Origin of the sequence: Helicobacter anseris (genome assembly GCF_003364335.1) — a bacterium.
Lineage (GTDB): Bacteria > Campylobacterota > Campylobacteria > Campylobacterales > Helicobacteraceae > Helicobacter_H > Helicobacter_H anseris.
The window spans coordinates 1-57,671 of the sequence record NZ_NXLX01000001.1; the positions used below are offsets into that span (position 1 = coordinate 1).

A 57,671-nucleotide genomic window follows, 5' to 3' on the forward strand; every position below is an offset into this window, starting at 1 on the left:
CCAGTCAGAAATCCCCTCAAAAAATTCATTTGGTTCTTTGGAAAAAGGAATAAAAAAACCAGTGAGATCAGTGATTAAAGATGTATCAATATTTTTGCAGCTATTTGAAGTTCTTAACCAAGCTGCTAATTCTTTGGTATTTTGAGGTTGTATCTGTCCATCTTTATTAGTTCTGTTTTTTGAAAAAAATTCCCTTACTTTTCTAGCTTTTTCTCTTGCTTTACTGTCATATCCATAAAAGAGTGTAATAAAGAAAATTGCACAGCAAACTAGGATAATAGATAATTCTCCTAGTGTATTTTTTCTTCTGTAGCTCCTAGAAATGAAGTTATAATTAGTATTGTTAAAAATATTTTTTTCATTTTATCCTTTCGGCAATAAATCTATCGCTTTAGACATATCTAGTTAGCAAGAATAAGTAGAGATAAACTCAAATGGATGAGGTCTAGCTTCCCAAGGCCAGATTTCAGTTTCAAACTTAAAGCTTTTATACACTTGGATAAATTCCTCACTAAAGACATTGCCTTCTTTGAGATAATCTCTATCAAGTAGCATTTCTTCAATCGCGGTTCTTAGAGTGTGTGGCATTTGCTTGATTCCTTTTTCTCTAATCTCATCAAGGGTGAGTTCAAAAAGATTGATGTCCATAGGTTTTCCCGCATCTGTCTTCTTGTAAATACCATCAATCCCTGCCATCAAAATCGCACAAAATGCTAAATAAGGATTTGCAGAATTATCAGGGAATCTAAACTCTAATCTTGTGCTTTTGCCTTTGCTATTATAAGGGATTCTAACACTTGCACTACGATTGTTTGCGGAGTAAGTAAGGATTGAAGGTGCTTCAAAACCAGGGATTAGTCTTTTAAAAGAGTTTGTTGAGGCATTGCTAAAAGCAGCTACGCTTCTAGCGTGTTTTAAGACTCCTCCCAAAAAGTTTAGTGCCATTTGGCTTAGATTTTGGTATCCATCTCCAGCAAAAAGATTTTGCCCATTTTTCCAAATACTAATATGTGTATGCATACCATTGCCATTATCACCAAAAAGAGGTTTTGGCATAAATGTTGCAGTTTTTCCATTGAGATGTGCCACCATTTTTACAACATATTTTAGTTTTTGCACATTATCAGCTGTTTCTAAAAGATTTCCAAATTTTACTCCAATTTCTCCTTGACCTTGTGCTACTTCGTGATGCACTACAAAAGTTTCAAGTCCCACTTGATGCAAAACTTTAACAATCTCTGCTCTAATATCCATCATTGTATCAATAGGAGGAACAGGGAAATACCCGCCTTTGGTTCCAGATCGATGCCCTATATTGATACCACTCTCAAAGCTTTTGTCTCGATTCCATTCTCCCTCTTCGCTATCAATTTCATAATATTGGCAATTGATAGCATCTTTGATTTTTACGCTATCAAAAATAAAAAATTCATTTTCAGCCCCCACAAAAACCTCATCTCCAATGCCACTGCTTTTGAGATATTCCATAGCTTTTTTTGCAATACTTCTAGGGCATTTTTCATAAGGGGCATTTTTGTAAATATCCCAAATATCACAAAAAACAACAGCAGTAGCATCAGCAGTAAAGGGGTCGATAAAATAACGCACAAGATCAGGTTTTAGAATCATGTCGGATTTTTCTATGGGTTGCCAGCCTTTCATCGAACTAGCATCAAAGGGGATTCCATTTAAAAACATATCTTCATCTACGGATTGAAAGTTGTAAGCTAAGTGATGCCAAGTTCCCTTGATATCACTAAATCTAAAGTCTATAAACTCTACTTCATTTTCTTTACAAAAGTCAAAAAATTCTTGGATTTGAACGTGCATAGTATTCCTTTAAATAAGAGTGCTATATTTTATCATTTTTGGTTCATTTGGAAGAATATCTATGATGTATTTTTTTACAAAGGGCATTGCTAAGGGTACATTGTATTTTTAGGTTGGTTGTAAGGTCTTTAGGTGTGATATTAAATGTTGTTTGGAGGTTATTATTTGTTGCAATGATAAAGAGTTTTTCTTGATTAAGGATAAGGGAGCAAGATGGGGTATTTTGTGTGGCATATTTTTGAAAGATATTTTTAAGATCACTTAGAGTATTTATGTGATGTGAAAAATAGGTTTTTGTAAAATGTAGAGAGATTTCATTTTGAAAGTTTAATAAAGCAGAGGAGAGATAGGTATCACACCTTTTTTCTTTAAAGAAATTTTTTTGGAATCCTAAGGTTATTAAGATTCCAAGGATTATTATCACAAATATAAGTTCAAGTGTGCTAAAGGCTTTAAAACTTGATAGTGTTGTTTTCAAGAGGGGTGATGAGGGTTTTGGGGTATTGTTTGGCAAGTTTTTGGCAAAGAGGAGTTTGGATAGTAGAATCTATTCTTACTACGAGATTTGTTTGATTAAAATCGATAAAAACGCAATTGTTGTTTGCGTCAATTGCTTGATTTTTAGCAAGTCTGATTCCAGTATTTGTGGCAATCCATCTTGATGAGCTTAATCTTGCACTTTCCATAATCAAATCACCATTTAATTGAGTAGGGTTGATGTCTTCAACAAGATATTGTTGTTCTATAGTGCTCATAATAGTTTGAATGTCTGCAACAATAGCAGTATATTGTGCATCACTTCTTGTAAGTGAGAGTTTTGGTAGCGCAATACTTGCAATAATCCCTAAAATAACAATCACAAATACAAGTTCAATCATACTAAAGGCTTTTTGCATTTTTTTCATAGGATTGCATCTACCATGTGTTTTACAAAATTTGCAGAAGTTTTTGCAGATTTTTCTAAAAATTCATCAAAGCTGATGTCTGCATTACCATCAGCACTATCACTAATAGATCTAAAAATACAAAATGGTATATTGAATAAATGGCAAGCCATACCAACAGAGGCTCCTTCCATTTCTACGGCATCAGCTTGAAAATTTTCTATAAGCCATTGTTTTTTATCTTGATTGTGTATAAATTGATCCCCAGAAGCAATAATTCCTTCTTTGAGAATAATGTTTTGATCTTTTGCAACCTCTCTTGCTATGGTATTGAGGCGTTCATCTGTGTGGATATATACACTGCTTTCAGGAATAAAGCCAAGAGGGTGCCCAAAAGCTGTGATATCAACATCGTGTTGGCAAAGCTTTGTGGCAAGCATCAAATCTCCCACTTTTAGGTTTTGATTTAATCCACCAGCAACACCACTAAAAAGGATTTTTTGGCAACCAAAGTGTAATATCATTGTTGTGGCTGTGATACTAGAATGCACTTTTCCAATCTTGCTATAAGCAATAAAAATTTTAGAATTTTTGTAGGTAATTTCATAAAAAATATTGTTGGAAATTTGATGTGTAGTATATTGCTTAAAAATGTCTAATAATGGGGTGATTTCTTCTCTCATTGCCCCAATAATACCTATAATCATTATATCCCCTTAAAGCGTTGCTAAAAAATCTTTTAGTGATGTGGTATCTGTAATGCTGAAGGTATTTTTTTGACTAAGGCGTTTGTTTAATCCTTTTAATACATTGCCACAACCAAATTCAATATAAGCATCAATTTGAGAATCAATTTTTTGGATACTTTGTTTGTAAAGAACAGGCTTTGTAAGCTGATCGCTCAGTAAGAGAATTGCATCTTGTTTGTTGTCATAGCTATTGGTAGTTGCATTAGAAATGACAGGCAGAGAAAAATTTTCTTTTAACATTGGCTCAATCAACTTTGTAAAATCCTCAGTCATACTTGATAGGAGAGGGCAGTGGCTAGCAACAGACATTGGCAATAAAAGTGCTCTTTTTGCGCCAAGTTCTTTTAATGAACCCTCAACACTTGCTAAATCTGCTTTCTTCCCAGCTAGAACAATTTGTCCATCACCATTATAGTTAGCACACCAAATTGATTTGCCATTATTTTGTTGCTCTTGACAAAAATGTTCTAATTTTGCATCATCAAGCCCTACAATTACCATCATCCCAGCATCTTTTCCCTCACAGGCTTGTTGCATTAACAAACCTCTCTTATGAGTTAGAATCAATGCATCTTCAAAACTTAATCCATTAGCAACACTTACAGCACTAATTTCTCCTAAAGAATGTCCTAGAGCCAGCTTTGCTAATAGTGGAGATTCTTCTTGTAAGATGGAGTGTGCAATATAGCTCACTAGGAAAATTGCAGGTTGGGTATATTGGGTTTGATTGATTTTTTCATTATCCTGAAAACAAAGCTCTTGCATATTAAAACCCAGAGTATCACTTGCTAAGTGAAAAAGCTCTTTTGCAAGTTCAAAGTTATCATAAAAGTCTTTTCCCATACCTATGGACTGGCTTCCTTGACCAGGAAAGATGAAGGCATAATTCATTTGTTTCTTAATTCCTTTGTTTTTTATGAAATTTAAACATCCATTGTAGCAAAGTTCCTTTGAAATCCTTGCAAAATTTTGATTTTTTAAGTTATTTTTTATGAAACTTATCATAGAATGGTGCCTCTAGTTTATCAAGACTAGATTCTATGGCTTGGACCGGTGGGTGAGTTGGCTGAAACCACATCCCTGCTAAGGATGCGTAGCCGCAAGGTTACCGAGGGTTCGAATCCCTCCCTGTCCGCCATTATTCTTTCTGACATCCTATCTGTAAAAAATCAATTTCTTTCATCCCTTTTTTATGCTCTAGTGCAAAGGCTCTTCCCTGTTTTGTATTGATGATTTCTTGTAATTTTTTTGTATTGATATATCCTTTTAAAAAAGAGTCTTTTTGCGAGATTTTTAAAAGCATTCTAGCATATGCTATATCACCTCCATGGAATCCATCGTAGAATTCGCAATCAGTTGTATTAAGTGTAGAAGGATTAAAAAAGTTGTAAATATTTTTTTCTTTAGCATAAGAATCAATCGCATTAAGATAACTATATTGGTCTTTATATTGGTTTTGGATTGTTTTATAGATTGTTGGAGCTATTGGAGCTATATAAGTAATTACATGGATATTATGATCTTTTAAGATTTGTTGTATATGCTCAAGTTGTTTTATGCGATCAGATTCTATGGTTTGTGCATAGTAAAATGGGAACATTTGTTGTTGTAAACGATAGAAGGTATTCTCAAATTTTATATCCGCAAAATTACCTAATCCGTAAATAGTTGAGGCATAAAAAGTGGAACCATCAGAAAAACTTCCATCGGAATTGTTAATAGCTCTAAGACCCAAACTATCATAGTTGCTGTAAGGATTGGAAATAAAATTTTCTTTTAGAAACTTGGTAGATAAGGGGATTTTTCCTATCAAGAGGTATTTAAAAATATTTTTTATTTTTTCTTGAGTAATATCCTTTCCTGTGAGTTCTTGATAAGAAGCATTTTTATAATTAGGGAAAGATTTTAGGAGCCACCAAGGATCTAAATTTAAAAAAACTATTTTGGGTATATGAAAAGTTAGCATTTGCTGTATAAAAGCTTCCATTTCACTTGGTCTATTGCTACTATTTGTTGCAGCAATCATAGATTTATCAAAATAAATTTGTCTAAATAAACCAGCTCTTGAGGTTCCTATGATAACAATTTCTGGTTTTTTTTCTCTTATCATTTGAAGACGATAGGAATAGTAATTTTCATTTAATGCAGATCCATAAATAGAATTATTTTTCATCTGTCTTTTTACAATCTCTTCATAGGTATTGTTTTCGTATAAAAAGCTTAAATACTTTAAGATCATATAAAAAAATACAATAAAGCAAATTAGTGTGCCTATAAAAAGATACAGAAATTTTTTATAACTCATAAGATTCCTTAAAAATCAAAATATAAAAATTGCGTTGCTTTGTTTAGATTGATGATACATAGGGTTGCTAAAAAGATTATAAAAAATAAATTTTTATAATTTGGTTTAAAATTATCTTTTAATTTTATGGAATTTTTGAAAATTAGAATAATTATAAAAGCTAAGAAAATATAAGTTAAGAGAAACTTGGCTTCTTCTGGAGCAATATTTGCAAATGTTTCACCAAAGTGTATCCCCCCCCCCCAGCTATTTTGAAAATACTTTGATAAGAATGCTGGTAGAGAAATTCCTCCAAAGCCAAGCATTCCTTTTAGCATGGTTATGGCTCCTTCAAAAGTTTGGGCTCTAAAAAATACCCAAGTAATATTGATAAAGTTAAAAGTAATTATCCATGCAATTATTTTTGGAAGTTTAATTTTTAATTTTTTTGACCAAATATGATTGATAATAATACCTATACCATTGAGTAATCCAAAAATTATAAAATTCCATCCAGCTCCATGCCAAAATCCTGCTATTAAAAAAGTAATGATAGTTGCAATCATGGCATTAGTAAAGGATATTTGCCTAAAACTCTTTAATAGAGGTGTGTAAATATAAGCTGTAATGAAATTTGTTAGTGATATATGCCATCTTTTCCAAAAATCAATAATATTTGTGGCTTTAAGAGGAGAATTAAAATTAATCGGTAAGGCTATATTAAATAGCAAAGAGGCACCAATAGCCATATCACAATATCCACTGAAATCAAAATAAAGTTGAAAGGCATAGGAATATACACTTGCCCAAGATTCAAGTAGATTTAACACCATTCCTTTTTCTACGCTTTCATAACCCAAATTTGCCCAAATAGCAAACTGGTCAGCGATAATCACCTTTTTAAAAAGACCAATAAAAAATATGAAGAGACCCTTGGTGATATTTTCAAGATTTAAAAATTTTGTTTTTAGGCTTTTAAATTGAGGCATGATTTGCTTATGATGTAGAATTGGACCTGCAAGCAAATGTGGGAAATATGTTACAAACAAACTATAATCAATAATGCTTCTATCTACAGATAATTTTTCATAACAATCTGTTAGATAAGCAATCTGAGTGATGGTAAAAAAACTAATTCCAAGAGGTAGTACTATATGTAAAAGTGGCATATCAGTGTTAAAAATATGATTGACATTATCGATAAAAAAATCCATATATTTAAAATAACAGAGCAGTGTTATATTGAAGACTAAGCCTATAATGAACCACACCTTTCTTTTATTTAAAGAATTTATTATTTGTTGTGAAATGAGGTAGTTTGTGGTAATTGAGGCAAGAAGTAAGAATACATAGATAAAATTCCACCATCCATAAAAAAATAAACTTGCTACGATAAGATATATTTTTGCTAGATTGATATATCGAAGTCTAATAAGAAGAAAATATAAAATAAAGCTGATTGGTAAAAAAGCAAAAATAAAGACATAAGAGTTAAAAAGCATTGGTTTCCTTAGGACGCACAAAAAGTTTTAAACCATTGATTATAGCAGACGGCATAAATTTTTTAGTTCTTTTATTTTTTAAAATGCTTGTCGTAAGATGAGATTGAAGCTATATTCTATATTAAGTTTTCCAAAAAAAGTTCTCTCAAATTCAAGTGCTAGTTTGGTATTGGTTGAAAAATTATAACTTGTTGAGAGATTGAGAAACATTCTAGAATCTTTAATGCCTTGATATGTGGTTGAGGTATAGGCATCTTGAATAATTTTTGTGCCATTGTTGATTAGATCTATAGCTCCGCCAATACCACCTCTAAGTGAGAAATGATTAAAATTATATCCAGAAAATAGTGCTGTTTTTAAGTGTAGAGGGATATAGGAGTTTGCATAAAGTGCAATATCTGAAGTATTGTCTTTAAAAGTTTGCTTGCCTAAAAATCCACTTATAAGCTCAATTTGAGGTTCTAGGTAAAAATTTTTATGAAATTTTGATCTATATCCCAATTCGATACTTCCTAAAAATGCATACTGATTGTTGTTTGCATCTATTTTGATAATCTCACTTCCATTATCAATGTTTAGATTAAAGTTGTTTTTGTAAAAAAGATATTTAAAAATAGTATCAATATAAATTCCATTGTGAAATAAAATACTTCCATAGATTCCTGTTCCAATAGAGGTGATATTACCACTAGATTGTGTTTTGTCGGAGAGTTGATAAATTGCTGTGCTGATTAGCCCTCCAATAAAAATCTCAAAATTATTAAAAGCTAGATGTGCGTCATTGCCAAGTTGAATTTCATAAAAATTAGTTTTAAAATCTGTAAGATAAGAGCTTCTACCACCATAGATTCTAGCCCAAGCCCCAATTTTAGATTCCTCATCTCTAAGCTCTCCCATACGCTTAAAAAGATTATTCCATTCCATCACATAGTTGAAATATCCCTGATTGAGTGCATTGTCTATCTCTTTTGTGGCTTGTGGATTTGATGAGGTTTGAAAATAAGAGCCTTGATTGTCTTTTTGCAGATACCATGCATAAGTAGAATTTTGCACATCAAATGTAATATTAGGTTTAAGTTGCGATAAGCTTTTGTTGTAGGTTTCAAATGCAAAAAAATCTTTTTTTAATGCTGAGGCATTGGTAAGTTTAGCTAATGGTATTTTTGTATCATTAAGACTTTCTGTGGGATTGATAGAAATAGTGTTGTTTGCCCCACTTGCACTATTTGTAGATTCTATGATATTGCGATTATTGTTTGTGATATCCAAAATAAAAGTGGAGTTATTGGCACTAAAGTTTTTTACTTTGATATTGCCTCTAGATATGCTATCTGTAAAATTTGCATTTGAGGTATTATCATCTGATATATTTCCCAAAAAGATTGCGTTATTAAGATTGATGGTGGAATTATTTTTGAGGGAAATATTAGATTCAAGAATAATATTAGTATTTTTGATAGTTGTTTCGCTGAGCTGGGCTTGGTATTTGAATTCTGTATAGTAATCATCATATCTATCGCAATAATTTATGCACTGCACGCTTGTAATATTTTCTCCATCATATTTATCAAGATAGATTTTTGAGTTGCCAATATTGATTGTTGCGGTGGTTGCTGTGATGGTTTTTGCTTGGAGTGTTGTGTCTGAACTTTGATTCAAAGAAGTATTGCTAATTTGGATATCCTCAAAGATAAAAGTTCTTGATTCTCTATCACTAGCTCTTGTTGGAGAATCATAGACATTGCTATCACCTATATTTGCATAGCCATTAGCCTGTGTGACATAGTTGTGGGTAGTAGGATGACTTTGGAAAGTGATGTTTTTTGAGCTTGTGAGATTTTTTATTTTAAGATTACCATCAAAGACATAATCGCTATTTATCACTAGGTTGATATTGCCATTGAATTGTCCGTGGTAGATTTGCTGGGGATATAGGTTATTGGCATTTAGTGTGATAGTAGAGATTGTAGAATCTTTTAGATTTTGAATGTTTGCATTAATATCATTTGCATTGATGGTGTTAAAAGCAAGGCTTGCTCCATTGAGCTCAAGTGTGGCACCACCATTTCCAAAATAAATATAATTTGCATTCACTTGATTATTTTTGGTAAGAGTAATTTTTGCACCATTGATTGCATAGATAGAGCCAAAGCTAGTGCCATTTGATTGGATTTCTACTTCACCTTGCCCAATTCTTAGCTTGCCATTAGGGCTACTAGATGTAACGATGAGTTTTCCCTCACCCATTTTTACTAAAGCATCTTTTTGTTTTGTTATTGCTTCATAGGTGAGTGTCGCCCCCTCTCCTATGACAACCCCAGCATGAACAAAAGTAAAATTTCCCTTGATGCTTGAGTTTGTATTATTGGCAAAATATAATCCACTAGCACCAAGATCAGCATTTTGCTGTAGAGTAATATTGCTAGATTTCTGAAAGATGTAATCCTTGCTCTCTTTAAGCTTGCTTAGTCTTGTTGTGCTATTTGTTATGGTGTCTAGAGTATCTGTAATTTTAGTATTTTTAGAATCTACGAATTGATTGTTATTGATAGTGAAGCTTGTTTCCTCAAGAATTTGAGTATGCACGTCTTTGTATTTAGTGATTAGAGCATTGTTGATGAGTGCATAATTTGTTGTGGAGCAGGCATAAGTATCGTTTGTGGTGCTACATCCATCGCTTACCCAAGAAGCTACAGCAATAATGTAGTATTCTTTTGTAAGATTATCATAAACATAAAGAGCACTCCCACTATCGCCACCCCCAGCACTAATGGCAAAATCTTTATAGCTTCCATTATTATTTTTTGCACTTGATTTTATTTCTCCATCTTGAGTGGTAGAATAGCTATATTCTTTGAGATCTACGACAAGACCACCAGTAAAAAACTTGTTTGCATCGGCTATTTTTTTATTTGAACCATTGGTATTTAATCCTTGCATACCAGTTCCAGATCTTACAAATAAACTATATCTAGGATTGTTTAAAACTTCATTGATATTTCCATTATATGCAAAGCCTTGTCTCGCACCACTTTTTTCACTAAAAAAATCTTTATTTAATACTTCGGCTTTTTGATTGAGATTGATTTTATCCATTCTCATGACTTCAAAATCTCTTAAATTTGCATTATATGCACCAGAACCACTAGCTCCTGACCACCAATCAGTAAGGTCGTTATAAGAATCAATAACCCTTGATCGCACGCCACCAAATTCTAAATAACTACCAGATACAATAAGTCTTCTACTTGCACCAATCATATGTGAAGCAGTTAGGACATAGGAACCTCCTATATTTGCAAATTCTCCCATCAATTGCCCACTGCGGTTGGATACTCCAAAATCTATCATTTTTTCAAGATAAATAGTAGCATTAGAATCTTTTGAGGTGATTTGCACAGGAGTATTGGCTTGAAATTTGCCTTTATTGCTTGCAAAATCCAAAAAATCCTGATACCAAAAACTGTCTCCAACACTACCTGCGATTAAGATGCTTTTTATAAAACTAATTGATAATATTTTTTTCAAAACTAATTTTTAATCCTAAATATTTATTGGTTTTTCTCATTCTAGCAAAAAAACTCAGTGACTAGATATTTTTGTTAGAATTTTATCCTCAAGTGACGGGAGCCTATGGATAGGCTGAGAGTAAGCTTATAGCTTAGACCGAACCGGATCTGGGTAATGCCAGCGTCGGGAATGCTAAACTACACTATTACTACCCATCATTTGTCAATTTATTTTTTAAATAAGGGACAAATTATGAAAAAGCTTTTTTTATTTTCTTGTTTTAGTTTTTTGGGTGCAAAAACACTATCATTAGAATCTATTGTAAATACCCAAGAGGATATCAATCCAAGTGTGCAAAATCAAAAGATTCAAAATGTTATGAGTGAGGAAGTAACTCAAAAATATAATATTAACTCAACTACGCAGCTTAATAATTATTTTTCAAATCTTAGGATTTATGCACAAGGTTCTGATACTTTTCCTATGGTTTCTTTTAGGGGAGTTTCTAGTCCTGATTATTATTCTTCAGTAATCGGGGTTTATGTCGATGAAATCCCTCAAAACCCAAACTTTTTGATACAAAATCTCTCGGATATAAAGTCTATTTCTCTTATTGGCGGTGCTGAAGGGCTTTTTTATGGAGAAAATGCTCCATTGGGATTATTGGATATAAAAACAAAAAATCCTTTGAGTGGGAATTATGTTGATTTTTTTACAACTTTTTCACGCTTAAGAGAAGATATAAATGCTCAAATTGGCTATGAATTACTTCAAAATAAACTTTGGGCTAAAGCAAATTTTAGATACATCAAAGATAATGGTTTTATTAAAGATTTGCAAAGTCAAAAGATGCTAAATAGTGCTAATTCTTTTAATGTTGGCACTACTTTTTATTATCAACCCATTGAGAGTATTTTGCTCAGTGCTTCTTATAGTTTTTATCACACTTTTAGTAGAAAAGATTTTTTTCTTACTAAAAATCAAATGCAAAATCTTACTTTAAAGAGTGATGAGAATATTACTTGGGAAGAATTTATACAAGGAGAGCAAGATAAGATTCTCAATAAAACTCCTTTTTTAAATCTTTTTTCGCATAATGCAAATATTAAACTTCAATATTTTGGAGATAGTTTTAATCTAAAATATATTAGTGCTTTTGCAAAAAATGACACATTGGCAAATAGCTATCCTGGGATTTATGTCAAAGATGAAAAAAATGATGGATATTACTATAACACTACACAGGTAATTCAAGAATTGCGTTTGCATACAAATCATACAAAAAATATTCAAAGCCTTTTTGGAATCTACTATAAATTTTTAGCATTGGATAATGGTATGCACAATGTCCCTACAGATTCTGTCTTGGGGTATAGTGGTAATTGGAATGCAAAAGAAGATTTAAATACCTTTGCTTTGTATGCAAATACTTCTTTTGCTTGGAATGATTTTACTTTGCATACTGGAGTTAGATATCAGTTTTTTCACACAAGGATACAATCTTTAAGACCACCTGTTGCAGATATACTACCATATAGCAATGATGCAATTTTTCAAGCATTAAATCCTAGAATCTCTTTGTATTATCAGCCTAGTGAAATTACAAAGTTTTTTATCGAAATGTCAAATTCCACAAAACCTGGAGGTTTTTCAAAATTTCCATTTGCAGATACTGATACCATTGCATATGGTAATGAGCAAATTTATAGCCTAGAGCTAGGGAATAAGACAAGTCTTTTGCAATCTAGATTTAATCTAAAAACAATTTTTTATACAACTTTACGCACAAATACACAAAGCTATGTGGGGGTAGGGTATTATAAAAGTATTAAAAATATTGGTAGTGCTTATGCTATTGGGGTGGATTTTAAGGCAGACTATAGTAAAAAGTTTTTTTCTGGGTTTATTAGCGCAAATCTTGGAATCTCAAAGTTTGTAAATGGTGGGGCCAATAAAGGAAGTATTACTATTTTGGGGAATGAGGGGTTGTATGATTTATCAGGGCTTACTCCAAAATTTGCCCCTATATTTAGCTTTAATATTGGTAATGATTTTGTTTTATTTAAAAACAATGCTCATGAAATTAGTTTTTCTACATTGTTGAATTTTAGCTCTTCATATTATCTGGATGATTTTAATAGGGACGATGATATGCTTCAAAAAGCCTATGTATTATTGGATTTTGGAGTAAATTATCATTTTGCCAAGCATTATAATTTTGCAATTTTTGCACAAAATATTTTAGATACTCGCTATGTTACTACTGTGATTTGGGATTCTTTGGGAAAGGCTTTTGTAGTAGGGGATCCTATCAATTTTGGTTTGAAATTTAGCTGTAATTTTTAAGGCATTATTATAATTTATGATAATTATTATCATTTTTATAATAAATTAAGCTTTAAATGATTATAATGCTCTCACTACAAAAATATTTTGTAGTAATTAAGTTAGTTTTTACATTGTCTTCCTTATGTTATTTCCCTCACTAAAAGTGAGGGGATTTATCCTACACTTTGGCTTATAAACAGATATAAATTTTAATCTCTAAGATATAATTAGATCAAAAACTTAAACAATTAGAGAAAAAATTGAGTGTAAAAATACAAGAAATAACAAACAAAGATTTATTAGAAGTTGAACAACTTTACTGCAAAAGTATTGCGCAAAATCCAGATGGATTTATTCAAAGGCTAGATTTATTGCCAAATATTAAAGATTTTATTTTAACTACAAAGAAGCAGGGAGGTAACTTTTTTTCTCTGAGATTGGAAGAAGAGATTATTGGTATGTGTGGTTTGATAAAAAAGGATGATTTAGTGGTAGAGCTTTGTAAATTTCATATCAAAGATATTTATCAAGGGAGGGGCTTTGGGGGAAAGATGCTTGATTTTGTGCAAGAGTATGCCAAAATAAAAGGGTATAAAAAACTTATCTTGCATGTAAGCAAAAGTCAAGAGAGAGCAATTACACTTTACAAAAAGTATCTTTTTAAAATAACTTCTGAAGAGATTTGTGAAGTGATACTTCAAGAAACAATATATACTTATCCTACATTATTTATGGAAAAAATACTTTAAGTTTTTTTGGGTGATATCAATGTTAAATATTGTTTTAGTAGAACCACAAATACCTCAAAATACAGGAAATATAGGAAGATTATGTGTAGCTGGAAATGCGAGATTGCATTTGATACATCCTTTGGGTTTTAGTATTGATGAAAAATCTCTGAAGCGTGCTGGTATGGATTATTGGGAAAAATTAGATGTTAGAGAATATGAGAATCTAGAAATTTTTTGGCAAAAAAATCCTTTTGATGATAAGCATTTTTTTCTTAGCACCAAAGCACAAAAGATTTATTATGAAGCTAATTTTTGTGATGAGTGTTTTTTGTATTTTGGAAGAGAGGATGCAGGTATAAAAGAAAATATATTGCAACAATATGCAAATCAGGTATATAAAATCCCTATGTTCAAAGATACAAGAAGCATTAATCTAGCTACATCTGTTGGAGCAGTGCTTTATGAGGCTATAAGACAGACAGGTGTATATAAGAGTTTTTAGGGTTTTATAAATTTTTTGAGTGCTTCAAGATTATTTTTAGATTCTTTTTTATCCTTTGTGTCATTTTTGCAACTATTATTAGTTTCAAATTCTTTTAATATTTGATTATGTGTTGGTTGTGCTGATTTTTCTTCACATTCCTTTGTTTTTTCTTGTGAGAAACAAAGACTTATGAGAAAAAATAAGAGGTATTTCATTGTGATATCCAATTTGAGATTTGATCCATCATCCCAAAAAAAACAACAAGACCTAATGCTATAAGCAATATGCCTGAGAATATTTCAATTATTTTAAAATACTTTTTTATTCCATTGAAAAAAATAAAAGATTTTTGAATAAATAAAGCTACGAATAAAAAAGGAACAGAAAGTCCTATGGAATACATCACAATGAGTAGTATGCCAAAGGTTTCATTTGTGCTACTAAATAAAATAATGCTTGAGAAGATTGGTCCAAGACAAGGGGTCCATCCTAGTGCAAAACTTATGCCTAAAATAAAAGGAGAGAATAGGGTATGAAAGATATTTTTTTGTTGTATTTCGATATGCTTGCTTTTGTATAAAAAAGAAAGTCGTAAGATACCTATAAAATGCAAGCCAAAAATAATGATAATGATACCAGCAAATTGCTTAATCCAATGGGGGGCAAATGTATTGATAATTTTTGCAGAAGAGGCACCAAAAAGAATAAAGATAATAGAAAAACCAAAAGAAAATATCAATGCCTGTATCAATAATGAAAAACTTCTTTTTTTCTTTTTAATATTTTGAAGATTTTCACCACACATATAAGAAATATATGCTGGAACCAACGGCAATATACATGGACTTAGGAAAGTCAAGATTCCTGCTAAAAATGAAACCATTAATGGAGCATTTTGAAAAATATTTTCTAAGAGTTGATCCATTTGTAACCTTGATTTTCTAGAGTAAAAGTTAATATGCTTAATTAAAACATAAAAAAATAAATTTTAGTTATAATTGCAAGTTTTAGGTAATACAATAGGTGAATAAATGATAAATAAAGATGATAAGAAATCCTCCATGTTTGAAAATTTAGGTTTATCAAAAGGGGTATTAAAGGGGATAAGAGAGGCAGGATTTTCTCAACCAAGTCCTATTCAAGAACAGGCAATTCCAGTAATTCTAGAAAAAAAAGACATAATTGCACAAGCTCAAACAGGCACGGGAAAGACAGCAGCTTTTGCGTTGCCTATTATAGAAATGTTAAAAAACAATCAAGGTATTGAGGCATTGGTGATTACGCCTACAAGAGAGCTTGCGATGCAAATTAGTGATGAGGTTTATAAGCTAGGCAAGTTTGTAAAAACTCGCACAGTTTGTGTGTATGGAGGGCAAAGTATCAAAAAGCAATGTGAGCTTATTGAAAAAAATCCTCAAGTGATGATTGCAACTCCAGGAAGATTGCTAGATCATCTAAAAAATCAAAGAATCAAAAATTTTAATCCGCGTTTTGTAGTTTTAGATGAAAGTGATGAAATGCTTGATATGGGGTTTTTAGACACGATTGAAGAAATTTTCAATTATTTGCCACAACAAGTGCAGATTCTATTATTTTCAGCGACAATGCCTACTGCTATCAAAAGATTGGCTGATAGAATCTTACAAGATCCTGTGCACATTAAAATCACTCCAACTAATGTAACAAATGTTGATATAGCACAACGATATTATATGATAAATGAAAATGAGAGAAGCGAAGCTGTTATTAGGTTGCTCGATACTGAGAATATTCACAAATGCATTATTTTTACACGGACAAAAAAGGAAGCAGATGACTTGCATGTATTGTTATGTTCTAGGGGGTATAAATCAAAAGCATTGCATGGGGATATGGATCAAAGAGATAGAAGGAGTGCAATTCTAGCTTTCAAGGAAAAAAAATATAATATTTTAGTAGCTACAGATGTTGCAAGTAGAGGGCTTGATATTAGTGATGTTAGCCATGTTTTTAATTATCATATCCCATTGAATTCTGAAATTTATGTGCATCGTATAGGAAGGACTGGGAGAGCTGGAAAAAAAGGCGTTGCAATCACTCTTGTAACACCTCTTGAATATAAAGATTTAAAAAAGATACAAAATGATGTTGGAAGCGATTTGGAGCTTTATGAAATTCCACAAGATAAATTTTTATCTAAAAGCACTATTCAAGAAATCTTAAAGACAAAAATTGATGATAAGGCTTTTGAGATTTATGAAGAGTTAAAAAATCATGCAGATGCATCTCAAATTACCCTTAAGCTTATTTCAATTTATTTAAAACAAAAGCATATCGGACTTAAAAAGCAAGATTTAGATGCTTTAGAAAAAAATATTAAAGTTCAAGAACAAAAAAAATCTCCATTAACACATCAAAAATCAAGAAGAAGACATAGCCAAGATAGAAAATCTGAAAATAGAAGAAATAAGAGAAAATCTAATAAGGAGTATAGATGAAAGAAGCAAAATTTATTTGGAAAGATGGAAAACTAATACCTTGGGCTGAGGCTACAACACATGTTTTATCACATACATTGCATTATGGAAATGCTGCTTTTGAAGGCACTCGCGCATACATGACGCAAAAAGGTCTTGCTATTTTTAGATTAAAAGATCATACAAAACGCTTATTGGATTCTTGTAAAATCACAGCAATCAAATGCCCTTATTCTCAAGAAGAATTAGAAAAAGCACAAATTGAATTATTAAAGGCTAATCAAGATATTTTTAAAGGAAATGTATATATTAGACCTTTAGTGTATTTAGGTTATGGAGTAATGGGAATTGATCATAGAAAAGCACCTGTTAATGTTGCTATTGCAGCTTGGGAGTGGGGAGCTTATTTAGGAGAAGAGGGGTTACTTGAGGGGATAAAAGTCAAGACAAGTTCTTTTGTAAGAAGTAGTGTTAAATCCACTATGGGTAAGGCAAAAATCTCTGCTAATTATCTTAATTCTCAAATGGCAAAATATGAGGCATTGGAATGCGGATTTGAAGAGGCTTTGTTATTAGATGACAATGGTTTTGTGGCTGAGGGTAGTGGAGAGTGTTTTTTTATAGTAAGAAATGGCAAGCTTATTACTCCTCCTAGTGATAATGCTTTAGAATCTATTACACAAGCAACGGTTATAGAGCTTGCAAATGACTTGGGCTTAGAAGTTGAGAGAAGACGTATTACACGCGATGAAGTTTATATTTGTGATGAAGCATTTTTTACAGGCACAGCAGCAGAAATTACTCCTATTAAATCTCTTGATTTTAGGCAAATAGGAGATGGAAAAAGGGGAGAAGTTACAAAGAGATTACAGGAGAATTTCTTTGAGATTGTCTTAGGGAAAAATTCAAAATATTCTCATTATCTAACATATATTTCATAAGAATAAGGAGTAAAAATGCCAATTGATTTAAATGAACATCTAAAGAAAAAAACACAAAATCAACAAAACGATAGAAATGATTTTAAAAAAGATATTCGAGATGAATTGCCGCCAAGAAAAAATTCTAATAATTTTGGAAATTTTTCTTCAAAGAATATCGCACTTCTTATTTTTTCTATAGTGGTTGTTTTGGGGTTATTTGTCTTAAAGCCATTTGTGGTTATCAATTCTGGTGAGGTTGGTATTAAGGTTACAGCAGGTGAATATGATAAGATTCCTTTGCAACCAGGAATTAGATTTTTTATTCCAATTATCCAAAAGATTATTGTTGTAGATACTAAGGTGCGTGCAATCAATTTTTCCGGGACAGAAGATATGGGTGTTTTGGGAAAAAATCAAGGAATTTTTAGAAATGATGCTATTAGTGTGATGGATTCTAGGGGATTGACAGTATCTATTGAGCTAACAGTGCAATATCGTCTTAATCCTCAGACTGCTTCTTTAACTTTAGCTACTTATGGTCCTAGTTGGGAGCAAATTATTATCAACCCAATTGTAAGAGATGTAGTGCGAAATGTTATAGGACGCTATCCAGCAGAAGATCTACCAACAAAGCGTAATGAAATTGCAAAATTGATTGATGAGGGGATACGAAGTGATATTGCAAAAAGAGATAATCAGCCAGTAGAGCTTAGTTCTGTGCAGCTTAGAGAGATTGTATTACCTATGAAAATTAAAGAGCAAATTGAAAAAGTTCAGATAGCAAGACAGGAAGCTGAGAGGGTTAGATATGAAGTAGATCGCTCAAAGCAAGAGGCAGAAAAGGTTGCTGCTCTTGCAAAAGGTGAGGCAGATGCAAATCGTATCAAGGCTCAAGGTAGCGCTGATGCTATTATTATTGAAGCAAAAGCAAAGGCAAGTGCCAATAAGTCGATTGCTGAGAGTTTGAATGATAAATTATTAAGATTAAGAGAGATTGAGGTTCAGGGCAAATTTAATGAAGCATTAAAAGAAAATAAAGATGCACAGATTTTCCTAATGCCAGGCGGTGCTGTTCCAAATTTATGGGTAGATTCTAAGAAAAAAGCCTCTAGTATGAAACAATGATGGATGTCAATGCAATAATCCAAAACCTTGATTGGAAAAAATCACCCCTTATTCCTAGTATTATTCAAGATTATAAAACTCTTGATGTTCTAATGCTAGGCTTTGTAAATCAAGAAGCGTTGCGATTGAGTATAGAGAGTGGGGTAATGCACTATTTTTCTCGAACAAAAAATCGAATCTGGAAAAAAGGGGAAAGTAGTGGTAATTTTCAAAAAATTAAAGAAATAAAAATTGATTGTGATAATGATAGTTTGTTGTTTTTTGTAGAGCAGGTAGGGGTTGCTTGTCATACGGGATCTAAAAGCTGTTTTTTTAAAGATGTTGCATTTGAAAATAAAGAGGTAACACCTCAAGAGAAGAAACAAAATGATGATGTCTTAGATTCTTTGTATCATATATTATTAGAGCGAAGATTAGCATCAAGTGACACTTCTTATACTGCTTTACTCTTTGAAAAAGGTATCAATACAATATGTAAAAAAATTGCAGAAGAAGCAGGGGAATTGCTTTGTGAATTTAAGGATGCTAATAAAGATAAAATTATTTATGAAGCATCGGATTTACTTTATCATCTGATGGTGGGATTGGTTTATTTTAATATTCATCCAGATGCAATTTTGCAAGAGTTAAAACGCAGATTTAGTTTTAGTGGCATTGAGGAAAAAAATAATAGGCAGAAATAAATAATGATATTAGATTCAATCAAGGATGTTTTATATGGAATAGATATTCTAGCTCTCATAGTGTTTTGTATGGGGTTAGTGTTATTTTTGATTTTTTTTACTTTTGGGGTTTATTTTTTTAAAAAAAGATTTTTGGGTGGAATATGTTTTTTTGTAGCTTTTGTAGCTTTATTTAGCATACCATTTGTATTGGCCCTAAGCTCTAAAAATTTTTTCCACAAGATTAGCATTGTGCAGAATAATTCCAAGCCTTTATCTTATAGTAATTCATTCTTGATTGATATAACTTTTAAAAATGAAGGTAAGTTTAATTTTGATAAATGTTTGATAGTCATTGAACCACAAAGAAAAAAAAGAGATTTAAAGAATAAAATTTTGGATTTTTTAACCCCACTAGAGAGATATAAATATAAAATAAAAGATAAAATCAAGATTTCTCAAGAATATAGTATTTATACAATTTTGGATTATAACTACAAGGAGTATCCTTATAGCATGAGTTTAGATTGTCGCTAGGGAGCTAATAAAAAGGGCAGCACACTCACTTTTTAGAATAAATTGATTGGAAATACTAAGCTTTTTTTGAGAAATAAACATTTGTCTCTCTATCTCATCAAAACCTCCTTCAGGTCCAATGAAAATGCCATTTTCAAAATTTGTAATTCGTGATGCATAGATATCAGCACCATCAAAATCCATCACAAAACTATTTGGATATTTTTGCAATGCTTCTTGAGTATTTTTTAAGAGCTCAATTTCCATTAGATCGCTTCTATTGCATTGCTCACAAGATGATATTAGAATCTTATGAAGTCTCTCTAGCGATATTTTTTCATTTTTTTGACTGCGATTTGCAAAGAAAAATGATATTTTTTTTACCCCTAGCTGATTGAGATAAGGAAGAGTTTTTTCGATATTTTTATTCTCAATAATTGCCCAGATAAGATGGAGCTTTTTTGTGGAAGCTAGAGGGAGTTTTTTTGTCTCCACTAACATTAAGGTTGCTTGCTTTTTTTCAATTTGCAAATGTTTGTAGGTATAGAGATTGTTATCTTGCAAATTTCTAAAACAAAGCAAAGTTTGTATTTTTGTGCGTCTTGCTTTATAGAGGTGATTGAAAAGTTCATCTTTAATTTCTAAGATTTCTTTACCTGCATTGATGTGGTAGCAAAATTGCATTATAAAAGTGCCCCAAGAATTAAACCAATTATTAAAATAAAATTTACAGAGTAAAGTTTTTTGCATAAGGATATATATTTTTTCATACTAGTTTCCGAGATTCTATCCTCTTTTAATCTTTTAATGCGGTAGATTTCGCTCCCAGTTAAAATACAAAAGACTAACAACATGAGAATGATAGAGAATTTAAAATAAAAATGCTCCATTGCCCATACACAAAGACCGCCAAAAAAACTAATGCTTAGCAATAAAAAAATTAAAGGCATGCTATACCAAATTCTTTTGTTGATAGTCGCATAATTTTTTTGCATTTGCAATGTAAGGAGATTGATGAGATAGATAAGAGGCAAAGGAAGGGTTAAAAAATAGTGATAAAAAATCATTGTTTCTAAAATATTTTTTGTTGCAATAGATTCCATAAAAGCTCCTTGATCTAGGGTATTCTACCATAAATATTAACTTTATTTTAATATCATAAAAGCCAAATTTTGGATAAAAGGATAGAGTATAAAAGAAGGTGTTTTGCTCCTAAATATGGGAGGTCCTAGTCATCTTGGTGAGGTGGAAGTTTTTTTAAGGAATATGTTTAAAGACCCTTATATTTTACCCATAAAAAATTCTTTAATGCGTAAGTTTGTGGGGAGTATGATTGTAAAAAAACGCTTAGAAAAAGCAAAAGAAAATTACCGTGCCATTGGCGGTAAATCACCAATGGTGGGTTATACTTTTTCCCTGTGTCAAAAGTTACAAGAAAAAAATTCTAAGCGTTTTTATTCTTATGCAATGCGATATACGCCTCCCTTTACTGATATGGCACTTAAGGAAATGCAACAAAAAGGCATTCAGAAAATTTATCTTTTTAGTATGTATCCACAATATTCATCAACCACAACCCTTTCTTCTTTTAGTGAAGTGCATCGCTGTTTAAAAGAGTTGGATTATAAACCTGTTATAGAAATTATAGAGCGTTATTATGATAATGCTATCTATCATAAAAATATGCTAAATAGCATATTAAAAACTCTTAATGGTTTAGATTCTAAAGATTTTATTTTGATTTTTTCTGCACATTCTTTGCCTCAAAGTATTGTGGTTTCTGGAGATCCTTATCAGCAAGAATGCGAAAAAACTTTTGAATATATGAAAGCTTTATTAAAAGAAAATAATTTAATCTTTAAAGATGTGCTCTTGTCTTACCAATCTAAGATTGGCAAGATGAAGTGGATAGGGCCAAGCACTCAGAGTATTATTGAGGAGCATGCAAAAGAGAATCTTTTATTATACCCATTGGGCTTTACGATTGATAATTCAGAAACTGCTTTTGAAATTGATATAGAATACAGGCAGCTTGCAAAAGCATTGGGTAATAAAAATTTTTTAGTTTCCCCTTGTTTTAATGATAGTGATGATTTTGCAGATTTTATTTTAAACCTTATAGGAGAAAAATAGATGAAAAAAATTGCTTTAGTCTTATTGTGTTTAGGATTATTTTTTGGTTGCAAGGATCAAGGAATTGATTCTCAATCATTTTCTTCTGGGAATGAGGTAAGTTTAGAAACACAGCAATTAAGTCAAGATATGGATAAAAAAAGTTATGAAGGTTTAGAAGATATTTTTAAAGATACGAGCTTGATAGAAACAAACAATAAGTATCTTTTGATGATTTTTGGTAAAAATAATTGCAAGTATTGCGATAAGTTAAAAGATGAAATCAAGCGCTCTAACAGAGTAAAAGAATATATCAAAGAAAATTTTAGTGCTTATTATGTCAATATTAGTTATGACAAAAAACATCATCTTGCTTTTATTGATAAAAAAGAAATAAAACAAGCTGATGTAGCGACTTCGCAGCTTGCTGATGGAATCTATAAAGTTTTTTCAACCCCTACGATTATTTTTGGTGATAAAGATGGAAAAACAATTTTTGAGATTCCTGGTTATGTGCCAGAAGAGAGATTTTATAAAACTCTAGAGTTTATTGTGTCTAACAAGTGGCAGAAGGGAAGAAGTGATAAAGAAAGATTGAAGATATTGCAGGATTTTATAGAAGGAAAATAAAATGAAAATTGTAAAAGGTTTTTTTTGTTCATTTTGGGTGATATTGCCTTTTATTGCTCTATATATAGGTGCGTGTGCTATTGCGACTTTTATTGAAAATGATTATGGAACAAGCGTTGCAAATGTAGTTGTATATAAATCTTGGTGGTTTAACCTTTTGCACATATATTTTATCATTGCCTTAATAACTACACTTTTTTATTCCAAGCCTTGGAAAAAGAAACGATATGCTAATACTTTATTACATTTATCCTTCATCGTCATTATTGTAGGTGCAGGTATTACGAGATTTTTTGGATTTGAGGGGATGATGCATATTAGAGAGGGTGAAGCCTCTTCTAGTATTACAGTTTCAGAGCCAACATTAAATATTATGGCAATGCAAGATCAAAAAAGAGAATTCTTTTTTCTGCAAATTCCTTTGATAGCATCTTCAAAATTTAATCCAAAAAAAGAGAGCGTGAGTTTCTTTGGTAAAGATTTGATATTAAAAGACTTTGATGTTAAAAAAGTTAGTGAAGATAAGCGAGATGATACTCTAGCAATTTCTTTACAGGCTGAATATGATGGAATCTATCAAACTTTTCATCTTGTTGGGGGGAAAAATAGTGATTTAAAGTTTGATAAGGGATTTTTTAAAGATACTCAAATTTTTATGAGTTGGGGATCTAGAAATGTTGCCTTGCCATTTCAAATTAAGCTTAATAAATTTGAATTGGAGCGTTACGCAGGATCTAACAGCCCTTCATCTTATGCTTCAGAGGTTGAAGTTTTGGATGAAGATGGTCGAGTAATTATGCCTTATCGTATATTTATGAATAATGTTTTGGATTTTAAAGGGTATAGATTCTATCAATCTTCTTATGATAATGATGAAAAAGGAACGGTGTTATCTGTTAATAAGGATCCTGGAAAAAATATTACTTATTTGGGGTATGCAATGCTTATACTTGGTGCATTTGGGAGTTTTTTTGGAGCAAGTGGTAGATTTAGTATTTTAACAAGATATTTGCACACTCAAAAAATTGCTATATTTTTGGCATTTGTACTGCCAGTTTGTTTTTTATTCCAAGAAAGTTATGCCTCTGAAGTTTCGCAAGTAGATTTTCAAGACAAAGTCCAATTTATTAAAAATTTTAAAGAAAAATCCTTAAAGCATACCAAAGAGTTTTCCACCATTCAGTTGCAAAATATTTCTGGAAGAGTTGAACCAATTGATACGATAGCAAATAATGTGGTGCATAAAATTACCAAAAAAGATAATTTTATGGGTATGAGCAATGCGCAAATGTTCTTAGGAATGATGCTTTATTCTGATATTTGGAGAGATCTTAAGATTATTTATGTGAATGATAAACAAATAAAAAAGATTATTGGTTTAGATTCTAAAGAAGATTACGCATCCTTCTCAGATTTTTTTAGTGATAAATTGGGTTATAAGCTCAATAATTTTGTTGAAGAAGCAAATCGCATAGATCCTGCAAAAAGAGATATGTTCGAGAAGAATCTGCTAAAAGTTGATGAAAGAGTAAGTTTGGCATATAGTATTTTTAGTGGAAGTTTTTTAAGAATTTTTCCAATGCAAGAGGGTAATAAATGGTTAGATCCTATTGGAATTGCACAACAGGCAAAACCAGAAGTTGTACATCAGGTTTCTAGATTACTCAGAGATTTTTTTGTTGGCTTTGATGAGGGGTTGGTAAGTGGAAAATGGGATAAGCTTGATGGAGCTATTGCAAATATCAAGACTTATCAGAAAGAATATGGGGGAGATATTTATTTACCTGATAAAAGAATTAAGGCAGAGATTTTGCTAAATCAAAGTAATTTTTTCAACAAGCTTATTCTTCCTTATATTGTTCTTGGTTTTTTGTTGTTTTGTAGTGTTTTATTTTGTATTATCAAGGATAAAAAACTTTTTTCTTGGTTGGGCAGAAGTTTTTATGCTCTTATGTTGATATGCGTATTGATACATACTTTTGGATTAGCCCTAAGATGGTATGTTAGTGAACATTCTCCTTGGAGTAATGCTTATGAATCGATGCTATATATTGCTTGGGCAAGTGCTTTTGCTGGGGTTGTGTTTTTTAGAAAATATAATCTTGCGCTATCAGCAAGTATGTTTTTAGCAGGCATAAGTTTGTTTGTGGCAAATCTTGGTTTCATGGATCCTCAAATCACTCCACTAGTACCAGTTTTAAAGTCTTATTGGCTTAATATTCATGTTTCTATTATTACTGCAAGTTATGGATTTTTAGGACTTTGCTTTGTCTTGGGTGTTATTAGTTTGGTGTTATTTAATTTTAGAAGAGTAGGATTTGAGAGAATTGATCAAAGTATTTTATCTTTATGTGCACTAAATGAAATTAGTATGATTTTTGGCATTATGATGCTTACTGTAGGTAATTTTTTAGGAGGTGTTTGGGCCAATGAATCTTGGGGAAGATATTGGAGCTGGGATTCCAAGGAAACTTGGGCATTAATTTCAATTGGAGTTTATGCAATTATTTTGCATTTGAGATTTTTGGGTATTCAAAAAATGCCTTATATATTTTCTTTAGCAAGTGTAATTGGATTTTACTCAATATTGATGACATACTTTGGGGTAAATTATTATCTCTCAGGAATGCATAGCTATGCTGCTGGGGATCCTCTCCCAATTCCTATGTTTGTTTATTTCTTTGTCGCAATTACTATTTTACTAGGCATTTTTGCATATTTTAAATCTGATTTAAAAAGTCAATATTGATGATAAAGAAAGTTTGTATAAGTTTCATTGCTTTAATTTTATTTCTTTTATTTTGCAGTTGTATTTTGCTTTTTACAAAAAGTGGAAATGATATACTTAAGCCTTTCTTGCGTGATGCTATTTGTAAATATTATTCTAAAGATGTTTTTTTAAGGGATTTTAGGTTAAGCTTAAAAACATTAAAACTAACATTAGAATATAGAAAAATTTTAGATATTGTTATTGATGGTGATATTTCTTTATGGAATCAAAAGCTTAATTTGAGTGTAAATGGTAAAAGTAAAGCGGTAAAAAATGCTTTTAGTATTCATGGGGAAATCAATGGCAGTTATAGACAGCTTTATATAAAATTAGCAAGTAATATTGCTTCATCTACTACTGATATGGTTGCTGAGTTAAGTTCAAGAAAGCTTACTAGATTTTATATGCAATCTAAAGGTTTAAATCTTGAAGATATGATGCTATATCTAGGCTTTGATGGGTTTGTATATGGAAGGGTAAATGCAAGTATAAATTTTGATAAAAGATTGGTAAAAAAAGGAGATTTTTCTCTTGATCTTTTTGATGTTTATTTTTCAAAAAATTTAAGCTCTATTGCATTTTTTGATTATTTATTGAAGACAAAAATCAATGGTAGTTTTAATGGTGATTTGCAGAATGACAATCTTTTTTTGATAACAGGAGGGGCTAAAACACCTTTTTATACATTTGAATTGAAGGATTCAAGAGCAGGTTTGGGATTTTTAGATGTATCTTATATTTTTGAATTACCTAGCGTAAAAAGGATTGATAGAAAAATTAAAAAAGACTTTGGTATTGTTGGAAGTGGAAGTATTTCTTTTGATAATTCCTTTAAGATGGATTTTATGACTTCTAGTTTAGGTGGGAATATTATTACACAGTTAGAAGCTCATAAGCTTCAAACAAGTTTTGAGAATGTACAATTGGATAAAATTCTTTCAATTCTTGGTATATCGCAGGATTTATATGGAGATTTTTATGGAACTTTTGATTTTATAAAGCAAAATCATGCAGGAAAAATAGAGGGACATATTAAAGAATTTTTTATGAAAAAAAATAAATTCTTTGATTTGATTTATCAATATACAAAATTTGATATTCAAAAAGAGGTTTTTGCAGAAATTCCACTAAATGCTAGATTAGAGGATAAAAAACTTTATCTTCAAAATATAGATACAAAGAGTCAAAATATGCAACTTGTAACGAAGGAAGCAACTTTAGATTTTAAGAGCATGCGTATGAATATCCCCATGACAATAGGTATTAAAAATAGTGCGTTAAATTTAAGGATTTTTGGATTGATGCAATCTCCTCAGGTTGAATTTAAATTAGGGGATGTTTTAAGATTGGATAAAAAAGGTTTTTTATATAATCTCAATTTTTAATAGAAGAAGTGTAAAGAAACTTAATACAATAAATAAGTGAATTTGATAAAAGAAAGATTAGTAGTAAAATAGCTTCTAGCAACTAGAAGCTTAAAGAAGAAAGTGGATTTGTTGTAAAGGCAGGATTAGATTTTAATAACAAATCCACCAATGAAAATTGCTAAGATAATTAGAGGTATGATAAATTTGACATACCAAAGCCAAAATGTAGCAAATTTACTAGGCGTGTCTTTGCCATTGTCTAGCTCTTTGATTGCTTCATCTTTCAATACCCATCCCACAAATAAACTTGCCCCTAGAGCTGTGAGTACAAAGAAAATATTGCCACTAATAAAATCAAAAGCATCAAAGATATTTCTTCCAAAGATTTTGATATCCGACCAAGGGCCATAGGTTAAAATAGAAGGAATATTTCCAAAGATAAAGATTGTTAAAAGCGTGAGGTTTATAGCTGTATTTTTTGAACACTTGAATTTTTCTTGAAGCACGCTGATAACCACTTGGTAGATAGTAATTGAAGTAGTAAGCGCTGCAATAATTAAAAGCAAGAAAAATACGATGGCAAAGAAGTTGCCAAAATGCATTTGTGAAAAAGCAATAGGCAGGGTTTTAAAAACTAAAGATGGTCCAGAATCTGGTTGAAGCCCTGCGCTAAAAAGAGAAGGGAAAATCATAAAGCCTGCAAGAACAGCAATAATTGTATTGACTATGCTAGTAATACTTGCAGTTTTTATGAGATTTTCCTCTTTATTTAAATGTGATGAAAGTGTAATCATCACACCAAATCCAAGTGATAGGGCAAAGAATACTTGTCCTAATACATAAAGAAAAAGTTGAGGAGTGATTGCTGAGAAATTTGGAGTGAGGTAGAATTTCACACCTTCAATAGCACCATCTAAAGTAAGGTTTCTTATAACCATTGCAATAAGGCATAAAAATAGTAGAGGCATTAAATATTTTACACTTTTTTCTATACCATCAATAATGCCTTTTCTTAGGATAAACCAATTGATGAGCACAAAAATAAAAGTATAGATTCCAATAGCAAGCGGTGCATGCTCTATATTTTTTTCATAAAAACTTGATGTAATTTCTTTTCCTATGGGCGAGGAGAGATTGAAATCAGATGAAAACCCACATATATTTGAGAAGATATTAACAATATAAGAAATTACCCATCCCCCAAGCACCATATAATAAGCCATAATGCCAAATGAACCTATAATTCCCATATAGCCTAAAATTTTCCAAACTTTTGGGATAGGTTTGTTATTGACATTGCCTCCAAAGGCATCAACAGAATTGCAATGAGCTCTTCTTCCAATGACATTCTCTACTAAGATTACAGGAATCCCAATTAGAATCATTGCAAGGATAAAAATCAACACATAAGCACCGCCACCATGCTCCCCTACAAGATATGGGAAACGCCAAGTTGCACCAAAACCTATCGTGGCCCCTGCAACAGTAAGAATATAGGTAAGTTGGCTAGACCACGTTTGTCGTTTCATAATTTAATCCTTAAATATAATTTTAGTAGAAAATATATTAACTTAAGAAAGAGATTTTTTTACACAGAAGGTTTATATTTTTATGGTTTAGTCCTTAAATGTAACAATATCAACAAAAGCATATTATAAAATAATAAAAAATAATTTTAAATTTAAGGTTAGATCAATGCAAGAAGATAAGATTAGATGGAATCTAAGATATCAAAATGATGGTATGCCTACACAAACAAGTGATTTGCTTTTGAGATTTAAGAATATTTTACCTAAAACTGGAAAGGCATTAGACATTGCTTGTGGTAATGGACGCAATTTAAATTTTTTGGCAAAAAAAGGATTGCAATGTGAGGGAGTGGATATCTCTGAGGTTGCATTAAGTAAGGTTGCAAAAGATGAGAATATAAAAACTTTTTGTTTGGATTTGGATACATATAAATTAAAGGAATCTTACTATGATGTTATTTTAAATTTTTATTATTTAAATAGAGATATTTTAAAACAAACTTGCATGGCATTAAAGAAGGGTGGTATTTTGTTTTTAGAAACTTTTATTGAAGATGAGGCATATCCCACTACTATTGAAAGTAAGAAAATATTAAAAAAGGGAGAATTGGAGAGTTTTTTTAGAGATTTTGAAATTTTATGCCATGAGTTTAAAATTATTACTAGAGATAAAAATTTTGAAGAAGCAAAAGTAGTGTGTTTTGTGGCAAAAAAATGTTAAAGATATCTACACAAAACAGATTAAAAAAAATTATTAAGATTGCCATTCCATCAGGAATAAACTCATTGCTGGATATTGTCGTGATTGCAGTCAATATATTTTTTATGAGCATGATAAGTGATTCTCATATTTTAGCTATGGGATTGGCTTTGAATTTTTTGATGTTATTTTATGCAGTTAATGCGGTTTTTTCTGTGGGGACTAATGTTCAAATCTCTCATTATTTTGGTGCTAAAGAATATCAAAAAATTCATTATGTTTTTAGTAGTATTGTTCAGGGAAGTTTTGTTATTTCGGTCCCTTTGGTTTTGATGGGTATTTATGGTGCAGGTTTTTTCTTTGATTGGATTGGGGTTGATGGTGAAGTAAAAAATTTAGCATTGGTTTTTAATGATTTTATTATTTTTACGCTTCCAGCACTAATTTTAAAAAATATTTTTACAGCAGCTTTAGCAGGAATTGGTAATACTATTTATCCTTTATTTGTGCGATTAGTAAGTATGGTGTTTTCAATTCTTTTAACCTATATTTTTGTTTTTATTTATCATCTTGGCATAAAAGGTGCAGGGATTGCATATTTGATTGTAGGATATTTGGAGCTTTGTATTTTTATTTTAATTTTTCTTGTAAAAAAAGATTTATTTTCTTTTGGTCTTTTTGAAAAACAATATCTTTTTAATATGTTTAAAATAGGAATCCCTGCGGGATTTGAGAGATTGTTAAGCTTATTTTCTTTGATTTTTACTACAAAAATTATTGCTACTTATAATGATTGGGTTTTAACAGGTTCTCAGATTGGTAGTAGAATCGAAGCTTTTTCTTTTATGCCTAGTTTTGGTTTTATGCTTGCTGCTATAGTGTTAGTGGGGCAAAGTCTTGGAGCAAAAAAAATAAGAGAAGCAGAGATTTATACATTAACAATTTTAAAATTTTCAAGTTTGCTGATGGGAATTACAGGTATTTTGCTTGTAGTTTTTGCTAGATATCTATCCTCCCTTTTTAGTTCTAATGAAGAAGTTATATCTTCTTCTGTGTATTATCTTATTGCTGTTGGAATCTCTCAGATACCCTTAATTTGGTCTTTTGTTCTTGATGGTGCTTTAAGGGGGGCGGGCAAGACAAAACTTGTGCTTTTAATCAATGCAATCAGTATTTGGTGTTTTAGAATTTTTCCAATGATTGTTTTGGCATATTTTGATTTTGGATTTATTTGGATTTATACAATGATTTGTATTGAAACTTATATCAGGGCATTGATTTTTTGGCGGGTTTTTAAAAAAGGTGCTTGGAAAAATACAAAAAGAGATATTTGAAGAGAAACTCTTCAAATATCTTAGAACACAGGATTTGGTGTTTTTGTAGTATTTTTTGGCAAGATTGGATAGATGATTTGAGGCTTAGAACCTGTGAGTGCATCAAAAAATATTTCAATTTTTTTCGCTTCTTCATCACTAATTTCTATACCAAGCTGAATAGCTCCCATTTCTTTGATTGCATCTTTGACATCCCAAAATTGTCCATTATGAAAATAAGGCATCGTTTCTGCAATATTTCTTAGTGTAGGCACTTTTACCATTCCATTGCTATCACCTTTAAATCCACCTACATTTGCAAATTTATAGGGTTTTACTACACCAAATGGTTGCATACTGCCTCCTAGATTGATTCCATTGTGACAAGCATTACAACCCTTATCAATAAATAATTCTAAACCTTCTTGTTCTTGCTTGCTTAATGCTTTGATATTGCCTCTTAAGAAATCATCATATCTGCTTGGAGTGATGAGAGTGGCTTCAAACATTGCTATTGTATCAGCAATAAGCTTGAAAGTAATTTTTACATTATTGCCATAAGCTTTTTTAAACTCGCTTACATATTCAGGCATTGATAGAATCTTTTGTAAAACAAGATCTTGTGTTGCTGCCATTTCTACTGGATTTTGAATAGGACCTTGTGCTTGATCTCCTAGATTATGTGATCTACCATCCCAAAATTGAATGTTATTAAATAGGGAATTATATACAGTTGGCGAGTTTAAGGCACTAGGATTTTTTTGCCATTTATTACCAACTGCAGTTGGAATAATATCTGCTCCACCAAGACCAAGATTATGGCAGGTATTACAAGAGATAAGATTGGAGCTTGATAGTCTAGGATCAAAGAAGAGTTTTTTTCCTAGTTCAATTTGCTCTTTTGTCATTAGTGGCTTATAGCCAACTTGTAATTCTTGAGCTTTTTTATTTTGATATTGTTGCAATTCCTTGCCTTCAGGAAGTGGCTTTAAACCAGCATCTTGAACTTTTTTTAATAAGTCTTGAGGTGTTGTTGCAAAAGTTTGCGTGATACAAAGTGCTAAGATACAAAAAAATCGAGTTGTTTTGTTCATTATCTGTCCTTTTGAATTGATATTATTTTGATAAGTCAATTCTAACAAAATATAATTAAACTAAATGATAATTTTTATTATTTAGTTTAATTTATCAAAATTGATAATTTTACTTAGTCTTTAAGAAAATCATCTTATCTTAAACAACAAAATGTTATATTACACCAAATTATTTAGAGGTTATTATGAGCTATACACATCTACATTTACATACAGAATATTCGCTACTTGATGGTGCAAATAAAATTAAAAAATTGGCACAAAGAATTAAAGAGCTTGGGATGAATAGTGTGAGTATGACAGATCATGGCAATATGTTTGGTGCTATAGATTTTTATACCACAATGAAAAAAGAGGGTATTAAACCTATTATTGGAATTGAGGCTTATTTGCATAATAATGAAGACTTATCCTCTAAAGAAAGCAAACAAAGATTCCATATCTGCTTATATGCAAAAAATGAGATTGGATATAAAAATCTAATGTTTTTAAGCTCTAAGGCCTTTTTAGAGGGATTTTATTATTATCCAAGAATAAATAAAAAAATATTAAGAGAGCATAGTGAGGGTATTTTGGCTTCTTCTGCATGTTTGCAAGGCGAGGTAAGTTGGCATTTAAATACAAATAATCCTAGAAATGTTAAGTTTGGTGCTAAAGGATATGAAGTTGCAAAAGAAGTAGCTTTAGAATATAAAGATATTTTTGGGGATGATTTTTATCTTGAAATAATGCGACATGGCATTGGGGATCAAAAATTTATCGATGATCAATTGATACGCTTGAGTATTGAGACGGGTATCAAGTTAATTGCTACAAATGATACACACTATACAAAGAAGGAAGATGCAACTACACAAGAGGTAGCAATGTGTGTTGCAATGGGAAAAACTTTTAATGACAAAGATAGAATGCGTCATTCTGTAAAAGAGTTTTATGTCAAATCTCAAGAAGAAATGCAAAGGTTGTTTGCAGATATTCCAGAAGCAATTGCTCATACACAAGAAATCGCAGAAAAATGCAACCTAGAAATAGATTTAAAAGATGAAAAAAACAATCCCCCAACACCTCCTACTTTTGTTTTTACAAAAGAATATGCAAAAAATGAGGGGCAAGATATTGACAATGATGCGGACTATTTTGCTTTTAAAGCAAGGGAAGGGTTGGAAGAACGACTAAAGATTGTTCCTTCACAAAAGCATCAGATTTACAGAGATAGATTAGAAGAAGAAATACGCATTATTAATCAAATGAAATTCCCAGGATATATGTTGATTGTTTGGGATTTTATCAATTATGCAAAGAAAAATAATATTCCTGTAGGTCCTGGTAGGGGAAGTGCTGCTGGTAGTTTGGTGGCTTTTTGTTTGAAAATAACTAATATTGATCCAATGAAATATGACTTGCTTTTTGAAAGATTCTTAAATCCAGAAAGAGTTTCGATGCCAGATATTGATACGGATTTTTGTCAAAGAAGGCGTGGAGAAGTTATAGATTATATGATTGAAAAATATGGGAAGTATAATGTAGCGCAAGTAATTACCTTTGGTAAAATGCTTGCAAAAGGTGTAATTAGGGATGTTGCAAGGGTTTTGGATATGCCATTAAAAGATGCTGATACATTTGCAAAGCTCATTCCTAATCAAATAGGAATTACTTTAGAGCAAGCTTGGGATTTGGAACCAAAGATTAAAGCTTTTGTAGATTCTGTGCCTCTTGCAAAAGATGTTTGGAGCTATGCATTACAATTAGAAGGGTTTAATCGTAATGCAGGAAAGCACGCAGCAGCAATCGTAATGGATTCTCAAAAAGAGCTTTGGCATAAAACTCCTTTATATAGCAGTGATAAAACTGGTGGGGCAATTGTTACACAATATTCGATGAAATATCTTGAGCCTGTAGATTTGATTAAGTTTGACTTTCTAGGGCTAAAAACTTTAACCGTGGTGCATGACGCATTAGAGTTGATTAAAAAGCGTTATGGAAAAGAAATAGATTTTTTGAGTATTGATGTCGATGACAAAAAAGTCTATGAAACTATCCAAAGCGGGGATACTCTTGGGATATTCCAAATAGAATCTTCTATGTTTCAGGGGCTTAATAAACGAATTAAGCCAAGTAGTTTTGAGGATATTATAGCCATTATTGCTCTTGGTCGTCCAGGACCTATGGAATCTGGGATGGTAGATGATTTTATCAATAGAAAACATGGTTTAGAACCCATTACTTATATGTTTGATGAGTTAGAACCTATATTGCGTCCTACATATGGCACGATTGTCTATCAAGAACAGGTAATGCAAATCGTGCAAACTATCGGAGGTTTTTCTTTAGGTGGGGCAGATTTAGTGCGTAGAGCAATGGGTAAAAAGATTAAAGAAGAAATGGAGAGATTAAAAGGGAGTTTTGCAGATGGTGCAGAGAAAAAAGGTTTTGATAGAGCTAAAGCCGAAGAATTATGGGAGTTAATTGTAAAGTTTGCTGGCTATGGTTTTAATAAATCGCATTCCGCTGCATATGCAATGATTACTTTTCAAACAGCTTATCTCAAAACCTATTATAAATACGAATTTATGGCCGCTTTACTTAGTAGCGAAGCAGATAAAATAGAATCTGTTGCAAAATATATTGATGAAGTAAAGCAAATGGGAATTGAGATAGTTCCACCTCATGTGAATATCTCGGACATGCATTTTGGTGTTGGGGATTTTAATGAAAATGGCAAGGAGGTAAAAAAGATTATTTTTGGTCTTTCTGCAATTAAGGGGGTGGGTGAAGAGCCTATTAAAAATATTCTTGAATCAAGAAAGGATGGAAAATATCAGAATTTAGAAGATTTTATTGCAAAAATTGATTTTTCAAAAATGAGTAAAAGGGTTTTGGAGCCTTTGGTAAAATCTGGAAGTCTTGATGGTCTTGGGTATAGTAGGGCTTGTATGTTTGAAAATATTGATAATATTTGTGATAGTGGTAGAAGCAAGGATAAGCTCATAGAAATGATGTCAAATTCTTTGTTTGGTGAAAGTCAAGAAGAAGTGAGTGTGCGTTTTGATTTTCAGGATATAAAAGAATATGAGATGCAAAAATTGTTAGATTATGAATATGAGTGTTTAGGAATCTATGTTTCAGGTCATCCTTTAGAGAGCTTTAGAAAAGATATAGAAAATTTAAGTGGCGTGGTATCAAGTTTGAGGCTCTCAGAAGTGCAAGATAGCAATTTTTGTTTGATTGCTGGAAAGGTGTCAGATATTAAGCGCAAAATGAGCAAAAATGGTAAGCCCTATGGCTATGTAGATATCTTAGATCTCTACGGTAAAGTAGAAATTATGTTTTTTGAAAAAAATCTCAATGATTTAGAAAAATTCAATCTAGATTTACCATTGGTATTTAAATGCAAGATTGAACAAAGTGATGAAGGACATCAAATACGCTTGATTGAAATTATGGATTTAGATCAAGCGCAAGGACAAAAAATTGAAGTAAATTTCAAAGAAGAAAAAGAGGAAGTTGGTGAAGTTGAAATGGGTTGCCCATTGGCACTTAGGCTCTTTGGTAATATAGAGAGTAGCTTTTTTGAAACTCTAGCCAATGGTGCAAAAAAACATTTAGGTGGGAGGGAATTGAGGATTTTATTGGATGATGGGCAAGAGACTTATATGTTTATTAGTGGTCTTAGGGTTAAAACTTCAATAAAAGAAGAATTTAAAGAATTAGAATGGATAGATTGGGAATAAAATGCGTTTAAATCAGTATATAGCACATCATACAAAATACTCTCGCAGAGAAGCAGATTCTTTAATTGCGCAAGGACGTGTGAATGTAGAAAAGCAAAAGGCTGCTTTAGGTCAGGAACTTTTAGAGAATCAGAGGGTTTTTATTGATGGAAAGAAGATTAAGCCAAAAACAAATGGGCATTTTAGTGTAATTATCTATCATAAGCCAAAGGGAGAATTGGTTACAAAAAAAGACGATAGAAATCGTCGCACAATTTTTGATTCTTTAGATAAAAAATATAAACATTTCACGCCAGTAGGAAGACTTGATTTTGCAAGTGAGGGGTTGTTGATTTTGACAGATGATAAAAAGGTTGCACATTATTTGATGCATAGCGATTTGCAAAGAGAATATATTTTAAAAATTTCAGGAAAAATCACCGAAGAAATGATTAAGGCTATGGAAGAGGGATTGAATCTAGAAGATGCAAGAGCAGGGGGACATCAAGAAAGTAAGATATGTGCAATGGATTTCAAACCATTTGATTCTTATATTATTTATAAAAACGATTCTAATTTCTCAAAACTAAAAGTGAAAATTTCTGAAGGTAAAAATAGAGAGCTAAGAAGATTTTTTGGACATTTTAAAGCAGAGGTTTTGGATTTAAGGCGTGTAGGATATGGCTGGATTGAATTGTGCTCTTTGCCTGTCGGAAAAGTGCGGTTTTTAAATAGAGATGAGTATAAGAAGTTGCATATTTTTATGAAAATGTTAGAAAGACCTCTAAAATAATTCAAAAGAGCACGGAAAAGTTGGCACTAAAGATGTTTTCTCCACCTAAAGCAACATCAGATGCAAATTTTGTTGATGCAAAATGATGATATAGCAAATCAAGCGTAAAGAGATTTATAAAGCGAAAGCGAAGACCTGTATTAAATTGAGTAGCTAAGCTAGTGTTATTAAAAGAATATATTGTTGTAGAATATGGTGAAGAGAGTTGCATGCTATTATACACTAATCCACAACCTACACCAAGAATTATTCCGGTGCCTATTGATTTGTCAAAAAATCCAATAATCATATCTGCATTGACTGTCAGTTTGAGGGAATTTATTTTAGTGAGTTTTGCAATTGAGCCCAATAAGGGGTCTTTAAAATCAATGTCTGAGAAGATTCCATCAGATAGTTGTGCATAAGCTTGAATTCCAAAATAGGGTGAAAACATTTTCATGCTACCAATATTGAAGCCAAGAAAGATTTCTTTTAATTGAATATCTTGTTTAGGTATAAATACAGATTCTTGGATATGAAATTGTGGTTCAGTTCCACCGATTTCAAACCCTACAAAACCTTTGATATTTGATTTATTGGCAGAAGGCAATGGTTGGGTATTTGATTCCTGGGGAGTGTTAGCGCCCTTTATTTCTTTTTCTATTTTTTTATCCAAAGATGACTGTATATTTGTATCAACTTTTTCTTTTTTACTCTCTAATTGTTGCTCATTAAGAATACGGAGTTGCTCTTGTAATTTAGCTTTTTTGATTTGTAATTCAAGCATTTCTATTTCTTGTTTTGTTTGTTCCTTTGATTCATTTGCTTGATTTGTTTGTATCAATATAAAAAGACTAGAAATTATTAGAATAAAAATTTTTTTCTGTATTTTATGCATTATATACCCCATATCATAGAAAATTGTGAGGATTATACCCCCCCCCCCACTTAAAAAATAATAAAAATTTTTTATATTATGAAGTATTTCATTAGAGATTTGACTTAGTTTCAATATAATGCAAAGGGATAGCAAGGAGTGAAAATGCAAATTAAATTTAATGGTAAATATATAGATACAAATCTCAAAGATACGCAGGAATTTTTTTTGACACAAAGCAATAGTGAAGATGATGTTTGGATTGTAAATGGTTTTGCTACTAAGGAGAAGCAGGAATTAAAGGAAGATGATGAATTATTTTGTATAGCAAAAAATACAATGCCTCCCAAAGATGCCTTAGATTCTATGATGCGTGCAAGACATACGCCAAAATTACATGATAAGCTTAAACAAGCAAGTGTAGCGGTTTGTGGCTTAGGGGGATTGGGATCGCATATTGCAATAATGCTTGCAAGAAGTGGTGTGGGAAGATTAAGGCTTATAGATTTTGATGTTATTGAGCCTAGTAATTTAAACCGCCAAGCTTATATGGTAAGTGATTTGGGTAGATATAAAACAGAGGCATTAAAAGAACAGATTTTTTCCATCAATCCATTTATTGAGGTGTGTATTCATACATTAAGAATTGATGAAAAGAATCTTAGCGAGTTGTTTATCGATGATGATATTGTGTGCGAGGCATTTGACAATATCCCCTCTAAAACTTTATTGATGCAAAATTTTCATAAATACTATAAAAATAAAATTTTGATTTGTGCCTCTGGTCTTGCTGGATATGGAGATTCTAATAGCATTCAAACAAGAAAGATAGCAAATAATTTTTATATTTGTGGAGATTTAAAAAATGGTGCTAGGGTTGGCAATGGTCTTATGGCACCTAGGGTGAATATTTGTGCTGCACATCAAGCAAATTTAGTATTAGAGCTCTTAGGAGGAGAATAACCCCCCCCCCCTCCTTGGTTTGTTTATTTTTCAAAAAAAGATAACGGTTGAATAAATGGAGTGATAATATCCCAATGTTCAACAAGCTTTCCATTTTGCAATCTAAATAAATCATAAAAAATTACCTCAGGTGCCTTTCCATTAGAATCTATAGCCCCAAGCTCTCCTTGACTAACAGCAAGAACAAAGTTCCCTTCACCTAGCAGTAATATATTATGTGAATATTTTAATTTAATATGATTTTTTTGCATATATTGTAATGCTTCCATTAACCCTTCAAGACCATCTTTGATATCACTATTGTGTTGAATATATGTGTTTTTATCAATATAAGTATCAAGATTATCTTTTTGTTGGATAAGAATATCATTGATAAAATCTTTAACAATTTTTTTATTCTTTTGGATATCCTGTTTGGTATCAATTTCTATTACCCCATCAATTTGTGTATGACCACTAGGATTGTTTGGTGCTTTTAGGGTAATATTTTTCCAAGATTTTGTAATTTTTTTGTCTTTTATAGAAAGGATATCAAAGCCTACTTTGATAACCCCATCTTCCTTAAATTCGCTGTGCAAGACAATAAAATTATCATCTTTTAGGATTCTATAAATTTTTACATCTTCTCTTTTATTTTCTTGCATATAAATTTCTATACTATCTAATATTGTTTCCATTCCGACCAATAAACTAGCACTAGTCACTAAAGCAGTTATATTTTTTTTCATAAATGACATTTTTGCTCCTTAATTTTTTTTTAAGTTTTATTAACTTGATTTTGAAATTTTAAAGAATAAAGTTCATAAAAACAAGTAATTATATTTTTATAACATAATATATATTTTTTATACTATTGCGATATAATGGTAATTATAATAGATAAATAATTGGAGAATTTATGGAATATATTTCACCTTGTCCCGTTGAAACAGCTTTAAATCTCATAGGAAATAAATGGAAGTTTTTGATTATAAGAGAATTGCTTGATGGTAAAAAGCGTTTTGGAGAATTGAAAAAAAATATTGCTAAAACAAAAAATCAAGAGATTTCACAAAATGTTTTAACTTCAAATTTAAGAGAACTTGAAGAAGCAAAATTGGTTTTAAGAGTAGTATATGCCGAGGTTCCTCCAAAAGTAGAGTATTCATTAACACCCTTAGGGGAGAGTTTGAATGAAGTTTTAAATAGTCTGAAGAATTGGGGGGAACTTTATGCACATAAGAGCTAGCTTGACTAGATTTTGAAGGGTTTATTTATATCTCTTCAAAATCCATTTTACTAGCAGGATTAAGACAGGAACTTCAATGAGCGGGCCTATTATTGTTGCAAAAGCTTGTGGTGATGCGATACCATAGTATCCTATGGAAATTGCAATTGCTAGTTCAAAATTGTTTCCGCTAGCACTAAAACATATAGAGCAAGCTTGTGGATATGATAACTTATTTTTATTGCATAAATACCAAGAGATAAAAAACATTAAAATAAAATAAAAAATCAAAGGTAGGGCAATACGCAGAGTATTAAGAGACATTTCAAAAATTTGATTTGAATGATAAGAACACATAATGATAATGGTAAAAATTAAAGTAATGGGTGTGATAGGACTAATTTTTGGTAAGAATTTTTCTTGATACCATTGCTTCCCTTTTGTATTTATGAAAATAATACGACTAAAGATGGCCATAATAAAAGGAATACCAAGATAAATTAACACATTTTTGCCAATTTCTTGCATTGAGATATTTGATGTTTTTATGTCAAATGTAAAACCAAAATAATTTGGTAATAGTTGTAAAAAAATAAATGCCAAACTAGAAAAAAATAGAATCTGAAAAATACTATTAAGAGCAATCAATGCGCCAGTATATTCTCTATCCCCTTTTGCAAGATCACTCCAGACTGCCACCATAGCAACACATCTTGCAAGTCCAATAAGAATGATTCCTTGCATAAATTCTATTTTGTCATGCAGGAAAATGATAGCAAGAGCAAACATCAAGATAGGACCTATGATCCAATTTAGTATTAAAGCAAGCAAAAGAGATTTTTTGTTTTTAAATATTTTAAAAATTTGCTGATATCTAATTTTTGCCAAAGGTGGATACATCATTGTAATAAGACATAGCATTAAAAGCATATTGATGGATTGGTATTCAAAAATACTCCAAAAGTTGGATATATTTGGAAAAATTATCCCAAGAGCTAGACCTATAAAAATAGATAAAAAAATCCATAAAGTTAAAAATTTATCAAAAAAGCCTAGCATCTAAAATCTCCTAAAGTGTTATTTTTGATGGATTCTAGTAGCGCAATTACTTTTGATTCTAAAATTTTTATACTTTCTTGAAAGGCTGTATCATCAAAATTACTAGGATCTTCTAACTGAAAATCAAAAGAGTATTTTCCCCTAAGGGTAGGGCATTTTACCCCACATCCCATAGAAATTACAATATCAATATCTTTTGGTAAAGTATCGATAGTTTTTACATAATGATTACTCATATCTATACCATAGTTTAGAGCAAGAAAATAAATCGCCTTAGGGTGTATGGAGCGACTTTTCTCACTACCAGCAGAATAAATTTCTAGATCCAGTTGCATTTTTTTAGCATAAAAATTTGCCAAGGCTTCTGCCATTTGAGAGCGACAACTATTGTGTATGCATATAAAAGCTATTTTCATTTTTTATCCTTTGTGCAAGTGATTGTTTTTAATGGAGGTAATTTTAGTTTTAGTGCTTCAATAGAATCTAAAAGATCTTGACAGGTTTTATGTGGCTTTTCTTGGATTTTATAATATGCCCATACACCTTTTCTTTGCAATGATAAAAAACCTGCGTCTTTTAAAATTTTTAGATGTCGAGAAAGTCTTGATTGAATCATTCCTAAAGATTTTTGCAAATCACATACGCAAAGCTCTCCATTTTGCTTCAAAAATGCCAAAATTAAAACCCTGCTTTCATCATTTATAGCTCCGCTAATTTTTAAAAAATTCTCTAGATTATTTTGCATTCTTTCTCCTTTAGACGAATTCAAGTAATATGCCAAAGCTTATGGAAATAATCAAAATTGTGCTAATAAAAATTGCTAAAAATCTAAAACTAAAATTTTGTTTTAATAAAATAAGTTCAGGCAAAGAACAGCCAGCTCCAGCAATCAAGAAACTCATTACAATGCTTTCAGAGATTCCGATATTTATGAGACTTAATCCTATGGGTATTATTGCTTCTGCTCTGATATAAAGCAATATTCCTATAATTGGAGCAATCACAATACCAACAAGCCCATATTCTTTAATTTGGTTTTCTAAGAAGTTTTGGGGGATGAAACCATGTATCAAAGCACCAATACCCATGCCTATAATAATATAGGGTAACATTTTTTTATAATCCTTGAGGGTTTCAAAGATTATGTTTTTATAGGCGGAGGGTTTTTGTAGAGGAGGTTGCTTGGAATTATGGATAATTTTATTGGGTTTTAGGAGAACTGAGGGATTTTCTATTGTTTTTGTGGTACTAAATGGTTTTTTACAACAAGCATTTTGAGTGAGGTTAGAATGATTGGAAATAAGTTTCTTAGGGTTGAGTTTGGAGATGATGATTGCTATTGCTAAAATTGTAACCAATAAAAATAGTGTGTATAAAAAAGTAATCTTAATGCCTAAAGTAGTTAATAACATGATAAGGATAATAGGATTTAGAAGCGGGGAGATAAAAAGGTAGGCACTACAGATTCCAAGCGGGATACCATTTTTTAAGAAGGCATTAAATAGGGGTATTGTGGAGCACGAGCAAAAAGGCGTTAATATGCCCAGTAACAATGCTTTTATATAACTTAGAAGAGTTTCTTCTTTTAAGTGTTTTTCAAGTAGATGGCTGTAGCGGTGATTGAGAATTGTTATAAGAATTGAAATAAAGATAAAAAGTAGTGAAATTTCTAAAAAAAGAAAAATAAAATATTGTAAAGTATTTAATATTTTAGGAATCATAATATTTCCTTGTTAGTAAAATTATGGAATTAAAGCATAATTATTTTAATATATCAATATATGTTGATATATTAAAATTTTATATATTAGATTCAAGTAATCTTTTTTAAAAATAGGGGATATGAATAGATACATTTTGTAACATTATTTTTTACTTTTACTAATAAAAATTTTACTTTTGGGAAGTTTTCTATAAAAAACCAATTATTATTAGATTGTGTTAAATATTAAGAAACATAAGGAGATAGAATGAATCCTAACAAGTGGAATAAAACAGATACGGTTTGGATGCTTAGTCTTTTTGGTACAGCAATTGGTGCAGGAGTTTTATTTTTGCCTATAAATGCTGGTATGGGAGGTTTGATACCTTTATTAGTAATGCTTGTTTTGGCATTTCCGTTAACATTCTTTACACATAGGGCATTATGTCGTTTTGTTTTGGGTGGTTCTGAAAAGAGTGATGATATTACAGTGGTTGGTCAAAATTATTTTGGCAAAACAGGAGGTTTTACTCTTACTGTGCTTTATTTCTTTGCAATATTTCCTATATTGCTTGTTTATAGCGTAGGAATTACAAATAATGTGAGCAGTTTTATGATGCATCAGCTTGGTTATGCAGAGCCAAATCGTTTGATTTTATCTTTTGTTATTGTAGCAGCCTTGATGACAGTAGTTAATTTTGGGGAAGAGGTTGTTGTAAAAACTATGTCAGCAATTGTTTTTCCTTTCATTACAATTCTTGTAATTAGTGCCTTATGGTTAATACCAAAATGGAATGGAGTTTTGTTTGAAAATATTAGTTTTGAGCCAAATGTAGATGGCCAGAGTATTTGGGTAGTGTTACTACTTATTCTTCCTACAATGGTTTTTGCATTTAATCATTCACCTATTATCTCTTCACTTGCTGTTCACTGTAAAGAGACATATGGAGATAATGCGGATAAAAAAGCTTCAAAAATTATTGCTTATAGCAATATTTTGATGGTAGTGGTTGTTATGTTTTTTGTTTTTTCTTGTGCAATGTGTTTGAGTCCTGAAGATTTCAGGGTTGCAAAAGCGCAAAATCTACCTATTTTGTCTTACTTGGCAAATCATTTTGAAGATATGAAGGTATTTGCAATGCTTGCTCCAATCGTTGCTTTTGTTGCAATGGGCAAATCATTTTTTGGGCATTACTTAGGGGCAAAAGAAGGTTTGAATAGAATCTTATTTTATGCTTCAAATAATAAGATGTCATTAAAATTAGCAAATGGCATCACAGGAATTATTACTTTTGTTGTTGCTTGGCTTGTGGCATATAAAGATCCAAATGTTTTGGATATTATCGAAAGTATAGGAGGTCCTATTTTGGCTATCATACTTTACATTATGCCACTTTATGCAATTTACAAATTTCCAAAATTAGCAAAATATAAAACCCCAGCTGTGGATTTTGTTATCTTAATTTTTGGTTTAATTGCAATTTCAACAGCTATATACAAGTTGTTTTAATTTTTTGCCCAAAGGGGGTTTGCTATGGGTAGCAATTTAAGTATTTTTAAAATAGGTGTTGGTCCTTCTAGCTCTCATACTGTTGGACCTATGTTGGCTTCAAATCTTTTTTGTCAGAAAATTGAAAATAAAAAAGATGAGATTGTTAGAGTTTTGATTGAGCTTTATGGTTCTTTATCATTGACTGGCAAGGGGCATTTAAGTGATTTGGCTTGCATTATTGGGTTAAATGGTTTAAGGGCAAGAGACTTGACACCAAAAATTAAAGATGATGCTATTGATCTTGCCTTAAAACAAAATAAAATCAATCTAGGCGGTTTTAAGCTGATTGATTTTATTTATGATAGAGATGTTGTATTCCATAATGATTTCTTGCCTCTTCATGAAAATGGTATGAAGCTAAGTGTTTTTAATGATAAGCAAGAATTGATAGATACCCAAGTTTATTATTCTATCGGTGGTGGTTTTGTCGCCACAGAAGAAGAGTTAAAAAATCCTAGCACTGATGCAAAGACAGAAAAACTTGATTTGGATTTTTCGAGTGCAAAAGAACTTTTGGCACTTTGCGAAAAATATAACAAAAATATTGCAGAGATTTCTATGGATTTTGAGAAACAATTCCATACAGAGCAATATATTAGAGATTATTGCCTTGAAATTTGGCAAGTTATGCAGGAATCTTATACAAATGGTTCTCATCCTACCACAGATATATTGCCTGGCCCATTAAAGTTAAAGCGTCGTGCTCTTGAGCTTAAAAAATCTTTTGAAAAGCGTAGTGATTTTTTAAGTTTATTAGATTCTATTTCGCTTTATGCCATTGCAATTGCTGAGGAAAATGCTGCTGGAGGTAAGGTGGTAACTGCCCCTACAAATGGTGCATGTGCGATAGTCCCAACGGTATTGCTCTACATGAGAGATCAAATGGGATCAAGCTTTAATGACAATGTTGTTGTAGATTTCTTGCTTACCGCAATGGCAATAGGTTCTTTATATAAGAAAAATGCTTCTATAAGTGGTGCAGAGGCTGGTTGTCAGGCTGAGGTAGGATCTGCTAGTTCTATGGCTGCTGGAGCTGCTGCTTTGGTTATGGGAGGAAATGCATTGCAGGTATGTTGTGCTGCAGAAATAGCAATGGAGCATCATTTGGGTTTAACTTGTGATCCTGTGCATGGTTTAGTGCAGATTCCTTGTATCGAGCGTAATGCTTTTGGTGCATTGAAGGCTATAAGTGCTGCTAGAATGGCAATGAATAGAGAGAGTATTCCAAGCGTGGATTTGGATCAAGTGATTGAAACAATGTATCAAACTGGCAAGGATATGAATCTAAAATACAAAGAAACAGCATTGGGCGGATTGGCTGAAGTTCTTAAGAGAAAATGTTCCTAATTCAATTGATATGCTTCCATACTTTTGAGTAGATTGCAAGAAGGGATTGCTCCTTTCTTACAATCTATGGATAAATATTGTTTTGCAAGATAAAAATATGCGAGCGCTATTTCTGGATTGGTCTCTAAATCTCCTTCTCCATTGCGATATAAAATCCCTAAATTAAAACAGCCTTGTGCGTTTTTCAAAATACAGGCTTTTTGGTAATAAATCACAGCATTTTTTTTATCTTTTGGCACATTAAGTCCATTATAATAGATATTTCCTACCCTAAGACACGCAGCTCCATTGTCATCGTCGCATAAAATTGTATAATAATCAATAGCCAAATCCCCCTCCTGAATAATCCTTAAATGAAAGCATCCAAAAGAATCTTTATTATTGCAAGCCATTTCATAATACTCTTTTGCTTTTAGGAGATTTTTTATAACTCCAAGACCTCTTTCATAAATTGTTCCAAGACCGCTACATCCTCTCATATTTCCAGATTCGCAAGCTTTTGTATAGTATTCTTTTGCAGTAAGAAAGTTTTCTTTTTTGTAGGCTTCTACTGCTTTTTGCAGATAATCTTCTTTAGATTTTGCAAAAAGTAGTAGGGTTGATAAGATAATTAAGCTAAGATTTTTGAGTAGCATTTATCAATCTTTCTTCGCGATTGCTTTCTTGATTCTTATAGAGAGTTGCGCAGGATTTTGCTAATTCTCTAATTTTTAGAATATACTCTTGTCTTTGAGAAACTGAGATAGCCTTTCTTGCATCTAAAACATTGAAAAAATGTGAGCTTAACATTGTAAAATCATATGCTGGAAGAGGAAGTTCTGCTTCTAGGCATCTTTTTGCTTCATTTTGTGCCATATTAAAAAAATCAAAAAGCATTTTAGTATCTGCAATTTCAAAGTGATATTTGCTAAATTCGTATTCACTTTGTAGATGGACATCAGCATAAGAAATTGTTTTATTTTGTGTATTTACTCCCCATTGGATATCTAAAATAGAATCTACTTGCTGTATATATGTGGCTAATCTTTCTACTCCATAAGTAATTTCTATTGCTACTGGGTCACAAGCTATTCCTCCAACTTGTTGAAAGTAGGTAAATTGTGTGATTTCCATACCATCAAGCCATACTTCCCAGCCAAGCCCCCAAGCACCAAGTGTTGGCGATTCCCAATTATCTTCAACAAATCTAACATCATGTTTTTTTAAATCAAGACCTAGAAATTCTAAGCTTTTTAAATAGAGCTCTTGAATATTCTCTGGGCTAGGTTTGACAAGTACTTGGAATTGATAATAGCTTCCAAGCCTATTGGGATTTTCCCCATATCTACCATCTGTAGGTCTTCTTGAAGGTGCTACATAGGCGACTGACCAAGGTTTGCTATCAAGACTTCTTAACAACGTGGCTGGATGAAAGGTTCCAGCACCAGCAGGAATGTCATAAGGTTGAACGATGATGCATCCTTGAGATTTCCAAAATTCTTGAAGTTTAAGCAAAATATCTGAAAAGGTTGGTTTCATAAAAATACCTTAAAACTTGAAGTTTAGTGATTCTAATTATAACAAACCTCTACCTTACAAGAGTGAAAAATACTTCTTTTATGTTAGAATAAGTTTAGTTTTTTGCAATGAGGTTTGTATTATGATAGATATTAGACTTTTGTTAAATGATTTTGACTTTGTCAATCAAAAATTGCAAGTAAAAAAAGTGGATACAGAGCTTTTATTAGAATTAAAAGATAAGGCACAGATTTATAGGAAAGCAAAGCAAGATTTAGAAGCATTACAGGCTGAGCAAAATAAAAAATCCAAGCTATTTGGAAGTTATAAAAGTAGCGGAGGAGATATAGAAGTTTTAAAGAAGGAATTGGATCTCAATAAAAGAAATATCATAGCAACAACAGAGGTTGTTCAAAAATGTGAAGATGAATTAGAAAAATTACTTTTTACGCTTCCAAATATTCCAGATGAAAAAACACCATGCGGAGATGATGAGAAAGATAATGTTGTTTTAAAAAAGATTTTAGAACCAAAAAAATTTGATTTTAAACCAAAAGAGCATTGGGAGCTTGCGCAAGAAAATGGGTGGATTGATTTTGAAAGGGGTGTTAAGTTAGCAAAGAGCAGATTCTCAGTCCTTAGGGGAATGGGGGCTAAATTAAACAGAGCGCTTATTAACTTTATGCTTGATTATAATCAAAAAGCAGGGTTTGAGATGGTTAGCACTCCAGTAATTGTAAATGAAAAAATGCTTTTTGGGACAGGACAGTTACCAAAGTTTGAAGAAGATATGTTTCGTGTAGATGGAAATACAGATCCACTGGATATTGGTGAGGAAGTAAAAAAACAAAATTTTTATTTAATTTCTACTTCAGAAATTACCTTGACTAATTTATATCACGATGAGATTTTGTCAAGTGAAGAATTGCCAATATTATTAACAGCTCAAACACCTTGTTTTAGAAAAGAGGCTGGAAGTGCAGGTAGGGATACTAGAGGAATGATACGTCAACATCAATTTGATAAGGTGGAGTTAGTTGCTATCACTAAACCAGAGGAAAGTGATAGCATACAAGAAAAGATGATACAAACCGCAAGTGGTATTTTACAAGCATTGGGGTTGCCACATAGGCTTGTTCAATTATGTGGAGGGGATCTTGGCTTTTGTGCAAGCAATACAGTTGATATTGAAGTGTGGCTACCAGGCCAAAATTGTTATCGAGAAATCAGCTCTATTTCAAATACTCGAGATTTTCAAGCAAGAAGAGCAAAAATACGCTTTAGAGATGGTAAAAAGAATACTTTGGTGCATACATTAAATGGTTCTTCTTTGGCTGTAGGTAGAACTTTAATTGCTTTGATGGAAAATTATCAAAATGCAGATGGTAGTATTGATATTCCTGAAGCATTAAAACCTTATTTATAATATAGACACAATGGCAAAAGAAACACAAGAAATTAGCTCTTTTAATGGAGACAATGTTTCGCAACAAACATCAAATAAAAAAATATCTTTGCAAAAACTGCAAGAGATTTTTTTCTTATATTTAGAAAAATTTAAACAACTGCAAAAAAAGCAAAAAATATTTATTTTATGTGGTTTTGGTGCTTTTATTGTTATTTTGTTATTGGTGCTTGTTTTTGTTTTTTCTGGTAAAAAACAAAAGGTAAGTCATAAGGTTGAGATTCAACAAGAAAAACAAACAACAGAAGAAGATATAGAGATTACTGCGGAGTTTTTGCATTCTTTGCCAAAGGTGGAGACAAGTCTTTCAAAAATTGATGATAAAAATATCAATGCTTTGATTCAAAAGGCTAATGTTTTATATGATAGCGGAAATAAAATAGAGGCCTTAAATATTTTTGATAAAGTGGCTACTTTTTCACAAGCGTTGGCGAATTATAATTTAGGTGTTTTGCAAATTAAACAAAAAGATTATAGTAATGCTTTAAAATCATTTGAAAAATCATTAAACTCAGGAGAAAATGTAAGTTTAAGTGCTTTAAATGCTGCTATTAGTGCAAGATACATGGGTGATGAAAAACTTTATTTGCATTATTTAAAGCTAGCAACTAATAAATTACCAGAAGAAAATCAAAAACCTTTTTATTCTTATTTGTATGCTCTTGTAAATTTTTATAATCAAAATTATTTTGCAGCTTTATCAAGTATTACAAATCCTATAACTGATTCTTATATTCCTATGAGTGCTGAGATTGCAGCAAAAACATTTTTGGTTTTTGATGATAATAAAAATGCAATTTTGGCTCTTGAAAATCAATATGATGAGAAAAAAGATTATAAAAATCTATCTCTTTTGTATGCAAGAATTGGAGAATATGATAAGGCAAAGAGTTATCTGACAAGATATTTGCAAAATAATCAAAAAGATTTTGAAGCTACAATGGCTTTGCAGATTTTGTATCTAAAAACTTATGATTTTTATCAAGCTTCTAATTTTTTAGATCAATTAAGTAATGATAAAGCAGTAATGCAGAAAGTTAATGATATTTATCCCATTAAAGTTGTTTTGCAAAAAAGGCTTTTTGATGTTGAGCTTGCTCAGAGGGATTTTGCAACAAATAGTCTCAAGGGTAACCACTATATTGCAGATAGAATCTTATTTTATTTTGCACCCTTTAAGGTATTTAATGTCGCAGAAACTTTGGATATTTTGCGCGAGAGTGGCATTTTTTCAAATTATAATGTAACTGCTTCTGAAGGTAAGCTTGTAGAGAGTAAGACGATTGCGCAAATCAATAAGGATATTGCTCAATCTCTTGTAGCAATTTATAAAAATAACTTGCGTCAAGCATTAAAAATTTTAAAAAAAGCTGCAAATAGTAATCCAAATCATGCAATATTGCATTATGATTTAGGCCTTGTATATGCACAAATGGATGATTTGGAGAATGCTTATAAACATTTTGTCAAGGCATATTATTTAGATTCTAATAATGTTGAATCTGGGCTGTATGCAATTTTGGCATCAAGGTTTTTAGATAAAGATACTCAGAGAATGCAAAAGGATATTACACAGGATTTTGATCATATTGGAGCAAATGACCCTATTAAAAGAAAATTTTTACTATCTTTTTTTAGCTATTTAAATCAAAGTATTGCAGATGATATGGATTGGATTGAACAAGCAAGAGATAAATTACCTATTTACTATGCTTTAAAAGGGGCTTTTGGTATCCAAACTAAGAATTTTTCAGATACATACCAAGCTTTTGAAAAACTTGATATGCTTTATCATGATGATTTGATTATAAAGACAATTAAAAATCTCGCTCAAGGTATTGATGCAAATTTTAAGCAAAATGCTCTAAAACTTTACAATATGATTGCAAAAGATCCTTTAAACTTGGAAAGAGTTTATAATGGACCTGCCTTAGCAAGACAACTTTATGCGTATATTGGATTTATCACTGGTTCTTTGAAAATCCAAGAAGATCATTTAAAAGAAAAACTGACAGCTTCATTACAAAGTCCAAATGGAATCTTACAGGCTCTAGCGTTAATAAATCTTTATCAACATAAGTTTGATCAAGCCTATGCGATTTATGATACTTTAATAAATAATTTAGGAGAGAGTGATACGCGGACAAAATTCCTAAGTGCAGTGGCTTTGATAGGGACTGGTAATTATGATAATGCTGCATTATTGTTGCAATTATCAAAAATGGATGCAGAAACAAATTTTGAAACAAAATTTGTATTAGGTATGCTATATCAGCAAGCTGGAAATTTTAAAGCCGCAGCTTCGCATTATGCAATGATAGCAGGAAAGAAATTTGCTTCAAGTTTCTTTGATTTTGAAATTGATACACAAAAAATATTAGATTCTAAAAAGTAATAAATGAATCATCTTTTTGAAGGGCTTAATTCTTCTCAAATTGAAGCCATAAGACATATTGACAATCCATTGCTTATACTAGCTGGTGCTGGTAGTGGAAAGACAAGGACACTTACTACAAGGCTTGCATATTTAATTGATGAGGTGGGAGTGCCTGCAAGTCAGACATTAACTCTAACCTTTACTAATAAAGCAAGCTTGGAGATGAGAGATAGAGCATTAGGATTGTTGAAACAAAGATTGCAAGCCCCACCATTGCTTTGCACTTTTCATCGTTTTGGATTGCTTTTTTTGAAGTTTTATATATCTTACTTGCAAAGAGGATTTAATTTTGTTTTAATTGATTCTGATGATAGAAAAAAGATCTTAAAGAAAATGAATGAAACTTTACCTTTGGGTTATGTGGATTATATGATTTCATATCTTAAAAATAATCTCATTACACCAGAAGCTTTTTTAATTGAAGCAAGGGATAAGAATCAAAAGATTGTTGGAAAAATTTATTTAGATTATCAAAAGACCTTGCAGGAACAAAATCTTGTAGATTTTGATGATTTGATTTTGCTGCCTTATGAGATTTTGGATAAAAATGAAGATTTGGCGATGGAGATTTCTCAAAAATATGCATATATTATGGTGGATGAATATCAAGATACCAATTTTTTACAATTTAAGCTTCTGCAAAAATTATGCTTAGCACATCAGAATATTTGTGTCGTTGGAGATGATGATCAAAGTATTTATGGCTGGAGGGGATCGGATATTAGAAATATTCTAGATTTTCAAGAAAATTTTAAAAATGCCAAGCTAATAAAATTAGAAGAAAACTATCGTTCTACTCTTGAAATTTTGGAGGTAGCCAATACACTTATTGCACATAATGCTAATCGTATCGGCAAAACACTAAAAAGTATGAATGGCTCAGGAGATAGTGTAGAGATTTTGCATAATTTGGATGAAAATTTAGAATCTTTATGTATTGCAAAGAAGATTGAAAAACTAAAATCAGAAGGTGTGAGACTTGATCAAATAGCTATTTTATTTCGGCTAAATGCTCTATCTAGGGCCTTGGAAGAGGGGTTGAATAAATTAGGTTTGCAATACAAACTTGTAGGGACAATCCGTTTTTATGAGAGGGCAGAGATAAAAGATGTTTTATCTTACTTGAGATATCTTATCAATCCAAAAGATGATTTTTCTTTAGAGCGTATAATAAATCAGCCAAAAAGAGGTATAGGTAAGCAAACTCAAGAAAAAATTTTTGATTTAGCAAAGCAAAAGAGCAAAAGTGTTTATGAAGTTTTTTGCGATGGTGCCTATAATGATTATATAAGTGAAAAAAATCTAAAAACCTTAAGAGATTTTTTTGGAATCTTGCAAGATTTAAGAGAGTTTTTAGAAACACCAGAAATTTTAATACGCAATCTTTTAGAGAGAATTGATATTGTGCAAAGTTATGCCAAGATTCAAGAGAATGTAGATAGAGTGGGCAATATCGATGAGTTTGTTGGATTGTTTAGAGATTATTTTTTAAACAATCCCAATGATTTATTGGAAGATTTTTTAAACAATATACCATTGCATTCAGATCTAGATAATTATCAAGAAGATTGTGTGCAGTGTATGAGTGTTCATACGGCTAAAGGGTTGGAATTTGATTATGTTTTTGTAATAGGTTTAGAAAATGGCTTCTTTCCATTAGATAGAGAGGAGAGTGATTTGGAAGAAGAGAGAAGATTGGCGTATGTAGCTTTTACAAGAGCTAAGAAAAAATTATTTATATCTTATGTTGATTCTAGATTCTATAAGGGCAAAAGAACACAATTGCAGGTTTCTCCTTTTTTTAAAGAATCAGGATTATTAAAGAATAAACAACGCCTTGAACAACAAGATAGTGATTTTAAAAAAGGCGAGGTGGTAAGTCATAAAATTTTTGGTATGGGGAGAATTGAGGATATAAAAAAATCAGGAAATGATACAATTTTAGTAATAAATTTTGGGGGATTGAGAAAGCCAATTATGAGTGCTTTTGTACAAAGGATTTAGATGAAAAAGTATTTTATTTTTTTATTGTTAGTGCAATTTATCTTTGGTGAAAATATCGCAAAGATTAAATCACAGATTAAAAAAGAATATGAGAGCTTTTATAAAGATAATCAAATCAAAATTGCTGATATTATCTTAGATTTAAATCCAGATACGCAAATCAATGAAGTAAAAATCAAAGATATTATTTTGGAGAATAAAACTTTTCTGGCATCAGGAAAGGTTTTGATTGTTTTTACTTTTAATAATCAAACTTATAAACATTTATTGCGATATAAAATACAAGCCAATTTAAATGTGGTATATACTCAAGTGGGTATCAAAAAATCTCAAGATATTATGACTAAAGATGTGATGATTAAAAATATTTCCATTGAAGAGCTTAATGGCATACCTATGGGTATAGGGGAGGTTGGCAATGTAAGTGCTAAGATTTTTATTCCCAATCAAACAATAATTTATAACTATCACATCGAATCAAAGATTTTGATTAGAAAAAATGAAAGTTTTTTAGCGACATATTCAGAAGGCAATGTGGTTATCCAACTTGTTTTGATTGCAAAGGAAAATGGAATTAAAGATTCTATTATTGAGGCAATAAATCCAGAGACAAAAAAAGTTGTAAGAGTAAAAGTTTTATCTGATGGAAATGGAAAGATTTTATGAAATTTGTTTTGGGTATTAGTGGCGCAAGTAGTGTGCAATTGGGTATGAGATTTTTAGAAAATCTCCCTATGGATTTACAAGTATTTTTAGTAATTAGCAGGGGGGCAAGAAAGGTTTTTGAAAAAGAAAAGATTTCTTTTGAACTTCCAAGTCATGTTGAAGTTTTAGATTCTTTAGATATGGGTGCTTGCATTGCTTCTGGGAGTTTTGGGGTTGATAAAATGGCGATTATCCCCACTTCAATGAATAAGCTTGCAAAGATAGCTTGTGGCATAGCTGATGATTTAATTACACGGAGTGCTTCTGTAATGCTTAAGGAGAAAAAACCCCTCTTGCTTGCACCAAGAGAAATTCCTTTTGCATCTATTGCTTTAGAAAATATGTTAAAGCTTTCAAATAATGGGGCTATTATTGCACCCCCTGTATTGGGATATTATGCAAAAGTGCAGAATCTATGTGAAATGGAAAATTTTATTATTGGAAGATGGCTAGACTTATTAGATATAAAACATAATCTTTATAAAAGATGGGGTAGTGATGCATAATATTGCAATTTATCCAGGGACTTTTGATCCTTTGACTAATGGGCATATTGATATTATCAAGCGTAGTAGTAAGATTTTTGATAAGGTTTTTGTTGGGATTGCGGTATCAAAAAACAAAAAACCTCTATTTGATATAAAAGATAGAGAAATGATGGTAAAACTAGCAATTAAAGATTTGAAGAATGTAGAATGCGAAAGTTTTGATACATTATTGGTGGATTTTGCAAAACAAAAAAATACACATATTATTGTTCGTGGTCTTAGGGTTGTGAGTGATTTTGAGTATGAACTACAAATGAGCTATGCTAATGTTTCACTCAATCATAATATAGAAACTATTTATTTTATGCCAAGCTTAGAAAATGCTTTTATCAGCTCTTCTGTAATAAGAAATATTTTAGAACATCAAGGTAAGATTTCTCATTTATTACCAGAGTGTGTTTTTGGGTATATCAAGAGTAAGGGATTTGTATGTACATAGTTTTTGAGGGTATAGATACTTGTGGTAAAAGCACGCAGATTGAACTTTTAAAACCTCTGTTGCCTAATGCAATTTTTACAAAAGAACCAGGCGGAAGCTTTCTTGGAGCCAAAATTCGAGAAATGATTTTAGGAAGCAAGAATCTAGATAGCAAAACAGAATTTTTTTTATTTTTGGCAGATAGGGCGCAACATTGCGCAGAAGTAATTATTCCAAATAAAAATGAAATTATTATTGCAGATAGAAGTTTGATATCAGGAATTGCCTATGCAAAAAATATTCAAAATGCCTTAGAGTATAATCTCTTTGCAATGCAAAATATTTTGCCAGATAAGGTTGTTTTATTTAAAACAAATGCAGAGCTTTTAAAAAAAAGGCTTGGTAATAAATCAAATGATAGTATTGAACAAAGAGGCATTGATTATTTATTAGAAATTCAAGATTATTTATTTGAAATTACGCATCACTTAAAATTACAAACTTTAATTTTAGATGCCTCAGAGAGTATTGAGGCATTGCACAAAAAAATCCTTGCATTTTTATAAATGCGTTGTCTTATTTGTAGAAAATGGAGTTTTAGAATCATTTGCAAAACCTGTCAAGAAGAGTTTTTGATTTTAAAACCAAAAATAAGATTAGTCGGGGATATTAAGGTTTATAGTTTTTATTCTTACGAAGATATTGCTTTTTTGCTTAATACCAAATACTATGCTATTGGTAGTCGTGTATTTAATATCTTAGCGAAGAAGGCAAGTGTATATTTTTCACAAAATCTTAGTGATTCTTTTTCAGAAGTTTATGGAGTGGGAATTGATGATAATCCAAAAAAAGGTTATTCGCATACAGGGATTCTTTTAAAAAACTTTTCTTCAAGAATCAAGCCTATTTATGGAGAGTTGAATGCAAGGAATAAGATTCAATATGCAGGAAAAAGTCTTGCTTTTAGGCAAAATAATCCCAAGAATTTTTCTTTCAAAGTAAAAAATCGTAATCTTGTGATTTTTGATGACATTATTACCACAGGAACTAGTATTTTAGAAGCCAAAAATATTATAGAAAAAAACAATAATCGTGTTTTGTTTGCACTTGTCTTAAGCGATGCAAGCTCTTAAAACTTGAGTATTAGCTAAAGTTTTATATAATCTTTCCTTCTTTAAGGAATAGAATGAGATTTTTTGCTTTAATCTTTTTTTTATGTTTTTATTGTTTTGGAGCAGTGGGTGAGCGTATAGTTTGGAGCAGTGGGCTTTCATTTTTGACATTTTTAGAGCAAAATCACCTACCTCTAAAGCTCTATTATAATCTCTCTGCGACAGATAAAGAGCTTGCAAGTGAAATACAAGTGGGTTCAGTTTATTATCTTTTAAAAGATGAGAATCAAAAAGTATTGCAAGCTTTGATTCCTATTAGCGAGGATATGCAAATACATATCTATCAAAATCCCAATAAGGAATATGCACTAGATTTTATTCCAATAGTTTATACAACGCATAAAAATACTCTTGTTGTCTCTGTTCAGAAATCTCCCTATCAAGATATTTTAGAGCATACAAAAGATATTGTATTGGCAACAGAATTTGTCAATACATATCGCAAAAGCATTGACTTTCATAAATATATGCTAAAAGATGACAAGCTTGCTTTTACTTATACAAGAAAATATCGTTTAGGTAGGACCTTTTCTACGCCAGAGATTCAATCAGCCATTGTGCAAACAAATAAAAAAGCTCATTATATCTTTGGTTTTGAGGATAGTTTTTATGATTTGAAGGGGAGGGAAGTTGCGGGCTTTTTATTGGAAATGCCAGTTAAGTATCGTAGAATCTCCTCAAAGTTTTCTTATGGAAGGTGGCATCCTGTTTTAAAAAAAGTAAGACCGCATTATGGAGTGGATTTGAGTGCGGCACATGGCACACCTATTTATGCTTCTGCTAGTGGCAAAGTAGTTTATTCTGGGTATCGTGGAGGATATGGCAATGTGGTAGAAATATCACACGGAGATGGTATTAGAACCTTATATGCTCATATGAGCAAAAGAGATCCTAAGGCTTTTGTTGGAGCTAGGATAAAAAAAGGGCAGTTGATTGGTAGAGTGGGTAGCACAGGTATGAGCACAGGACCTCATTTGCATTTTGGGGTTTATAGAAACAATAAGCCAATTGATCCTTTGGGGATTGTAAGAACAGAGAAAAACCAATTAAAAGGTTCTAAGAAAAAGGAATTTTTGATTTTTGCAAATCAGCAAAAAGAGATTTTAGATTCTTTGATAAATTCCTATGATTTTAGTGAAAAAAAGGGATATGTGATGACAGAGAGTATCCAATGAAATTCTTTAAGCCCCCGATAAAAAAAGTAGATTTTTCTAGCATTGTTTATGAGCCTTTGGGCGAATCTGTATATGTTAAACCCATTAGTATGTTTTATCAAGAAAATCATAAAAATAAAAAATGGGATATCGTAAAATCTTTTGATAGCGTAAGTATTTTGCTTTTTGATAGCAGTAAGCAAGCATTTGTTATTGTAAGGCAATTTAGACCAGCAGTATTTTTTAATAATCCTAAAGATGGTTATACTTATGAATTATGTGCAGGGCTTGCTGATAAAAATAAGAGTTTAGAGGAAATTGCTTCAGAAGAAGTGCTTGAAGAGTGTGGATATGAAATCTTGCCTAGTCAATTGCATTTTATAGGTAGTTTTTTAAATTCTACAGGAATGAGTGGAAGCAAGCAATTTTTATATTTTGCTGAAGTTAATGATGCGTGTAGGGTAAATGATGGAGGTGGTATTGAAGATGAATGTATTGAAGTTTTATATTTATCTTTAGAAGATTCTTTGGAGTTTATTTTTGATGAGAGTTTTCAGAAAACAACTTCTTTATTTTTAGGAATACATTGGTATCATTACTCTTATAAATCAAAGGGAAAAATATAATGAGATTATTGGTAGGATTTTTATTTTGTTTTTATTTTGTTTTTGCGGGATTGCAGGATAAGTTTGAAACAAAAATTATTAGCATAGACAAAGAAGCAAATACAATTACTTTTGATGCAAAGGATTTGGATATTGGGGAAAGTGGTTTTGTGATAGCAACTTTGAGCGATTATTCTAGTATTATTGCTCAAGCAGAAGTGATTGGGTGCTGTCAAGATGGCAAGGCCATAGCAAGGTTAAAATCCTTTGATGCGTTAAAGCAAATTTATCTTCCAAAGCCAAATATACAGCCAAAAGAAGGTGATAAGGTTGTATTTAGAAGTCTAAATAAAAAAGCATTTTTAGTGGCACCTAACTTAGATTTTTATGACAAAATAAAAAAAGAATACCAAGATGTTGATTTTTTAAGTTCAGATTTATTGCTTGGATATTTGTTTAGTTATGGAGAATACGATCCTAGCAAACTATTTTTTAGAGATGTGTGTAATGCTTATAGTGTTGGACTTGTATATATTGTAAATAAAAATGCTTTGGATATTGTTGATTGTCAAAGTTTTAAGATTTTGGATTCTAAGGCGCTAGATACAAGCAATGTTGAGGAGATACAAGTGCCATTTTATTCTAGAATCGATGAGGTAAAATCCGGCACCTTGTTTAGTTTCTTGCAATCTAAAAAAGCACAATATTATTTTGCGTATTATACAAATCTCTTGCACCCAAATATCCCATATCAGCCTTTAATGTTAGAAGAAAAGCAAAAAATCGAAAAAAAGAAACTCCAAGAAAAAATGCAACAAGAAGCACTAAAAAAGCAAGAAGAGCAAAAAAGGACACAAGAAAAAGCTAAAAATGCTAAATAAAAATCATATCGTATTTTTTAGAAGTATTGTTGGTGAAGAAGATTGCAAGGATGATGCTATCTATCTTAAAAGCTATGCCTATGATTCTACACGAGAG

54 protein-coding genes, 1 tRNA gene and 1 riboswitch (1 of these 56 running past the window's edge) are annotated in these 57,671 nt (G+C 31.4%); of the genes, 33 read left to right on the forward strand and 22 right to left on the reverse strand.

What is annotated here, in order from left to right; all coding sequences use genetic code 11:
- Positions 1 to 405: 405 nt before the first annotated feature.
- From glnA to fabD, 5 genes are read right to left on the reverse strand one after another with little or no spacing between them, the layout of a single operon-like run.
- Positions 406 to 1,830, reverse strand: a complete 1,425-nt coding sequence (gene glnA, locus CQA57_RS00005; protein WP_115578184.1) for a type I glutamate--ammonia ligase — start codon at positions 1,828 to 1,830, stop codon at positions 406 to 408.
- Positions 1,831 to 1,873: 43 nt separating this feature from the next.
- Positions 1,874 to 2,254, reverse strand: a complete 381-nt coding sequence (locus CQA57_RS00010) for a hypothetical protein (protein WP_147288328.1) — start codon at positions 2,252 to 2,254, stop codon at positions 1,874 to 1,876.
- Between the two features lie 28 nt (positions 2,255 to 2,282).
- Complete coding sequence (locus CQA57_RS00015) at positions 2,283 to 2,735, reverse strand: type II secretion system protein (protein ID WP_245941816.1); 453 nt, start codon at positions 2,733 to 2,735, stop codon at positions 2,283 to 2,285.
- The gene (locus CQA57_RS00020) at positions 2,732 to 3,421 is read right to left on the reverse strand and encodes a 5'-methylthioadenosine/adenosylhomocysteine nucleosidase (protein WP_115578186.1); all 690 of its coding nucleotides are present in this window, start codon (positions 3,419 to 3,421) and stop codon (positions 2,732 to 2,734) included. Before CQA57_RS00020 ends, CQA57_RS00015 begins: the two co-directional genes overlap by 4 nt.
- Positions 3,422 to 3,430: 9 nt before the next feature.
- Positions 3,431 to 4,354 carry an ACP S-malonyltransferase gene (gene fabD / locus CQA57_RS00025; protein WP_115578397.1) on the reverse strand — a complete coding sequence of 308 codons (924 nt, stop codon included), beginning with the start codon at positions 4,352 to 4,354 and terminating at the stop codon, positions 3,431 to 3,433.
- A gap of 156 nt (positions 4,355 to 4,510) precedes the next feature.
- Between fabD and CQA57_RS00030 the strand changes: the two genes are divergently transcribed.
- A tRNA-Ser gene (locus CQA57_RS00030) sits at positions 4,511 to 4,601 on the forward strand.
- Here CQA57_RS00030 and CQA57_RS00035 read toward each other — a convergent pair.
- From CQA57_RS00035 to CQA57_RS00045, 3 genes are all read right to left on the reverse strand, one after another.
- Positions 4,602 to 5,768 carry a hypothetical protein gene (locus CQA57_RS00035; RefSeq protein WP_115578187.1) on the reverse strand — a complete coding sequence of 389 codons (1,167 nt, stop codon included), beginning with the start codon at positions 5,766 to 5,768 and terminating at the stop codon, positions 4,602 to 4,604.
- A gap of 8 nt (positions 5,769 to 5,776) precedes the next feature.
- On the reverse strand, positions 5,777 to 7,249 hold the full coding sequence (locus CQA57_RS00040) for an MBOAT family O-acyltransferase (RefSeq protein WP_115578188.1): 1,473 nt from the start codon (positions 7,247 to 7,249) through the stop codon (positions 5,777 to 5,779).
- Positions 7,250 to 7,327: 78 nt separating this feature from the next.
- Entirely contained in the window at positions 7,328 to 10,777 is a 3,450-nt protein-coding gene (locus CQA57_RS00045) for an autotransporter outer membrane beta-barrel domain-containing protein (protein WP_115578189.1), read from the reverse strand.
- Positions 10,778 to 10,862: 85 nt separating this feature from the next.
- Positions 10,863 to 10,966, forward strand: a riboswitch (TPP riboswitch).
- 45 nt (positions 10,967 to 11,011) lie between these two features.
- On the opposite strand from CQA57_RS00045, the gene CQA57_RS00050 reads away from it, so the two are divergent.
- The 3 genes from CQA57_RS00050 (at position 11,012) to CQA57_RS00060 (ending at position 14,320) form a co-directional block, all read left to right on the forward strand.
- Complete coding sequence (locus tag CQA57_RS00050) at positions 11,012 to 13,105, forward strand: TonB-dependent receptor (RefSeq protein WP_115578190.1); 2,094 nt, start codon at positions 11,012 to 11,014, stop codon at positions 13,103 to 13,105.
- 242 nt (positions 13,106 to 13,347) lie between these two features.
- Entirely contained in the window at positions 13,348 to 13,836 is a 489-nt protein-coding gene (locus CQA57_RS00055; RefSeq protein ID WP_245941817.1) for a GNAT family N-acetyltransferase, read from the forward strand.
- Positions 13,837 to 13,855: 19 nt separating this feature from the next.
- A complete protein-coding gene (locus CQA57_RS00060; protein ID WP_115578191.1) occupies positions 13,856 to 14,320 on the forward strand; it encodes a tRNA (cytidine(34)-2'-O)-methyltransferase in 465 nt (154 codons plus the stop codon).
- Here CQA57_RS00060 and CQA57_RS00065 read toward each other — a convergent pair.
- Together CQA57_RS00065 and CQA57_RS00070 are read right to left on the reverse strand one after the other, a co-directional pair.
- On the reverse strand, positions 14,317 to 14,517 hold the full coding sequence (locus tag CQA57_RS00065; protein ID WP_115578192.1) for a hypothetical protein: 201 nt from the start codon (positions 14,515 to 14,517) through the stop codon (positions 14,317 to 14,319). The genes CQA57_RS00060 and CQA57_RS00065 overlap by 4 nt on opposite strands.
- Complete coding sequence (locus tag CQA57_RS00070; RefSeq protein WP_115578193.1) at positions 14,514 to 15,227, reverse strand: cytochrome c biogenesis protein CcdA; 714 nt, start codon at positions 15,225 to 15,227, stop codon at positions 14,514 to 14,516. Before CQA57_RS00070 ends, CQA57_RS00065 begins: the two co-directional genes overlap by 4 nt.
- A gap of 106 nt (positions 15,228 to 15,333) precedes the next feature.
- Between CQA57_RS00070 and CQA57_RS00075 the strand changes: the two genes are divergently transcribed.
- The 5 genes from CQA57_RS00075 to CQA57_RS00095 are packed head-to-tail and all read left to right on the forward strand — an operon-like array spanning position 15,334 to position 20,005.
- Positions 15,334 to 16,779 (forward strand): DEAD/DEAH box helicase, encoded by a 1,446-nt coding sequence (locus CQA57_RS00075; RefSeq protein ID WP_115578194.1) that lies wholly within the window; start codon positions 15,334 to 15,336, stop codon positions 16,777 to 16,779.
- Entirely contained in the window at positions 16,776 to 17,699 is a 924-nt protein-coding gene (locus tag CQA57_RS00080; protein ID WP_115578195.1) for a branched-chain amino acid transaminase, read from the forward strand. Before CQA57_RS00075 ends, CQA57_RS00080 begins: the two co-directional genes overlap by 4 nt.
- A gap of 15 nt (positions 17,700 to 17,714) precedes the next feature.
- Positions 17,715 to 18,806 (forward strand): prohibitin family protein, encoded by a 1,092-nt coding sequence (locus CQA57_RS00085; RefSeq protein ID WP_115578196.1) that lies wholly within the window; start codon positions 17,715 to 17,717, stop codon positions 18,804 to 18,806.
- A complete protein-coding gene (hisIE, locus tag CQA57_RS00090) occupies positions 18,803 to 19,489 on the forward strand; it encodes a bifunctional phosphoribosyl-AMP cyclohydrolase/phosphoribosyl-ATP diphosphatase HisIE (protein ID WP_115578197.1) in 687 nt (228 codons plus the stop codon). The genes CQA57_RS00085 and hisIE overlap by 4 nt, the downstream gene beginning before the upstream one ends.
- A 3-nt stretch (positions 19,490 to 19,492) precedes the next feature.
- Positions 19,493 to 20,005, forward strand: coding sequence for a DUF2393 family protein (locus CQA57_RS00095; RefSeq protein WP_115578198.1), 513 nt, complete (start codon positions 19,493 to 19,495; stop codon positions 20,003 to 20,005).
- On the opposite strand, the gene CQA57_RS00100 is transcribed toward CQA57_RS00095, so the two are convergent.
- Together CQA57_RS00100 and CQA57_RS00105 are read right to left on the reverse strand one after the other, a co-directional pair.
- The gene (locus tag CQA57_RS00100) at positions 19,991 to 20,668 is read right to left on the reverse strand and encodes a 16S rRNA (uracil(1498)-N(3))-methyltransferase (RefSeq protein WP_115578199.1); all 678 of its coding nucleotides are present in this window, start codon (positions 20,666 to 20,668) and stop codon (positions 19,991 to 19,993) included. The genes CQA57_RS00095 and CQA57_RS00100 overlap by 15 nt on opposite strands.
- Positions 20,668 to 21,087 (reverse strand): hypothetical protein, encoded by a 420-nt coding sequence (locus CQA57_RS00105; RefSeq protein ID WP_115578200.1) that lies wholly within the window; start codon positions 21,085 to 21,087, stop codon positions 20,668 to 20,670. Before CQA57_RS00105 ends, CQA57_RS00100 begins: the two co-directional genes overlap by 1 nt.
- 88 nt (positions 21,088 to 21,175) lie before the next feature.
- Here CQA57_RS00105 and hemH point away from each other — a divergent pair, with 88 nt between their 5' ends.
- The 4 genes from hemH to CQA57_RS00125 are packed head-to-tail and all read left to right on the forward strand — an operon-like array spanning position 21,176 to position 26,881.
- Positions 21,176 to 22,117: a ferrochelatase gene (gene hemH, locus CQA57_RS00110; protein WP_281270371.1), complete on the forward strand. Its 942-nt coding sequence runs from the start codon at positions 21,176 to 21,178 to the stop codon at positions 22,115 to 22,117.
- Entirely contained in the window at positions 22,118 to 22,726 is a 609-nt protein-coding gene (locus tag CQA57_RS00115) for a SoxW family protein (RefSeq protein WP_115578202.1), read from the forward strand.
- A gap of 1 nt (position 22,727) precedes the next feature.
- A complete protein-coding gene (gene ccsA, locus CQA57_RS00120) occupies positions 22,728 to 25,475 on the forward strand; it encodes a cytochrome c biogenesis protein CcsA (RefSeq protein ID WP_115578203.1) in 2,748 nt (915 codons plus the stop codon).
- The gene (locus CQA57_RS00125) at positions 25,475 to 26,881 is read left to right on the forward strand and encodes a hypothetical protein (RefSeq protein ID WP_115578204.1); all 1,407 of its coding nucleotides are present in this window, start codon (positions 25,475 to 25,477) and stop codon (positions 26,879 to 26,881) included. The genes ccsA and CQA57_RS00125 overlap by 1 nt, the downstream gene beginning before the upstream one ends.
- A 125-nt stretch (positions 26,882 to 27,006) precedes the next feature.
- Here CQA57_RS00125 and CQA57_RS00130 read toward each other — a convergent pair whose 3' ends face one another.
- Positions 27,007 to 28,392 carry a sodium-dependent transporter gene (locus tag CQA57_RS00130; protein WP_115578205.1) on the reverse strand — a complete coding sequence of 462 codons (1,386 nt, stop codon included), beginning with the start codon at positions 28,390 to 28,392 and terminating at the stop codon, positions 27,007 to 27,009.
- Positions 28,393 to 28,558: 166 nt separating this feature from the next.
- Here CQA57_RS00130 and CQA57_RS00135 point away from each other — a divergent pair, with 166 nt between their 5' ends.
- Both CQA57_RS00135 and CQA57_RS00140 read left to right on the forward strand, forming a co-directional pair.
- A complete protein-coding gene (locus CQA57_RS00135; RefSeq protein ID WP_115578206.1) occupies positions 28,559 to 29,113 on the forward strand; it encodes a class I SAM-dependent methyltransferase in 555 nt (184 codons plus the stop codon).
- Entirely contained in the window at positions 29,107 to 30,426 is a 1,320-nt protein-coding gene (locus tag CQA57_RS00140) for an MATE family efflux transporter (RefSeq protein ID WP_147288329.1), read from the forward strand. Before CQA57_RS00135 ends, CQA57_RS00140 begins: the two co-directional genes overlap by 7 nt.
- A gap of 20 nt (positions 30,427 to 30,446) precedes the next feature.
- On the opposite strand, the gene CQA57_RS00145 is transcribed toward CQA57_RS00140, so the two are convergent.
- Positions 30,447 to 31,499, reverse strand: a complete 1,053-nt coding sequence (locus CQA57_RS00145) for a cytochrome-c peroxidase (RefSeq protein WP_115578208.1) — start codon at positions 31,497 to 31,499, stop codon at positions 30,447 to 30,449.
- 185 nt (positions 31,500 to 31,684) lie between these two features.
- Here CQA57_RS00145 and dnaE point away from each other — a divergent pair, with 185 nt between their 5' ends.
- Together dnaE and CQA57_RS00155 are read left to right on the forward strand one after the other, a co-directional pair.
- The gene (gene dnaE, locus CQA57_RS00150; RefSeq protein ID WP_115578209.1) at positions 31,685 to 35,230 is read left to right on the forward strand and encodes a DNA polymerase III subunit alpha; all 3,546 of its coding nucleotides are present in this window, start codon (positions 31,685 to 31,687) and stop codon (positions 35,228 to 35,230) included.
- A gap of 1 nt (position 35,231) precedes the next feature.
- Positions 35,232 to 36,002: a pseudouridine synthase gene (locus CQA57_RS00155; RefSeq protein WP_115578210.1), complete on the forward strand. Its 771-nt coding sequence runs from the start codon at positions 35,232 to 35,234 to the stop codon at positions 36,000 to 36,002.
- Position 36,003: 1 nt separating this feature from the next.
- On the opposite strand, the gene CQA57_RS00160 is transcribed toward CQA57_RS00155, so the two are convergent.
- On the reverse strand, positions 36,004 to 36,879 hold the full coding sequence (locus CQA57_RS00160) for a porin family protein (protein ID WP_147288330.1): 876 nt from the start codon (positions 36,877 to 36,879) through the stop codon (positions 36,004 to 36,006).
- 144 nt (positions 36,880 to 37,023) lie between these two features.
- Between CQA57_RS00160 and thiF the strand changes: the two genes are divergently transcribed.
- Positions 37,024 to 37,821: a thiamine biosynthesis protein ThiF gene (gene thiF / locus CQA57_RS00165; protein WP_115578212.1), complete on the forward strand. Its 798-nt coding sequence runs from the start codon at positions 37,024 to 37,026 to the stop codon at positions 37,819 to 37,821.
- A 23-nt stretch (positions 37,822 to 37,844) separates the two neighbouring features.
- Here the strand turns inward: thiF and CQA57_RS00170 are convergent, their stop codons facing one another.
- A complete protein-coding gene (locus CQA57_RS00170) occupies positions 37,845 to 38,558 on the reverse strand; it encodes a nuclear transport factor 2 family protein (RefSeq protein WP_115578213.1) in 714 nt (237 codons plus the stop codon).
- Between the two features lie 161 nt (positions 38,559 to 38,719).
- On the opposite strand from CQA57_RS00170, the gene rrpB reads away from it, so the two are divergent.
- The gene (rrpB, locus tag CQA57_RS00175; RefSeq protein WP_115578214.1) at positions 38,720 to 39,049 is read left to right on the forward strand and encodes a MarR family transcription factor RrpB; all 330 of its coding nucleotides are present in this window, start codon (positions 38,720 to 38,722) and stop codon (positions 39,047 to 39,049) included.
- Positions 39,050 to 39,070: 21 nt separating this feature from the next.
- Here the strand turns inward: rrpB and arsB are convergent, their stop codons facing one another.
- From arsB to CQA57_RS00195, 4 genes are read right to left on the reverse strand one after another with little or no spacing between them, the layout of a single operon-like run.
- Positions 39,071 to 40,087, reverse strand: coding sequence for an ACR3 family arsenite efflux transporter (gene arsB / locus CQA57_RS00180; RefSeq protein WP_115578215.1), 1,017 nt, complete (start codon positions 40,085 to 40,087; stop codon positions 39,071 to 39,073).
- A complete protein-coding gene (locus tag CQA57_RS00185) occupies positions 40,081 to 40,503 on the reverse strand; it encodes an arsenate reductase/protein-tyrosine-phosphatase family protein (protein ID WP_115578216.1) in 423 nt (140 codons plus the stop codon). The genes arsB and CQA57_RS00185 overlap by 7 nt, the downstream gene beginning before the upstream one ends.
- The gene (locus tag CQA57_RS00190; protein WP_115578217.1) at positions 40,500 to 40,832 is read right to left on the reverse strand and encodes an ArsR/SmtB family transcription factor; all 333 of its coding nucleotides are present in this window, start codon (positions 40,830 to 40,832) and stop codon (positions 40,500 to 40,502) included. Before CQA57_RS00190 ends, CQA57_RS00185 begins: the two co-directional genes overlap by 4 nt.
- Before the next feature lie 10 nt (positions 40,833 to 40,842).
- Positions 40,843 to 41,808 carry a permease gene (locus CQA57_RS00195; protein ID WP_115578218.1) on the reverse strand — a complete coding sequence of 322 codons (966 nt, stop codon included), beginning with the start codon at positions 41,806 to 41,808 and terminating at the stop codon, positions 40,843 to 40,845.
- Positions 41,809 to 42,057: 249 nt separating this feature from the next.
- On the opposite strand from CQA57_RS00195, the gene CQA57_RS00200 reads away from it, so the two are divergent.
- Both CQA57_RS00200 and CQA57_RS00205 read left to right on the forward strand, forming a co-directional pair.
- Positions 42,058 to 43,299, forward strand: a complete 1,242-nt coding sequence (locus CQA57_RS00200; protein ID WP_115578219.1) for an aromatic amino acid transport family protein — start codon at positions 42,058 to 42,060, stop codon at positions 43,297 to 43,299.
- Positions 43,300 to 43,323: 24 nt separating this feature from the next.
- Positions 43,324 to 44,688 carry an L-serine ammonia-lyase gene (locus CQA57_RS00205; protein ID WP_115578220.1) on the forward strand — a complete coding sequence of 455 codons (1,365 nt, stop codon included), beginning with the start codon at positions 43,324 to 43,326 and terminating at the stop codon, positions 44,686 to 44,688.
- Here the strand turns inward: CQA57_RS00205 and CQA57_RS00210 are convergent.
- The gene (locus tag CQA57_RS00210; protein ID WP_115578221.1) at positions 44,685 to 45,323 is read right to left on the reverse strand and encodes a tetratricopeptide repeat protein; all 639 of its coding nucleotides are present in this window, start codon (positions 45,321 to 45,323) and stop codon (positions 44,685 to 44,687) included. The two genes, CQA57_RS00205 and CQA57_RS00210, sit on opposite strands and share 4 nt — an antisense overlap.
- Positions 45,304 to 46,206, reverse strand: a complete 903-nt coding sequence (glyQ, locus tag CQA57_RS00215; protein ID WP_115578222.1) for a glycine--tRNA ligase subunit alpha — start codon at positions 46,204 to 46,206, stop codon at positions 45,304 to 45,306. The genes CQA57_RS00210 and glyQ overlap by 20 nt, the downstream gene beginning before the upstream one ends.
- 121 nt (positions 46,207 to 46,327) lie before the next feature.
- Here glyQ and serS point away from each other — a divergent pair, with 121 nt between their 5' ends.
- The 12 genes in view from serS to CQA57_RS00275 are tightly spaced (at most 53 nt apart) and all read left to right on the forward strand, a layout consistent with a single transcriptional unit that may run on beyond the window.
- Positions 46,328 to 47,611 carry a serine--tRNA ligase gene (serS, locus tag CQA57_RS00220; RefSeq protein WP_115578223.1) on the forward strand — a complete coding sequence of 428 codons (1,284 nt, stop codon included), beginning with the start codon at positions 46,328 to 46,330 and terminating at the stop codon, positions 47,609 to 47,611.
- A gap of 10 nt (positions 47,612 to 47,621) precedes the next feature.
- Positions 47,622 to 50,045 (forward strand): tetratricopeptide repeat protein, encoded by a 2,424-nt coding sequence (locus tag CQA57_RS00225; protein ID WP_115578224.1) that lies wholly within the window; start codon positions 47,622 to 47,624, stop codon positions 50,043 to 50,045.
- 3 nt (positions 50,046 to 50,048) lie between these two features.
- Positions 50,049 to 52,091 (forward strand): ATP-dependent helicase, encoded by a 2,043-nt coding sequence (locus CQA57_RS00230; RefSeq protein WP_115578225.1) that lies wholly within the window; start codon positions 50,049 to 50,051, stop codon positions 52,089 to 52,091.
- Positions 52,092 to 52,757, forward strand: a complete 666-nt coding sequence (gene flgA, locus CQA57_RS00235) for a flagellar basal body P-ring formation chaperone FlgA (protein ID WP_115578226.1) — start codon at positions 52,092 to 52,094, stop codon at positions 52,755 to 52,757.
- Positions 52,754 to 53,302, forward strand: coding sequence for a UbiX family flavin prenyltransferase (locus tag CQA57_RS00240; protein WP_115578227.1), 549 nt, complete (start codon positions 52,754 to 52,756; stop codon positions 53,300 to 53,302). The genes flgA and CQA57_RS00240 overlap by 4 nt, the downstream gene beginning before the upstream one ends.
- Entirely contained in the window at positions 53,295 to 53,783 is a 489-nt protein-coding gene (gene coaD / locus CQA57_RS00245; RefSeq protein ID WP_115578228.1) for a pantetheine-phosphate adenylyltransferase, read from the forward strand. Before CQA57_RS00240 ends, coaD begins: the two co-directional genes overlap by 8 nt.
- Complete coding sequence (tmk, locus tag CQA57_RS00250) at positions 53,774 to 54,328, forward strand: dTMP kinase (protein WP_115578229.1); 555 nt, start codon at positions 53,774 to 53,776, stop codon at positions 54,326 to 54,328. Before coaD ends, tmk begins: the two co-directional genes overlap by 10 nt.
- On the forward strand, positions 54,329 to 54,895 hold the full coding sequence (locus CQA57_RS00255; RefSeq protein ID WP_115578230.1) for a ComF family protein: 567 nt from the start codon (positions 54,329 to 54,331) through the stop codon (positions 54,893 to 54,895). It begins immediately after the preceding gene.
- A 53-nt stretch (positions 54,896 to 54,948) separates the two neighbouring features.
- Positions 54,949 to 56,109, forward strand: a complete 1,161-nt coding sequence (locus CQA57_RS00260; RefSeq protein WP_115578231.1) for a peptidoglycan DD-metalloendopeptidase family protein — start codon at positions 54,949 to 54,951, stop codon at positions 56,107 to 56,109.
- Positions 56,106 to 56,714, forward strand: coding sequence for an NUDIX domain-containing protein (locus CQA57_RS00265; protein ID WP_115578232.1), 609 nt, complete (start codon positions 56,106 to 56,108; stop codon positions 56,712 to 56,714). Before CQA57_RS00260 ends, CQA57_RS00265 begins: the two co-directional genes overlap by 4 nt.
- Entirely contained in the window at positions 56,714 to 57,574 is an 861-nt protein-coding gene (locus tag CQA57_RS00270) for a plasminogen-binding N-terminal domain-containing protein (RefSeq protein ID WP_115578233.1), read from the forward strand. Before CQA57_RS00265 ends, CQA57_RS00270 begins: the two co-directional genes overlap by 1 nt.
- Positions 57,564 to 57,671: the 5' end (the start) of an FAD-linked oxidase C-terminal domain-containing protein gene (locus CQA57_RS00275; RefSeq protein WP_115578234.1), read on the forward strand. Its footprint extends 1,278 nt past the window's final position; the window shows 108 of its 1,386 coding nt (coding positions 1-108); its start codon is at positions 57,564 to 57,566; the stop codon falls past the right edge of the window. Before CQA57_RS00270 ends, CQA57_RS00275 begins: the two co-directional genes overlap by 11 nt.

What these genes read in the sequence shown, in the direction of transcription:
- glnA (WP_115578184.1), bottom strand. Translation starts at nt 1,830, where the DNA reads ATGCACGTTCAAATCCAAGAATTTTTTGACTTTTGTAAAGAAAATGAA.
- CQA57_RS00015 (WP_245941816.1), bottom strand. Translation starts at nt 2,735, where the DNA reads ATGAAAAAAATGCAAAAAGCCTTTAGTATGATTGAACTTGTATTTGTG.
- CQA57_RS00020 (WP_115578186.1), bottom strand. Translation starts at nt 3,421, where the DNA reads ATGATTATAGGTATTATTGGGGCAATGAGAGAAGAAATCACCCCATTA.
- fabD (WP_115578397.1), bottom strand. Translation starts at nt 4,354, where the DNA reads ATGAATTATGCCTTCATCTTTCCTGGTCAAGGAAGCCAGTCCATAGGT.
- CQA57_RS00035 (WP_115578187.1), bottom strand. Translation starts at nt 5,768, where the DNA reads ATGAGTTATAAAAAATTTCTGTATCTTTTTATAGGCACACTAATTTGC.
- CQA57_RS00040 (WP_115578188.1), bottom strand. Translation starts at nt 7,249, where the DNA reads ATGCTTTTTAACTCTTATGTCTTTATTTTTGCTTTTTTACCAATCAGC.
- CQA57_RS00050 (WP_115578190.1), top strand. Translation starts at nt 11,012, where the DNA reads ATGAAAAAGCTTTTTTTATTTTCTTGTTTTAGTTTTTTGGGTGCAAAA.
- CQA57_RS00060 (WP_115578191.1), top strand. Translation starts at nt 13,856, where the DNA reads ATGTTAAATATTGTTTTAGTAGAACCACAAATACCTCAAAATACAGGA.
- CQA57_RS00065 (WP_115578192.1), bottom strand. Translation starts at nt 14,517, where the DNA reads ATGAAATACCTCTTATTTTTTCTCATAAGTCTTTGTTTCTCACAAGAA.
- CQA57_RS00070 (WP_115578193.1), bottom strand. Translation starts at nt 15,227, where the DNA reads ATGGATCAACTCTTAGAAAATATTTTTCAAAATGCTCCATTAATGGTT.
- CQA57_RS00075 (WP_115578194.1), top strand. Translation starts at nt 15,334, where the DNA reads ATGATAAATAAAGATGATAAGAAATCCTCCATGTTTGAAAATTTAGGT.
- CQA57_RS00080 (WP_115578195.1), top strand. Translation starts at nt 16,776, where the DNA reads ATGAAAGAAGCAAAATTTATTTGGAAAGATGGAAAACTAATACCTTGG.
- CQA57_RS00085 (WP_115578196.1), top strand. Translation starts at nt 17,715, where the DNA reads ATGCCAATTGATTTAAATGAACATCTAAAGAAAAAAACACAAAATCAA.
- hisIE (WP_115578197.1), top strand. Translation starts at nt 18,803, where the DNA reads ATGATGGATGTCAATGCAATAATCCAAAACCTTGATTGGAAAAAATCA.
- CQA57_RS00095 (WP_115578198.1), top strand. Translation starts at nt 19,493, where the DNA reads ATGATATTAGATTCAATCAAGGATGTTTTATATGGAATAGATATTCTA.
- CQA57_RS00100 (WP_115578199.1), bottom strand. Translation starts at nt 20,668, where the DNA reads ATGCAATTTTGCTACCACATCAATGCAGGTAAAGAAATCTTAGAAATT.
- CQA57_RS00105 (WP_115578200.1), bottom strand. Translation starts at nt 21,087, where the DNA reads ATGGAATCTATTGCAACAAAAAATATTTTAGAAACAATGATTTTTTAT.
- CQA57_RS00115 (WP_115578202.1), top strand. Translation starts at nt 22,118, where the DNA reads ATGAAAAAAATTGCTTTAGTCTTATTGTGTTTAGGATTATTTTTTGGT.
- ccsA (WP_115578203.1), top strand. Translation starts at nt 22,728, where the DNA reads ATGAAAATTGTAAAAGGTTTTTTTTGTTCATTTTGGGTGATATTGCCT.
- CQA57_RS00125 (WP_115578204.1), top strand. Translation starts at nt 25,475, where the DNA reads ATGATAAAGAAAGTTTGTATAAGTTTCATTGCTTTAATTTTATTTCTT.
- CQA57_RS00130 (WP_115578205.1), bottom strand. Translation starts at nt 28,392, where the DNA reads ATGAAACGACAAACGTGGTCTAGCCAACTTACCTATATTCTTACTGTT.
- CQA57_RS00135 (WP_115578206.1), top strand. Translation starts at nt 28,559, where the DNA reads ATGCAAGAAGATAAGATTAGATGGAATCTAAGATATCAAAATGATGGT.
- CQA57_RS00140 (WP_147288329.1), top strand. Translation starts at nt 29,107, where the DNA reads ATGTTAAAGATATCTACACAAAACAGATTAAAAAAAATTATTAAGATT.
- CQA57_RS00145 (WP_115578208.1), bottom strand. Translation starts at nt 31,499, where the DNA reads ATGAACAAAACAACTCGATTTTTTTGTATCTTAGCACTTTGTATCACG.
- dnaE (WP_115578209.1), top strand. Translation starts at nt 31,685, where the DNA reads ATGAGCTATACACATCTACATTTACATACAGAATATTCGCTACTTGAT.
- CQA57_RS00155 (WP_115578210.1), top strand. Translation starts at nt 35,232, where the DNA reads ATGCGTTTAAATCAGTATATAGCACATCATACAAAATACTCTCGCAGA.
- CQA57_RS00160 (WP_147288330.1), bottom strand. Translation starts at nt 36,879, where the DNA reads ATGCATAAAATACAGAAAAAAATTTTTATTCTAATAATTTCTAGTCTT.
- thiF (WP_115578212.1), top strand. Translation starts at nt 37,024, where the DNA reads ATGCAAATTAAATTTAATGGTAAATATATAGATACAAATCTCAAAGAT.
- CQA57_RS00170 (WP_115578213.1), bottom strand. Translation starts at nt 38,558, where the DNA reads ATGTCATTTATGAAAAAAAATATAACTGCTTTAGTGACTAGTGCTAGT.
- rrpB (WP_115578214.1), top strand. Translation starts at nt 38,720, where the DNA reads ATGGAATATATTTCACCTTGTCCCGTTGAAACAGCTTTAAATCTCATA.
- arsB (WP_115578215.1), bottom strand. Translation starts at nt 40,087, where the DNA reads ATGCTAGGCTTTTTTGATAAATTTTTAACTTTATGGATTTTTTTATCT.
- CQA57_RS00185 (WP_115578216.1), bottom strand. Translation starts at nt 40,503, where the DNA reads ATGAAAATAGCTTTTATATGCATACACAATAGTTGTCGCTCTCAAATG.
- CQA57_RS00190 (WP_115578217.1), bottom strand. Translation starts at nt 40,832, where the DNA reads ATGCAAAATAATCTAGAGAATTTTTTAAAAATTAGCGGAGCTATAAAT.
- CQA57_RS00195 (WP_115578218.1), bottom strand. Translation starts at nt 41,808, where the DNA reads ATGATTCCTAAAATATTAAATACTTTACAATATTTTATTTTTCTTTTT.
- CQA57_RS00200 (WP_115578219.1), top strand. Translation starts at nt 42,058, where the DNA reads ATGAATCCTAACAAGTGGAATAAAACAGATACGGTTTGGATGCTTAGT.
- CQA57_RS00205 (WP_115578220.1), top strand. Translation starts at nt 43,324, where the DNA reads ATGGGTAGCAATTTAAGTATTTTTAAAATAGGTGTTGGTCCTTCTAGC.
- CQA57_RS00210 (WP_115578221.1), bottom strand. Translation starts at nt 45,323, where the DNA reads ATGCTACTCAAAAATCTTAGCTTAATTATCTTATCAACCCTACTACTT.
- glyQ (WP_115578222.1), bottom strand. Translation starts at nt 46,206, where the DNA reads ATGAAACCAACCTTTTCAGATATTTTGCTTAAACTTCAAGAATTTTGG.
- serS (WP_115578223.1), top strand. Translation starts at nt 46,328, where the DNA reads ATGATAGATATTAGACTTTTGTTAAATGATTTTGACTTTGTCAATCAA.
- CQA57_RS00225 (WP_115578224.1), top strand. Translation starts at nt 47,622, where the DNA reads ATGGCAAAAGAAACACAAGAAATTAGCTCTTTTAATGGAGACAATGTT.
- CQA57_RS00230 (WP_115578225.1), top strand. Translation starts at nt 50,049, where the DNA reads ATGAATCATCTTTTTGAAGGGCTTAATTCTTCTCAAATTGAAGCCATA.
- flgA (WP_115578226.1), top strand. Translation starts at nt 52,092, where the DNA reads ATGAAAAAGTATTTTATTTTTTTATTGTTAGTGCAATTTATCTTTGGT.
- CQA57_RS00240 (WP_115578227.1), top strand. Translation starts at nt 52,754, where the DNA reads ATGAAATTTGTTTTGGGTATTAGTGGCGCAAGTAGTGTGCAATTGGGT.
- coaD (WP_115578228.1), top strand. Translation starts at nt 53,295, where the DNA reads ATGCATAATATTGCAATTTATCCAGGGACTTTTGATCCTTTGACTAAT.
- tmk (WP_115578229.1), top strand. Translation starts at nt 53,774, where the DNA reads ATGTACATAGTTTTTGAGGGTATAGATACTTGTGGTAAAAGCACGCAG.
- CQA57_RS00255 (WP_115578230.1), top strand. Translation starts at nt 54,329, where the DNA reads ATGCGTTGTCTTATTTGTAGAAAATGGAGTTTTAGAATCATTTGCAAA.
- CQA57_RS00260 (WP_115578231.1), top strand. Translation starts at nt 54,949, where the DNA reads ATGAGATTTTTTGCTTTAATCTTTTTTTTATGTTTTTATTGTTTTGGA.
- CQA57_RS00265 (WP_115578232.1), top strand. Translation starts at nt 56,106, where the DNA reads ATGAAATTCTTTAAGCCCCCGATAAAAAAAGTAGATTTTTCTAGCATT.
- CQA57_RS00270 (WP_115578233.1), top strand. Translation starts at nt 56,714, where the DNA reads ATGAGATTATTGGTAGGATTTTTATTTTGTTTTTATTTTGTTTTTGCG.